This window comes from Microbacterium sp. HA-8 (genome assembly GCF_046111165.1).
Classification (GTDB): Bacteria; Actinomycetota; Actinomycetes; order Actinomycetales; family Microbacteriaceae; genus Microbacterium.
The window spans coordinates 2,679,079-2,734,649 of the sequence record NZ_CP162025.1; the positions used below are offsets into that span (position 1 = coordinate 2,679,079).

At 70.5% G+C, this 55,571-nt stretch carries 58 protein-coding genes and 1 tRNA gene (2 of these 59 only partly in view); 19 read left to right on the forward strand and 40 right to left on the reverse strand.

Features of this window, described 5'->3' with window-relative positions; translation table 11 throughout:
- From atpD to atpB, 7 genes are all read right to left on the reverse strand, one after another.
- Positions 1-1,060, reverse strand: partial view of a F0F1 ATP synthase subunit beta gene (gene atpD / locus AB2L57_RS12775; RefSeq protein WP_409047260.1) — the 5' portion only. It extends 395 nt beyond the left edge of the window; 1,060 of the gene's 1,455 nt are visible here — the first part of the coding sequence; it begins with the start codon at positions 1,058-1,060; its stop codon lies off the left edge, out of view.
- Positions 1,061-1,083: 23 nt separating this feature from the next.
- Entirely contained in the window at positions 1,084-1,983 is a 900-nt protein-coding gene (locus AB2L57_RS12780) for a F0F1 ATP synthase subunit gamma (RefSeq protein WP_409047261.1), read from the reverse strand.
- 21 nt (positions 1,984-2,004) lie between these two features.
- The gene (gene atpA, locus AB2L57_RS12785) at positions 2,005-3,645 is read right to left on the reverse strand and encodes a F0F1 ATP synthase subunit alpha (RefSeq protein WP_409047262.1); all 1,641 of its coding nucleotides are present in this window, start codon (positions 3,643-3,645) and stop codon (positions 2,005-2,007) included.
- Between the two features lie 76 nt (positions 3,646-3,721).
- Entirely contained in the window at positions 3,722-4,513 is a 792-nt protein-coding gene (locus AB2L57_RS12790) for a F0F1 ATP synthase subunit delta (RefSeq protein WP_409047263.1), read from the reverse strand.
- The gene (locus AB2L57_RS12795; RefSeq protein ID WP_292815802.1) at positions 4,513-5,079 is read right to left on the reverse strand and encodes a F0F1 ATP synthase subunit B; all 567 of its coding nucleotides are present in this window, start codon (positions 5,077-5,079) and stop codon (positions 4,513-4,515) included. The genes AB2L57_RS12790 and AB2L57_RS12795 overlap by 1 nt, the downstream gene beginning before the upstream one ends.
- 28 nt (positions 5,080-5,107) lie before the next feature.
- The gene (gene atpE / locus AB2L57_RS12800; RefSeq protein WP_292815799.1) at positions 5,108-5,344 is read right to left on the reverse strand and encodes a F0F1 ATP synthase subunit C; all 237 of its coding nucleotides are present in this window, start codon (positions 5,342-5,344) and stop codon (positions 5,108-5,110) included.
- A gap of 45 nt (positions 5,345-5,389) precedes the next feature.
- Positions 5,390-6,091, reverse strand: coding sequence for a F0F1 ATP synthase subunit A (gene atpB / locus AB2L57_RS12805; protein ID WP_409048628.1), 702 nt, complete (start codon positions 6,089-6,091; stop codon positions 5,390-5,392).
- Between atpB and AB2L57_RS12810 the strand changes: the two genes are divergently transcribed.
- Positions 6,021-6,188 (forward strand): hypothetical protein, encoded by a 168-nt coding sequence (locus AB2L57_RS12810; protein WP_409047264.1) that lies wholly within the window; start codon positions 6,021-6,023, stop codon positions 6,186-6,188. The genes atpB and AB2L57_RS12810 overlap by 71 nt on opposite strands.
- Before the next feature lie 221 nt (positions 6,189-6,409).
- Here AB2L57_RS12810 and AB2L57_RS12815 read toward each other — a convergent pair whose 3' ends face one another.
- From AB2L57_RS12815 to prmC, 4 genes are all read right to left on the reverse strand, one after another.
- Positions 6,410-6,919, reverse strand: a complete 510-nt coding sequence (locus AB2L57_RS12815; protein WP_292814672.1) for a hypothetical protein — start codon at positions 6,917-6,919, stop codon at positions 6,410-6,412.
- Positions 6,916-8,082, reverse strand: coding sequence for an MraY family glycosyltransferase (locus AB2L57_RS12820; protein WP_292814675.1), 1,167 nt, complete (start codon positions 8,080-8,082; stop codon positions 6,916-6,918). The genes AB2L57_RS12815 and AB2L57_RS12820 overlap by 4 nt, the downstream gene beginning before the upstream one ends.
- Positions 8,079-8,753: an L-threonylcarbamoyladenylate synthase gene (locus AB2L57_RS12825; protein ID WP_292814678.1), complete on the reverse strand. Its 675-nt coding sequence runs from the start codon at positions 8,751-8,753 to the stop codon at positions 8,079-8,081. Before AB2L57_RS12825 ends, AB2L57_RS12820 begins: the two co-directional genes overlap by 4 nt.
- A gap of 73 nt (positions 8,754-8,826) precedes the next feature.
- The gene (gene prmC, locus AB2L57_RS12830) at positions 8,827-9,726 is read right to left on the reverse strand and encodes a peptide chain release factor N(5)-glutamine methyltransferase (protein WP_292814681.1); all 900 of its coding nucleotides are present in this window, start codon (positions 9,724-9,726) and stop codon (positions 8,827-8,829) included.
- 192 nt (positions 9,727-9,918) lie between these two features.
- On the opposite strand from prmC, the gene cysK reads away from it, so the two are divergent.
- Together cysK and epsC are read left to right on the forward strand one after the other, a co-directional pair.
- The gene (gene cysK / locus AB2L57_RS12835; protein ID WP_292814684.1) at positions 9,919-10,857 is read left to right on the forward strand and encodes a cysteine synthase A; all 939 of its coding nucleotides are present in this window, start codon (positions 9,919-9,921) and stop codon (positions 10,855-10,857) included.
- A gap of 4 nt (positions 10,858-10,861) precedes the next feature.
- Positions 10,862-11,440 carry a serine O-acetyltransferase EpsC gene (epsC, locus tag AB2L57_RS12840; protein ID WP_292814687.1) on the forward strand — a complete coding sequence of 193 codons (579 nt, stop codon included), beginning with the start codon at positions 10,862-10,864 and terminating at the stop codon, positions 11,438-11,440.
- Between the two features lie 50 nt (positions 11,441-11,490).
- Here epsC and AB2L57_RS12845 read toward each other — a convergent pair whose 3' ends face one another.
- The 12 genes from AB2L57_RS12845 to AB2L57_RS12900 form a co-directional block, all read right to left on the reverse strand.
- Positions 11,491-12,261, reverse strand: a complete 771-nt coding sequence (locus AB2L57_RS12845; protein ID WP_292814689.1) for a hypothetical protein — start codon at positions 12,259-12,261, stop codon at positions 11,491-11,493.
- Between the two features lie 82 nt (positions 12,262-12,343).
- Complete coding sequence (locus tag AB2L57_RS12850) at positions 12,344-14,104, reverse strand: amidohydrolase (protein WP_292814692.1); 1,761 nt, start codon at positions 14,102-14,104, stop codon at positions 12,344-12,346.
- Between the two features lie 110 nt (positions 14,105-14,214).
- Positions 14,215-14,625, reverse strand: a complete 411-nt coding sequence (locus AB2L57_RS12855; RefSeq protein WP_409048629.1) for a hypothetical protein — start codon at positions 14,623-14,625, stop codon at positions 14,215-14,217.
- A 39-nt stretch (positions 14,626-14,664) separates the two neighbouring features.
- On the reverse strand, positions 14,665-15,738 hold the full coding sequence (gene prfA / locus AB2L57_RS12860) for a peptide chain release factor 1 (protein ID WP_409047265.1): 1,074 nt from the start codon (positions 15,736-15,738) through the stop codon (positions 14,665-14,667).
- 14 nt (positions 15,739-15,752) lie between these two features.
- Positions 15,753-17,906, reverse strand: coding sequence for a transcription termination factor Rho (gene rho, locus AB2L57_RS12865; RefSeq protein ID WP_363331328.1), 2,154 nt, complete (start codon positions 17,904-17,906; stop codon positions 15,753-15,755).
- 155 nt (positions 17,907-18,061) lie between these two features.
- Positions 18,062-18,994, reverse strand: coding sequence for a homoserine kinase (thrB, locus tag AB2L57_RS12870; RefSeq protein WP_409047266.1), 933 nt, complete (start codon positions 18,992-18,994; stop codon positions 18,062-18,064).
- Positions 18,991-20,079: a threonine synthase gene (gene thrC, locus AB2L57_RS12875; protein ID WP_292810430.1), complete on the reverse strand. Its 1,089-nt coding sequence runs from the start codon at positions 20,077-20,079 to the stop codon at positions 18,991-18,993. The genes thrB and thrC overlap by 4 nt, the downstream gene beginning before the upstream one ends.
- 1 nt (position 20,080) lies before the next feature.
- A complete protein-coding gene (locus AB2L57_RS12880) occupies positions 20,081-21,433 on the reverse strand; it encodes a homoserine dehydrogenase (protein ID WP_409047267.1) in 1,353 nt (450 codons plus the stop codon).
- The gene (lysA, locus tag AB2L57_RS12885) at positions 21,430-22,842 is read right to left on the reverse strand and encodes a diaminopimelate decarboxylase (RefSeq protein WP_409047268.1); all 1,413 of its coding nucleotides are present in this window, start codon (positions 22,840-22,842) and stop codon (positions 21,430-21,432) included. The genes AB2L57_RS12880 and lysA overlap by 4 nt, the downstream gene beginning before the upstream one ends.
- 136 nt (positions 22,843-22,978) lie before the next feature.
- A complete protein-coding gene (locus AB2L57_RS12890; RefSeq protein ID WP_292810424.1) occupies positions 22,979-23,812 on the reverse strand; it encodes a DUF2993 domain-containing protein in 834 nt (277 codons plus the stop codon).
- A gap of 3 nt (positions 23,813-23,815) precedes the next feature.
- The gene (gene argS / locus AB2L57_RS12895) at positions 23,816-25,483 is read right to left on the reverse strand and encodes an arginine--tRNA ligase (protein ID WP_292810422.1); all 1,668 of its coding nucleotides are present in this window, start codon (positions 25,481-25,483) and stop codon (positions 23,816-23,818) included.
- Positions 25,484-25,556: 73 nt separating this feature from the next.
- On the reverse strand, positions 25,557-26,402 hold the full coding sequence (locus tag AB2L57_RS12900) for a transglutaminase family protein (protein ID WP_292810420.1): 846 nt from the start codon (positions 26,400-26,402) through the stop codon (positions 25,557-25,559).
- Between the two features lie 91 nt (positions 26,403-26,493).
- On the opposite strand from AB2L57_RS12900, the gene AB2L57_RS12905 reads away from it, so the two are divergent.
- Positions 26,494-27,312 (forward strand): SGNH/GDSL hydrolase family protein, encoded by an 819-nt coding sequence (locus tag AB2L57_RS12905; protein WP_292810418.1) that lies wholly within the window; start codon positions 26,494-26,496, stop codon positions 27,310-27,312.
- A gap of 51 nt (positions 27,313-27,363) precedes the next feature.
- Complete coding sequence (locus AB2L57_RS12910) at positions 27,364-27,576, forward strand: three-helix bundle dimerization domain-containing protein (RefSeq protein ID WP_292810416.1); 213 nt, start codon at positions 27,364-27,366, stop codon at positions 27,574-27,576.
- On the opposite strand, the gene AB2L57_RS12915 is transcribed toward AB2L57_RS12910, so the two are convergent.
- The 9 genes from AB2L57_RS12915 to AB2L57_RS12955 form a co-directional block, all read right to left on the reverse strand.
- Positions 27,569-28,474 carry a hypothetical protein gene (locus AB2L57_RS12915; protein ID WP_409047269.1) on the reverse strand — a complete coding sequence of 302 codons (906 nt, stop codon included), beginning with the start codon at positions 28,472-28,474 and terminating at the stop codon, positions 27,569-27,571. The genes AB2L57_RS12910 and AB2L57_RS12915 overlap by 8 nt on opposite strands.
- A 334-nt stretch (positions 28,475-28,808) precedes the next feature.
- The gene (locus AB2L57_RS12920) at positions 28,809-29,159 is read right to left on the reverse strand and encodes a metalloregulator ArsR/SmtB family transcription factor (RefSeq protein ID WP_292810412.1); all 351 of its coding nucleotides are present in this window, start codon (positions 29,157-29,159) and stop codon (positions 28,809-28,811) included.
- 238 nt (positions 29,160-29,397) lie between these two features.
- Positions 29,398-29,473: transfer RNA gene (locus AB2L57_RS12925), tRNA-Arg, on the reverse strand.
- A gap of 52 nt (positions 29,474-29,525) precedes the next feature.
- Positions 29,526-30,560 (reverse strand): hypothetical protein, encoded by a 1,035-nt coding sequence (locus AB2L57_RS12930; RefSeq protein ID WP_292810409.1) that lies wholly within the window; start codon positions 30,558-30,560, stop codon positions 29,526-29,528.
- Positions 30,533-31,690 carry a sensor histidine kinase gene (locus AB2L57_RS12935; RefSeq protein WP_292810407.1) on the reverse strand — a complete coding sequence of 386 codons (1,158 nt, stop codon included), beginning with the start codon at positions 31,688-31,690 and terminating at the stop codon, positions 30,533-30,535. Before AB2L57_RS12935 ends, AB2L57_RS12930 begins: the two co-directional genes overlap by 28 nt.
- On the reverse strand, positions 31,687-32,337 hold the full coding sequence (locus AB2L57_RS12940; RefSeq protein ID WP_292810405.1) for a response regulator transcription factor: 651 nt from the start codon (positions 32,335-32,337) through the stop codon (positions 31,687-31,689). Before AB2L57_RS12940 ends, AB2L57_RS12935 begins: the two co-directional genes overlap by 4 nt.
- Positions 32,338-32,547: 210 nt before the next feature.
- A complete protein-coding gene (locus AB2L57_RS12945) occupies positions 32,548-33,411 on the reverse strand; it encodes a CPBP family intramembrane glutamic endopeptidase (RefSeq protein WP_292810443.1) in 864 nt (287 codons plus the stop codon).
- 11 nt (positions 33,412-33,422) lie between these two features.
- Positions 33,423-34,118 (reverse strand): tRNA (guanosine(46)-N7)-methyltransferase TrmB, encoded by a 696-nt coding sequence (trmB, locus tag AB2L57_RS12950; RefSeq protein ID WP_292810441.1) that lies wholly within the window; start codon positions 34,116-34,118, stop codon positions 33,423-33,425.
- A gap of 101 nt (positions 34,119-34,219) precedes the next feature.
- Positions 34,220-35,059 carry a DUF3097 family protein gene (locus AB2L57_RS12955; protein ID WP_409047270.1) on the reverse strand — a complete coding sequence of 280 codons (840 nt, stop codon included), beginning with the start codon at positions 35,057-35,059 and terminating at the stop codon, positions 34,220-34,222.
- Positions 35,060-35,204: 145 nt separating this feature from the next.
- Between AB2L57_RS12955 and AB2L57_RS12960 the strand changes: the two genes are divergently transcribed.
- The 4 genes from AB2L57_RS12960 to AB2L57_RS12975 all read left to right on the forward strand — a co-directional run bounded on the left by AB2L57_RS12960 (position 35,205) and on the right by AB2L57_RS12975 (position 39,441).
- A complete protein-coding gene (locus tag AB2L57_RS12960; RefSeq protein ID WP_409047271.1) occupies positions 35,205-37,268 on the forward strand; it encodes a TPM domain-containing protein in 2,064 nt (687 codons plus the stop codon).
- A gap of 67 nt (positions 37,269-37,335) precedes the next feature.
- On the forward strand, positions 37,336-38,088 hold the full coding sequence (locus tag AB2L57_RS12965) for a PspA/IM30 family protein (protein WP_292810399.1): 753 nt from the start codon (positions 37,336-37,338) through the stop codon (positions 38,086-38,088).
- A gap of 67 nt (positions 38,089-38,155) precedes the next feature.
- Positions 38,156-38,983: an arginase family protein gene (locus AB2L57_RS12970; RefSeq protein ID WP_409047272.1), complete on the forward strand. Its 828-nt coding sequence runs from the start codon at positions 38,156-38,158 to the stop codon at positions 38,981-38,983.
- On the forward strand, positions 38,980-39,441 hold the full coding sequence (locus tag AB2L57_RS12975; protein WP_409047273.1) for a Fe-S oxidoreductase: 462 nt from the start codon (positions 38,980-38,982) through the stop codon (positions 39,439-39,441). Before AB2L57_RS12970 ends, AB2L57_RS12975 begins: the two co-directional genes overlap by 4 nt.
- On the opposite strand, the gene AB2L57_RS12980 is transcribed toward AB2L57_RS12975, so the two are convergent.
- The 3 genes from AB2L57_RS12980 to AB2L57_RS12990 are packed head-to-tail and all read right to left on the reverse strand — an operon-like array spanning position 39,428 to position 41,143.
- Complete coding sequence (locus AB2L57_RS12980; RefSeq protein ID WP_292810393.1) at positions 39,428-39,892, reverse strand: SIP domain-containing protein; 465 nt, start codon at positions 39,890-39,892, stop codon at positions 39,428-39,430. The genes AB2L57_RS12975 and AB2L57_RS12980 overlap by 14 nt on opposite strands.
- Before the next feature lie 58 nt (positions 39,893-39,950).
- On the reverse strand, positions 39,951-40,673 hold the full coding sequence (locus tag AB2L57_RS12985) for a tyrosine-protein phosphatase (RefSeq protein ID WP_409047274.1): 723 nt from the start codon (positions 40,671-40,673) through the stop codon (positions 39,951-39,953).
- A complete protein-coding gene (locus AB2L57_RS12990) occupies positions 40,670-41,143 on the reverse strand; it encodes a carboxymuconolactone decarboxylase family protein (RefSeq protein WP_292810389.1) in 474 nt (157 codons plus the stop codon). Before AB2L57_RS12990 ends, AB2L57_RS12985 begins: the two co-directional genes overlap by 4 nt.
- A 123-nt stretch (positions 41,144-41,266) precedes the next feature.
- Between AB2L57_RS12990 and AB2L57_RS12995 the strand changes: the two genes are divergently transcribed.
- The 8 genes from AB2L57_RS12995 to AB2L57_RS13030 all read left to right on the forward strand — a co-directional run bounded on the left by AB2L57_RS12995 (position 41,267) and on the right by AB2L57_RS13030 (position 48,756).
- Positions 41,267-42,187 carry an alpha/beta fold hydrolase gene (locus AB2L57_RS12995; protein ID WP_409047275.1) on the forward strand — a complete coding sequence of 307 codons (921 nt, stop codon included), beginning with the start codon at positions 41,267-41,269 and terminating at the stop codon, positions 42,185-42,187.
- 155 nt (positions 42,188-42,342) lie between these two features.
- Positions 42,343-43,854: an ABC transporter substrate-binding protein gene (locus AB2L57_RS13000; protein ID WP_292810385.1), complete on the forward strand. Its 1,512-nt coding sequence runs from the start codon at positions 42,343-42,345 to the stop codon at positions 43,852-43,854.
- A gap of 1 nt (position 43,855) precedes the next feature.
- Positions 43,856-44,806 (forward strand): ABC transporter permease, encoded by a 951-nt coding sequence (locus tag AB2L57_RS13005; RefSeq protein WP_292810382.1) that lies wholly within the window; start codon positions 43,856-43,858, stop codon positions 44,804-44,806.
- On the forward strand, positions 44,803-45,687 hold the full coding sequence (locus tag AB2L57_RS13010) for an ABC transporter permease (protein ID WP_292810380.1): 885 nt from the start codon (positions 44,803-44,805) through the stop codon (positions 45,685-45,687). Before AB2L57_RS13005 ends, AB2L57_RS13010 begins: the two co-directional genes overlap by 4 nt.
- Positions 45,684-46,487 carry an ABC transporter ATP-binding protein gene (locus AB2L57_RS13015; RefSeq protein ID WP_409047276.1) on the forward strand — a complete coding sequence of 268 codons (804 nt, stop codon included), beginning with the start codon at positions 45,684-45,686 and terminating at the stop codon, positions 46,485-46,487. The genes AB2L57_RS13010 and AB2L57_RS13015 overlap by 4 nt, the downstream gene beginning before the upstream one ends.
- A complete protein-coding gene (locus AB2L57_RS13020) occupies positions 46,484-47,293 on the forward strand; it encodes an ABC transporter ATP-binding protein (protein WP_292810376.1) in 810 nt (269 codons plus the stop codon). Before AB2L57_RS13015 ends, AB2L57_RS13020 begins: the two co-directional genes overlap by 4 nt.
- 52 nt (positions 47,294-47,345) lie before the next feature.
- On the forward strand, positions 47,346-48,440 hold the full coding sequence (locus AB2L57_RS13025; RefSeq protein ID WP_292810374.1) for a M4 family metallopeptidase: 1,095 nt from the start codon (positions 47,346-47,348) through the stop codon (positions 48,438-48,440).
- Positions 48,421-48,756 (forward strand): protealysin inhibitor emfourin, encoded by a 336-nt coding sequence (locus AB2L57_RS13030; protein ID WP_292810372.1) that lies wholly within the window; start codon positions 48,421-48,423, stop codon positions 48,754-48,756. The genes AB2L57_RS13025 and AB2L57_RS13030 overlap by 20 nt, the downstream gene beginning before the upstream one ends.
- On the opposite strand, the gene AB2L57_RS13035 is transcribed toward AB2L57_RS13030, so the two are convergent.
- The 4 genes from AB2L57_RS13035 to AB2L57_RS13050 form a co-directional block, all read right to left on the reverse strand.
- Entirely contained in the window at positions 48,757-49,365 is a 609-nt protein-coding gene (locus tag AB2L57_RS13035) for a GNAT family N-acetyltransferase (protein WP_292810370.1), read from the reverse strand.
- Between the two features lie 10 nt (positions 49,366-49,375).
- A complete protein-coding gene (locus tag AB2L57_RS13040; RefSeq protein ID WP_292810368.1) occupies positions 49,376-50,068 on the reverse strand; it encodes a uracil-DNA glycosylase in 693 nt (230 codons plus the stop codon).
- Between the two features lie 13 nt (positions 50,069-50,081).
- On the reverse strand, positions 50,082-50,576 hold the full coding sequence (locus tag AB2L57_RS13045; protein WP_292810366.1) for a phosphoribosyltransferase: 495 nt from the start codon (positions 50,574-50,576) through the stop codon (positions 50,082-50,084).
- Between the two features lie 69 nt (positions 50,577-50,645).
- Positions 50,646-51,431 carry an SDR family oxidoreductase gene (locus tag AB2L57_RS13050; protein WP_292810364.1) on the reverse strand — a complete coding sequence of 262 codons (786 nt, stop codon included), beginning with the start codon at positions 51,429-51,431 and terminating at the stop codon, positions 50,646-50,648.
- A gap of 171 nt (positions 51,432-51,602) precedes the next feature.
- Here AB2L57_RS13050 and AB2L57_RS13055 point away from each other — a divergent pair, with 171 nt between their 5' ends.
- Both AB2L57_RS13055 and AB2L57_RS13060 read left to right on the forward strand, forming a co-directional pair.
- Positions 51,603-52,925 carry a bifunctional o-acetylhomoserine/o-acetylserine sulfhydrylase gene (locus tag AB2L57_RS13055; protein WP_292810362.1) on the forward strand — a complete coding sequence of 441 codons (1,323 nt, stop codon included), beginning with the start codon at positions 51,603-51,605 and terminating at the stop codon, positions 52,923-52,925.
- Positions 52,926-53,268: 343 nt separating this feature from the next.
- Entirely contained in the window at positions 53,269-54,474 is a 1,206-nt protein-coding gene (locus AB2L57_RS13060; RefSeq protein WP_292810359.1) for a homoserine O-acetyltransferase, read from the forward strand.
- A gap of 89 nt (positions 54,475-54,563) precedes the next feature.
- On the opposite strand, the gene AB2L57_RS13065 is transcribed toward AB2L57_RS13060, so the two are convergent.
- Positions 54,564-55,571: the 3' portion of an MFS transporter gene (locus AB2L57_RS13065; protein WP_409047277.1), read on the reverse strand. The gene runs 288 nt beyond the window's last position; only the last 1,008 of its 1,296 coding nucleotides appear in the window; the start codon falls outside the window, past its right edge; its stop codon occupies positions 54,564-54,566.

Consider the following 55,571-nt stretch of genomic DNA (forward strand, 5'->3'; position numbering starts at 1 on the left):
CGGCAGGGTACAGACCCTTCGACGCGATCTCACGCGAGAGCTCCGTCGTCGCGTCGAGATGGGCGAACGTGGTCGCCGGTGCGGGGTCGGTGTAGTCATCGGCCGGCACGTAGATCGCCTGCAGCGAGGTGATCGAGTGACCGCGCGTCGACGTGATGCGTTCCTGGAGCACACCCATCTCGTCGGCGAGGTTCGGCTGATAGCCGACCGCGGACGGCATGCGGCCCAGAAGCGTCGAGACCTCGGAACCGGCCTGCGTGAAGCGGAAGATGTTGTCGATGAACAGGAGCACGTCCTGCTTCTGCACGTCGCGGAAGTACTCCGCCATCGTCAGGGCCGACAGGGCGACGCGCAGGCGCGTTCCCGGCGGCTCGTCCATCTGGCCGAACACGAGGGCGGTCTTGTCGAAGACACCCGCCTCCTCCATCTCGTGGATCAGGTCGTTGCCCTCACGCGTGCGCTCACCGACACCGGCGAACACCGACACACCGCCGTGGTCCTGGGCGACGCGCTGGATCATCTCCTGGATGAGCACGGTCTTGCCCACGCCCGCGCCACCGAAGAGGCCGATCTTTCCACCCTGCACGTAGGGGGTGAGCAGGTCGATGACCTTGATGCCGGTCTCGAACATCTGGGTCTTCGACTCGAGCTGGTCGAAGTTCGGCGCCTTGCGGTGGATGCCCCAGCGCTCGGTCACCTCCACGGTCTGACCCGGCTCGGCGTTGAGCACCTCGCCGATGACGTTGAAGACCTTGCCCTTGGTGACGTCCCCGACGGGGACCGTGATCGGGCCGCCGGTGTCGCGCACCTCCTGGCCGCGAACGACACCGTCGGTGGGCTTGAGGGCGATCGCGCGCACGAGATCGTCGCCGAGGTGCTGCGCGACCTCGAGGGTGATCTCGGTCGACTCGTCGCCGATCACGATCGTCGTCTTGAGCGCGTTGTAGATCTCGGGGATCGCGTCGTGCGGGAACTCGATGTCGACGACGGGACCGGTGACGCGCGCGACGCGCCCTGTGACCGCGGTCTCCGGCGCTTCGGCGGGGGCGGTGAGGCTCATGGTCTTCTTCTCTTTCGTGTGGGCTACTTCGCAGATGAGAGGGCGTCGGCCCCGCCGACGATCTCGGCGATCTGCTGAGTGATCTCGGCCTGGCGCGCGTTGTTGCGCAGGCGCGTGTAGTCGGTGATGAGTTTGTCGGCGTTGTCGCTGGCGGACTTCATCGCCTTCTGCGTGGCCGCGTGCTTGGCGGCGGAGGACTGCAGCAGCGCGTTGAACACGCGGCTCTGCACGTACACCGGCAGGAGGGAGTCGAGCACCGTCTCGGCGTCCGGCTCGAACTCGTAGAGCGGGTAGACGGCGTGGTCGTCGACATCGCCCTCAGACTCGACGATCTCGAGCGGGAGCAGGCGGAGGGTCTCGGGCGTCTGCGTCATCATGCTGACGAAGCGGTTGTAGACGAGGTTGATCTCGTCGACGCCGTCGTTCTCTCCCCCACGTCCGAAGGCCTCCAGCAGCTCGCTGCTGATCTCCTCGGCCGTGCGGAACTGCGGGGTGTCGGTGTCACCGGTCCACTGCGCGATGCTCGCGAGTTTGCGGAACTGGAAGTATCCGACGGCCTTGCGTCCGACGAGGTAGAACGCGATCTCCTTGCCCTGTGAGCGCAGAAGCTCGGCGAGCTCCAGGCCCTCGCGCAGCACCTGCGAGTTGAAGGCGCCCGCCAGACCGCGATCGGAGGTGAAGATGACGACCGCGGACCGGCGGATGACCTCGGGCTCCTGCGTGAGCGGATGCTGCACGTTGGAGTGCGTGGCCACGGCCGACACCGCGCGGGTCACGGCGCGCGCGAAGGGCGTCGACGCCTTCACGCGAGCCATCGCCTTCTGAATGCGGGAGGCCGCGATGAGCTCCATCGCCTTCGTGATCTTCTTGGTCGTCTGAGCAGATGAGATCTTCTGCTTGTAGACCCTCAGTTGTGCGCCCATGGTTTCGCTGTCGCGTCTCTCCTAGCCCCGGCGGCCCTTGACGATCTTCTCCTGGCTGATGTCCTCGGCCTCCGCGGCCTCGACCTTCTCGTTGCCGGGAGCGGTGAGGGACTGGCCCTTGCCACCCTGGAACTCGAGCGCGAACGCATCGACCTGCTTCTCGAGCTCAGCCGCGGTGTCGTCGTCGAGGACGTTCGTCTCGCGCAGCGTGTCGAGGATCGACGTGTTACGACGCAGGTGGTCGAGCAGCTCGCTCTCGAAGCGCAGGACGTCCTCGACCTCGATCGTGTCGAGCTTTCCGTTGGTGCCGGCCCAGATCGAGACGACCTGCTCCTCCACCGGATACGGCGAGTACTGGGGCTGCTTGAGCAGCTCGGTCAGACGCGCACCGCGCGCCAGCTGGCGGCGGGATGCGGCGTCGAGGTCGCTCGCGAACATCGCGAACGCCTCGAGCGAGCGGTACTGGGCGAGCTCGAGCTTGAGCGTTCCCGAGACCTTCTTGATCGACTTGACCTGAGCGTCGCCGCCGACTCGGGAGACCGAGATACCCACGTCGACCGCGGGGCGCTGGTTGGCGTTGAACAGGTCGGACTGCAGGAAGATCTGTCCGTCGGTGATCGAGATCACGTTGGTCGGGATGTACGCCGACACATCGTTCGCCTTCGTCTCGATGATCGGCAGACCGGTCATCGACCCCGCGCCCAGCTCGTCCGAGAGCTTCGCGCAGCGCTCGAGCAGGCGGGAGTGCAGGTAGAAGACGTCTCCGGGGTACGCCTCGCGGCCCGGCGGGCGGCGAAGCAGCAGCGACACGGCGCGGTACGCCTCGGCCTGCTTGGACAGGTCGTCGAAGATGATCAGGACGTGCTTGCCGCCGTACATCCAGTGCTGGCCGATGGCCGAACCAGTATAGGGCGCGAGGTACTTGAAGCCCGCGGGGTCGGACGCGGGGGCCGCGACGATGGTGGTGTACTCCATCGCCCCGGCGTCCTCGAGCGCACCCTTGACGGAGGCGATCGTGGAGCCCTTCTGCCCGATGGCGACGTAGATGCAGCGGACCTGCTTCTCGGGGTCGCCCGAGGCCCAGTTGTCCTTCTGATTGATGATCGTGTCGATCGCGATCGCGGTCTTGCCGGTCTGACGGTCGCCGATGATGAGCTGACGCTGACCGCGGCCGACGGGGATCATGGCGTCGATGGCCTTGATGCCCGTCTGCATCGGCTCGTGCACGCTCTTGCGCTGCATGACGCCGGGGGCCTGCAGCTCGAGCGCACGGCGGCCCTCGGTCGCGATGGCGCCGAGACCGTCGATCGGGTTTCCGAGCGGGTCGACGACGCGGCCGAGGTAGCCGTCGCCGACACCCACCGAGAGCACCTCACCGGTGCGCGTGACCTGCTGTCCGGCCTCGATGCCCGAGAACTCGCCGAGGACGACCACACCGATCTCGTGCTCATCGAGGTTCTGCGCCAGACCCTGAGTGCCGTCGCCGAAGGTGACGAGTTCGTTGGCCATGACGCCCGGCAGGCCCTCGACGTGGGCGATGCCGTCGGCGGCGTCGACGACGGTCCCGACCTCGGATGAGGCGGCCCCCGTCGGCTCGTACGCCGCGACGAAGTCCCGCAGGGCGTCACGGATGACGTCGGGGCTGATCGATAGTTCTGCCATTGTCTTCCTCTGTCTCAGAAGTTGTGTCTATGAGGAGCCGGGGCTCCGGATGTGCGCGCGCTGCGCGTCTGTTCGGTCAGCCGGCCAGACGCTGTCGCAGGTCGGCGAGCCTCGAGGCGATCGAGGCGTCGATCACGTCGTCGGCGATCTGGATACGCAGCCCCCCGACGACGCCGGGGTCGACCACGGTGTTGAGCGAGACATCCCGCCCGTACTTCGTCGACAGCAGCGTGGCGAGCTTGTTCGCCTGCGAGCGGGTCAGGGGCGTGGCGGTCACGACCGTCGCCACGGCGCGGCCGCGCTCGTCCGAGACGATCCGCATCGCGCGGCTGAGCAGTTGGCGGATGCGACGCTCCCCCGGCTGCTGCACGATCGATGCCACGATCAGCTTCGTGCCCGCGGCCGTGCGATCCGTCAAGAGAGTCTCGATCAGGCGCCCCTTGGCCGTCGCGTCACCGAGACGGCTGCCCAGGGCGAGCTCGAGTGAGGGGTTGGCCGCCACCGCGCGGGTGAAGGCGAAGAGCTCGCCCTCGATGTCGGCTGCGGCATCCGCCTTCGCCGCCGCGCGGATCGCGAGCTCCTCGATGCCCTCGACGAGATCGGCCGCCCGCGACCAGCGCTGCTGCACCGCGGTCGTCAGGAGCGAGACCGTCACCGGCGAGAAGTCGCGACCGAACACGTCGGCGACGACCTTGGCCCGGGACGGCGAAGAGGCGGAGGGATCGGCGAGCGCGCCGCTCAGCGGCGAGGAAGCTCCCACGACGCGTGCCGCGGTGAACAGCTCGTCCGCGGTGGCGAGATCGACACCGCTCGTCGCGGACAGCGCCGCGGCGATCTCGCCGAGCGCCTGAGTGGTCGCGCTGCCCATTACTGCGCCTTTCCGGCGGTGCTCTGCTCCGAGGCCTCGAGGTCGGCCAGGAAGCGGTCGACGACCGACTTGGCCTTCGCATCGTCGGAGAGCGTCTCACCGATGACCCCGCCGGCGAGGTCGAGGGCGAGGGTGCCGACCTCCGAGCGGAGCGAGACGAAGGCGCTGCGGCGCTCGGCCTCGATCTGCGCGTGCGCGCTGGTGGTCAGACGCGTGGCCTCGACGCTCGCCTGCTCACGGGCTTCGGCGACGATCTTCTTGCCGTCCTCGCGAGCCGCCTCGCGGATCTCACCCGCCTCTTTGCGCGCCTCGGCGAGCTGGGCGGTGTACTCCTCCAGCGCCGCCTCGGCCTTGCGCTGGGCCTCGTCGGCCTTGGCGATGTTGCCCTCGATCGCCGCGGAGCGCTGGTCGAGCAGCGCCGTCATGCGCGGCAGGACGACACGCCAGAACACCACGAGGATGATGACGAAGCAGACCGCCGACCAGATGATGTCGTAGTAGGCGGGCAGAAGCGGGTTCTGAGACTCGCCTTCTTCTGCTGCGAGAGTGACAAGAGCGCTCAGCATCCTGTCTCCTTACGTCGAGAGGGTCGGATCAGTAGCCGAAGATGAAGCCGGTCGCGATACCGATGAACGCGAGCGCCTCGGTGAAGGCGATACCGATGAACATCAGCACCTGCAGGCGGCCGGCGAGCTCGGGCTGGCGCGCGACGCCCTCGATCGTCTTGCCGACGACGATGCCCACGCCGATGGCGGGGCCGATGGCGGCGAGGCCGTAGCCGACGCTGGCGATCGATCCGGTGAGCTGGGCGAGAACCGTAGTTGCGTCCACGGAGGTGTTTCCTTTCGTTGGGTGGTCAGGCGGGTGCCGGACCGCTCAGTGCTCTTCCGCGACCGCGAGCTGGATGTAGACCGCGGTGAGGATTGCGAAGACGTACGCCTGGAGGAAGGCCACCAGGAGTTCGAACAGGGTGAAGGCGAAGCCGAACGCGAGCGTTCCGACGCCCAGCAGCGACCACAGTCCGCCGAGGCCGAAGATGAAGAACTGCGTGGCGGAGAAGAAGAGCACCAGCATGAGGTGCCCGACGATCATGTTCATCAGCAGACGCAGCGTCAGCGTGACGGGGCGGATGATGAAGGTCGAGAGGAACTCGAGCGGGATGATCAGGATGTAGAGGAACCACGGCAGCCCGGGAGGCATCAGCGAGTTCTTGAAGAAGTTGCCGGGGCTCTTGCGGATGCCGGCATAGATGAACGTGACGTACGCCACGATCGCCAGCAGCAGGGGAACGGCGATGACACTCGTGCCCGCGATGTTGAGCCCGGGGATGATTCCCGTCAGGTTCATGAACAGGATCATGAAGAACATCGTCGTCAGGATCGGGAGGAACCGATCTCCGTCTTTGCGACCGAGGAGGTCGTGGGCGATGTTGACACGGACGAAGTCCAGTCCCATCTCGACGACACTCTGGAAGCGGCCGGGGACGACCTTCATCCGGCGCGTGCCGATGACGAAGACGAGGATCAGGACGATCGTCGCGAGGATCTGGACGAGGTTGATCCGCGAGAACGCGAAGATCGTGCCCTCGAAGAAGACCGGCGGAAAGAAGTCCGAGATCGACGGCGGGTGGAACTCTTCATCCGTGGATGCGGTCGCGATCAGTGTCGCAGCTTGAGTAAACAGCGCTGGCTCCGGCTTCGGGGCACCGGGTTCAGCCGGTGCGACGATGGGTGGTGAGCGTCATCCACGGCGTGCACATCTCTGTGTTGTGGTCAGACGGTGTTGGCTCAGAAGAGGTCGAATAATCGACGACGTCTGTTCGACTGTGTCTTCACGAACGGCAGTTCAGTGCACGGCCCAGGGGAACATCACAACCCTACCAAGGATCACGGGTGCTCACGAATCCGACGCGGTCGTGGCGCCCTCCGGCGGCGAATCGTCATCGCCCGGAAGCCGGACGTCGCTCGCGTACGGCAGGCGCATGCGGAGCAGGACGACGACATCCACCGCGAGCGCCGCCATGATCGCGGCGACGAGGGAGACGAAGAAGACCCCCGGGACCAGCCACGGCGCGCCGCGCACTACGAGCAGCACGACGATGAAGACGATGAGCTTGAGGATCCACCCGCCGAGCACGACGCCGAAGAAGATCGGCACATACAGCTCGTCTCCGAACCAGCGATTGGCCACCAGGATGCTGATGGCCGTGATCGCGAGGAAGATCGCGGCCACGAGCACGCCGACCAGTCCACTGATGAGCCCCTCGGATCCCGAGACCGCGAACCCGATGCCGGCGGCGGCCAGCGCGAGCAGGGCCGTCACGATTCCTCCCCAGCGGAGGGCCGCCGCGAGGATCGGAGTGCTCGAGGGGCGGCGGGCGGGAGTGGGGCGGGGCGGGTTCGTCATGGCAGCTCCTCGACGGGGGTCAGGATCTCCTCGGGGGAGCGTGTCGGCTGGGACCGGCGTGCGCGCCGGGAAGGCAGGAAGGTGATCGTGAGGCAGGCGGCCGCGCCGACGACGCCGAACGCGATGCCCAACCCGTACATCTCGGGGTAGAGGAACATCAGCAGCACGGCGATCGCGATGATCGAGGTCCACGCGTAGAAGATCAACACGGCGTCGCGGTCGGAGTGTCCCATGTCGAGCATCCGGTGGTGCAGGTGCTTGCGGTCGGGCGAGAACGGCGATTTTCCTGCACGGACGCGACGCAGGACGGCCAGTCCGAAATCGAGCAGGGGCAACAGCACGACGACGACGGGCAGCAGGATCGGGATGAAGGCACCCAGCAGCTGGGAACGGCCGATGTTCTCGGGATCGAGGACGCTGGGGTCGAGGGCTCCCGTGATCGCGATGGCCGACGTCGCCATCAGAAGCCCCATCATGAGCGCACCGGCGTCGCCCATGAAGAGCTTCGCGGGGCTCCAGTTCAGCGGCAGGAACCCCACGCACGCACCGACCAGGGCCGCGGCGATGAAGGTCGCGAGCGAGAAGTTGCTCGTCGCGAACTCTCGCAGCAGGAGGTACGAGTACACGAAGAAGATGCCGTTGGCGATCAGGCCGACACCCGCGACGAGCCCGTCGAGTCCATCGATGAAGTTGACGGCGTTCATGACGACCACGATCGCGAACACGGTGAGCACGAAGCTGACCCACGGCGAACCCACGACGATGCCGCCGATGGGCAGCGAGTAGATCTGCAGCTCCCCCGGACCCGCGATGATGCCTGCTGCGAGGAACTGCGCACCGAGCTTGATCATCCAGTCCAGGTCCCAGAGGTCGTCCGCGACACCGACCAGGACGATGAGCAGAGTCGCCCCGAGGATCGCGAGCACCTGCCGCGGATCGACCCAGAACGCGTCGAAGTATCCGTTCGCCTTCGAGACCGCGAACGCCGCCGCGACTCCCAGGAACATCGCGATGCCACCGAGTCGGGGTGTCGGCGTCTTGTGCACGTCGCGCTCGCGGATGCCGGGATACAGCTTGTAGCGCATGCTCAGCTGCCAGACCGCCCACGACAGTGCGAGGGTCACGAACCCGGCGAAGAGGATGGTGAAGACGTACTGCTTCACGAAGCGTCGTCCGCTACGAGTGTGTCGCCGAGGATCTCACGCAGATCGGCCGCGGCGACGGCGCCCTGACGGAGGATTCGCGCTCCGCCGCCGGAGCGTGCGACGAGCCCGGTCGCATCGACGATCGTCGAGGCGACCCCCGTGCGCGAGGGGCCGTCGTCGAGGTAGACGGCAACCGATGAGCCCAGCATGTCGTGCGCGTCGATCATCGACGTCGCCGCGGGATGGCCCGTGAGGTTGGCGCTGGACACGGCGAGCGGTCCCGTCTCCTGCAGCAGCTCCAGGGCCACGCGATGATCCGGCATGCGCACCGCGACGGTGCCGTGGGTCTCACCCAGATCCCATGCGAGCGACGGCTGGGAGGGCAGCACGACGGTCAGGCCACCCGGCCAGAATCGCTCGACCAGTGCCTCGACCTGCTCGGGCACCTCGGCGACCAGTGCCCTCAGCATCCCCGCGCCGGCGACGAGGACCGGCGGCGGAGACTGGCGCCCGCGCCCCTTGGCTGCGAGCAGGCGCGCGACGGCCGCGGCGTTGAAGGCGTCTGCGGCGATGCCGTACACGGTGTCGGTGGGAAGGACGACGAGCTCGCCCCGACCGATCGACGAGCGCGCGTGGCGCATGCCCGAGAGCAGCTGCGCCTCGTCGCGGCAGTCGAAGAGGGAGGACATAGCGGGTCAAGTCTACGGCGAAGCCCCCGCGCGCTTCGTCGACGCGACGGTGACCGCAGCCAGGGCGCGGCCGTTACGGACGCAGAGCCGTCGTGGTGCGGTCGCGCATCGTCAGATCGGGATGCGTCGCCGTCGCACGCCACCCGTCGGCGGCGAGCAGTTCGCGGATCGGAGCGCCCTGCCACTCGCCGTGCTCGATGACGAGCACTCCTCCGGGGCGCGCAAGACGCAGCGCCGCCCGGCTGATCACGCGCACCACGTCGAGGCCGTCCTCGCCGCCGTAGAGCGCTGCCGGCGGATCGTAGAAGCGCACCTCGGGATCGCGCGGGATCGCGGCGTCGGGCACGTAGGGAGGATTGGAGACGACGACATCGACGCCGCCATCCAGCTCCGGCAGGGCGGTGGCGAGGTCGCCGAAGACGATGCGCGCATTGTCGGCGCCGACACGGGCGGCGTTCTCGCGAGCCCAGATGTACGCCTCGACGGACTTCTCGACCGCGTGCACCTCGGCGTGCGGCACCTCTGTGGCCAGGGCGAGGGCGATCGCCCCGCTTCCGGTGCCGAGATCGACGGCGACGGGGCGGGGGGATGCCGAGGCCCGCAGCGCGTCGATCGCCAGCTGAGCGACGGATTCGGTCTCGGGCCTGGGCACGAAGACGCCGGGACCGACGGAGAGCGTCAGATGCCGAAAGGGCGCCGTGCCGGTGAGGTGCTGAAGCGGCTCGCGCGCGCATCGACGGTCGATGAGGCGATCCAGCAGCGCGGCCTGGGCGGGACGCACGGCATCGCCACGCACCGCCGCGGCCTGAACTCCCCCGCGGGAGAGCCCCAGCACATGCGCGGCGAGCATCTCGGCGTCGACGTCGGGATCGGGCACGTGGGCTGCGCTCAGGCGGTCCGCGGCACGGCGCACGGCGGTGCGCAGCGAGGGCGCGGAGACGTCGCTGATCACGGAGGTGTCGGGGGCAGCCATGGGCCCGTCCAGCCTACGTCGCCCGGGCCACGGGTCTCGAAAGGGCGGAAGAGCCGATATCGGATCGTCACAAAGCGCTCGGGGCGAGGCCTCGGGGCGTCACATTCGGGCCCCGATGGGACGAGCTCGCCTAGGCTTTGAACGGCGTGCCGATGACGCGCGCCCCCGACGTCCCTTCGTGAAAGGCAGCCCATGGCCGGCATCCACCCCGACATCACCTCCGCCTTCGGCAACACCCCTCTCGTGCGCCTGAACCGCGTGGCCGAGGGGGTCGAGGCGAACATCCTGGCGAAGCTGGAGTTCTACAACCCCGCATCCAGTGTCAAGGACCGCCTCGGCATCGCGATCGTGGACGCCGCGGAGGCATCGGGCGAGCTCACCCCGGGCGGCACAATCGTCGAGGCGACGAGCGGCAACACCGGCATCGCGCTCGCGATGGTGGGGGCTGCCCGCGGGTACAAGGTGATCCTCACGATGCCGGCGTCGATGTCGAAGGAGCGCCGGACGCTCCTCAAGGCGTTCGGGGCCGAGCTCGTGCTCACCGACCCGACCAAGGGCATGAAGCACGCCGTCGAAGAGGCGGAGCGCATCGCCGCCGAGACACCCGGTGCGGTCCTCGCGAAGCAGTTCGCGAATGAGGCCAACCCCGCCATCCACCGCAAGACCACGGCGGAGGAGATCCTGCGCGATACCGACGGCACGGTCGACTACTTCGTCGCCGGCATCGGCACCGGCGGCACGATCACGGGCGTCGGCCAGGTACTCAAGGAGCGGGTCCCCGGCGTGAAGGTGATCGCGGTGGAGCCCAAGGACTCCCCCATCCTCACCGAGGGACACCCCGGGCCGCACAAGATCCAGGGCATCGGCCCGAACTTCATCCCGGCGATCCTCGACCGCGACGTCATCGACGAGGTGATCGACGTGGAGTTCGACGACGCGATCGCGCTGGCGCGCGAGACGGCGGCGAAGGACGGCATCCTCGTCGGGATGTCCTCGGGCGCCGCGATCTGGGCGGCCCTCGAGATCGCCCGGCGCCCGGAGGCCGCGGGCAAGAACATCGTCGTCATCATCCCCTCGTTCGGCGAGCGGTACCTCTCGACGGCCCTGTACGCGCACCTCAGCGAGGACTGAGCCGATGGGTCTGCGCGCCGCGTGGTCGCACGTCCGTGAGGACGTCGCGGCCGCGCGGCTGCGCGATCCCGCCGCGCGCGGCGGCGCCGAGATCGCGCTGCTTTATCCGGGACTGCACGCGATCTGGGCGCACCGCGTGTGGCACGCCCTGTGGCGACGGCGCGTGCGCTTCGTCGCGCGCGCGGGGTCGCAGATCACCAGGGCGCTCACCGGGATCGAGATCCACCCCGGCGCGCAGATCGGCCGGCGCTTCTTCATCGATCACGGCATGGGCGTCGTCATCGGCGAGACGGCCGAGGTCGGCGACGACGTCATGCTGTACCACGGCGTCACCCTGGGCGGTCGTACGCGCGACTCGGGCAAGCGCCACCCCACACTCGGCGACGGCGTCGCCGTCGGCGCGGGCGCGAAGATCCTCGGACCGGTCGTGATCGGCGCCGGTTCCGTCGTCGGCGCGAATGCCGTGGTCACCCGCGACGCCCCGGCCGCGTCGGTACTCGTCGGCATTCCGGCCAAGGCGCGGGCGCGACGGGCCGGCGAAGACACGCGCGCGCTCCTGACCACGCCCGAGTACCAGATCTGACACGGATCGCGAGACGCGGAGCGTGAGCTGCGCTGTGGTGGCGCGACGCCTCAGCGCAGGACGATGCCGAGGCGGCGGCCCGCGAGTGCGTGATCGCGCAGGTGCAGCAGCATGGCGATCGCCATGACCGCGAGCCCGGCGATCTCGAGCGTCTCCTCGAATCCGGCGAGGATCCACACCAGCGGGTCGAACTCGTCGCGCAGGAACGACTCCACCTCGGCCCCCGCACTGGCGCTGATCACCTCGACGCCGAGTGCACCGCCGACGTACAGGGCTCCGGCGACGATGACCAGGCGGCGCGTGAGCACCGGCAGGCGCACGACGAAGCGCACCAGGAAGGGCGCGGCGACGAGCAGGGCGATGCCCACGGGGATGACCCATGCGTACCAGAGCGGACCGCCCGTGATGCCGAGCAGGTTGCGCGTGGTGTACATGAGGCTCTCGTGCAGCGCGGCGCCCTCGTCGAGCGAGAGATAGGCGAAGACGATCGCCAGGATCATCCAGATCCGCCGTTCCCGCCCTCGGGCGGTCGCCAGCGAGGTCGTGGCCAGCAGCAGCGCGATGGCCATGAGCAGCATCATGTTGTACCAGGTCGGGATGCTGGTCTCGGCATCCATGTCGAAGGCGCCCACCAGTCGCCCCTCGTAGGTGAGCACGCCGAGCTGCGCGAGCAGGTGGACCGCGAGGTGCGCAAAAGGCAGTGCGGCGGTGATGATGGCGATGACCATCGCCACGGTGCGCACCCGCACCGTGATGCCCAGCGGCGGCACGTCCGTCTCCGGCACGGTGATGAACGTTCTGCGATGCACGGTGCCGGTCATGGCGTCCCCTATCCCCAGTGGTGACGCCGCTCCCCCGAGCGGAGGTTGTTCACCTCCCCGTCACCTGGAGTACACCATAGCGTCATCCGATGGTCGCGGGCGACTCCGCGGGGGCGGCCGGAGTGTGGTGGCAGCATGCGGGGACGCCGAGTCCGCGCAGAGCGAAGAATCCCGCGTCATCGACCTGACCGGATGCCGCAGCGAACGCGTCGAGGTCGATGCGCGCCCCGCCGAGCCACGTGCCCGATATCCCGATCGCCCCGATCGTCTCGGGCGCGACGGCGAACGGATCGGCGTCGAGGGCGACGAGGTCGGCGAGCTTGCCGACCTCGAGTGAACCGACGTCGCCCTCGGTCCCCAGCGCGTAGGCGGCGTTGATCGTCTGAGCGGCAAGCGCCTCGTCGAGCGTGGTCGCCTGCCCCGGACCACGCACCGTGCCGCTCGAGGTACGCCGGGTCACGGCCGTCTGGATGTTCAGAAGAGGCGTGGGCGGGCTCACGCTGCCGTCGTTGTGGAAGGACGGGTGCACCCCGGCGTCGAAGGCGTCGCGGAACCGCTGCCACGTGGCTCCGATGGCCGGATCGAACATCTGCCCGTCGAGGAGGTCGCCCCAGTAGTAGAACTGAAAGGGCCCCATCGAGGCGACGACGCCGAGGTCGGCCATGCGGCGGAACTGATCGCGACGGGCGCCGCCGATGTGTTCGACACGCCACCGGTGGTCGGTGTCCGTCAACCCGTGCTTGTCGAGTGCCCGGCTGAAGGCGTCGAGGACGATGTCGAGCCCGATGTCGCCGTTGACGTGGAAGGCCATCTGCCACCCTTCTGCCGCGTGCGCATCCAGCAGCGCGTCGAGCTGGGTGCGCGTGTAGTTCATCGGCTTCTGCCCCGTCACCCCCGCGGGGATGCCTGCCGCGCGCGTGGCGGGTGTATCGAGATAGGGCTCGCTCATCGCGATGTTGCCCACCCACGGAGACCCGTCGGCCCAGAGCTTGATGCCCTGCTTGTGCAGCATCGTCGAGGGGATGTGCGAGGTGAAGGGTTCGCCGCAGTCGGCCTCGGTGGACATGTGGTAGAGCGTGATGCGCAGGGGTGAGCTCGGCAGCGACGCGAGCGTCTCGTAGGCCTGCTTGAGCGGAGTCTTGTACGTCAGCTCGGATGTCGAGGTGATCCCCGCGGACGACATCATCATGTAGTACTCCACGGCACCCTGCATCGGCCTGCCGCCGGCGGCGATCGCATCCAGGACGGGCGCCGCCAAGGCCATCGCCGCAGGAACCTCCGTGGCCCGGCCGTCGAGGCTGCCGTCCGGCTTTCGGCCGAAGAATCCGCCCACCGGATCCGCCGGCGGGCTCTCGATCCAGCCGAGCTCGCGTATGACGGCCGACGTCACATACGAGGTGTGCCCGGAGTTGCCGAAGACGAGCACGAGGCGGTCGCCGAAGATCTCGTCGAGGACGTCCGCGGTCGGCTCGTCGTGCTGCTGCAGGAGACCGTCGAAGCCGAAGAACGACAACGGGGCCGCCGCGTCCGTCTCGGCGATGGCCCTGCGGAAGACCGCGACCACGTCCTCCCACGTCGGGCAGAACCACGGTGCGATCCAGTACGCGGGATGCATCGTCGCCATGCCGCTGAGGACCGGATGCGAGTGCGAATCGATGAAGCCGGGCAGCAGGCACGCAGCGCCCGTGTCCTCCACCGGCGCGCCGGGCAGGGCGGCTCTGCACTCGGCCACGGTTCCGACGGCGACGATGCGCCCGTCGGCGACCGCGAGGGCATCCGCCCGCGGGGTCTCGGGGTTCATCGTGATGATGGTCTCGGCGGTGAGGATGCGCGCGCTGGGCATTCTGCTCCTGGGGGGACTGAGCGGGTGACACGGCGACTCGACCACATCGGCGACGGTTGCGCCCGGCGACCCGCCGGGAACGTGCATTCCCGCCGGGGAATGTCACCTGCTCACGCGTCGGCGCGTCTGGCGTCCTTGCGCTCGTCCACACGACGCTTGAGGAAGATCAGAGGCAGCAGGACGGTCGCGAGCGCCGTGACGAGCCAGACGATGACCGGCGCGAGCACCCAGGAGAGCGCGTCCGTGATGCGCAGGCCGCCGATGGGCAGCAGCACGACGACGAGCAGGGCGACGAGCGTGGAGACGATGCCGATGCCCCCGAGCAGTGCCGGGGCGTAGCGGCGCGCCATCGTCGCGATCCACGGCGCGAGCACGCTCTGCAGGATGGCGAAGATCACCACGGCGATGACGAAGCCCCACCAGTCTGCCCAGACGATCTGGAAGCCCGGCAGCAGGAGGTCGGCGGCGACGAGCCCGAGCGCAGCCGAGAGCACGAACACGAGCGTGCGGAAGAGGAACATGATCACGCTCGTGACCCTACCGCGGCGGCCGCAATCGGGTCAGGAGCCGAGCGCGGCGAGGCGCTCCTCTTCGTCTGCGGCGATGCACGAATCGATCACGGGGCCCAGCGCCCCATCCATCACCTGGTCGAGGTTGTAGGCCTTGTAGCCGGTGCGATGATCGACGATCCGGTTCTCGGGGAAGTTGTAGGTGCGGATGCGTTCGGAGCGGTCCATGCCGCGGATCTGCGAGCGACGCGCGTCAGAGGCTGCGGCATCCCGCTCTTCCTGCTGTCTGGCCAGCAGTCGCGCGCGCAGCACGCGCATGCCGGCCTCGCGGTTCTGCAGCTGCGACTTCTCGTTCTGCATCGACACGACGATGCCGGTCGGCAGGTGGGTGATGCGCACGGCCGAGTCCGTCGTGTTGACCGACTGCCCTCCGGGCCCGGAGGAGCGGAAGACGTCGATCTTGAGATCGTTCGAGCTGATCTCGACCTCGTCGGGCTCGTCCACCTCGGGAAAGACGAGCACGCCGGTCGTGGAGGTGTGGATGCGGCCCTGCGACTCGGTCGCGGGAACCCGCTGCACGCGGTGCACGCCGCCCTCGTACTTCAGGTGCGCCCAGACGCCCTGCGCGGGGTCGGTCGAGGAGCCCTTGATCGCGACCTGGACATCCTTGTACCCGCCGAGGTCGGATTCGGTACGCTCGAGCAGCTCCGTCTTCCAGCCTTTCGACGCGGCGAACTGCAGGTACATGCGCAGCAGGTCGGCGGCGAACAGAGCGCTCTCGGCACCGCCCTCGCCGCCCTTGATCTCCATGATCACATCGCGTGCGTCGTCGGGGTCGCGCGGGATCAGCAGGCGCCGCAGTCGCTCCTGCGTCGCGGCAAGCCGCTCTTCCAGCGCCGGGATCTCTTCGGCGAACGCCTCGTCCTCTCGGGCGAGCTCGCGCGCCGCGTCGAGGTCTTCGGATGCGCCCGTCCACGCGTCGTTGGCCGCCACGATGCGGGAGAGTTCGGCATAGCGTCGGTTGACGCGCTTCGCGCGCGCCGCGTCGGCGTGCACCGCCGGGTCGGAGAGTTCCTCCTGCACCCGGCGGTGCTCGTCGATCAGCGCTTTGACGGAATCGAACACGGGGTTCGCCGCCGTCAGCGGATGTTGTTGTCGTGCCCGTGGCTGTGGCCGTGCGCGCCCTGCGCGGGCGCCGGGATCGACTTCTGCATCTGCACGAGGAACTCCACGTTGGAGGAGGTCTCCTTGAGCTTGCCGAGCACGACCTCCAGCGCCTGCTGCGGGTCGAGGCCGGCGAGTGCCCGGCGCAGCTTCCAGGTGATCTTCACCTCGTCGTTCGAGAGGAGCATCTCCTCGCGACGTGTCGAGGACGCGTTCACGTCGACGGCCGGGAAAATCCGCTTGTCGGCGAGCTGGCGCGACAGGCGCAGCTCGCTGTTGCCGGTGCCCTTGAACTCCTCGAAGATGACCTCGTCCATCTTGGAACCGGTCTCCACGAGCGCGGTCGCGAGGATCGTGAGCGATCCGCCGTTCTCGATGTTGCGCGCGGCACCGAAGAAGCGCTTGGGCGGGTAGAGCGCCGAGGCGTCGACGCCGCCGCTGAGCACGCGGCCCGAGGTCGGGGCGGAGATGTTGTACGCGCGGCCGAGCCGCGTGATCGAATCCAGGAGCACAACGACGTCGCGGCCGAGTTCGACCAGGCGCTTGGCGCGCTCGATCGCGAGTTCGGCGACGGTGGTGTGGTCTTCGGCGGGACGGTCGAAGGTGGAGGCGATGACCTCGCCGCGCACCGTGCGCTGCATGTCGGTGACCTCTTCGGGGCGCTCATCGACCAGCACCACCATGAGGTGCACCTCGGGGTTGTTCTGCGCGATCGCGCTCGCGATCTGCTGCAGGACGATCGTCTTGCCCGCCTTCGGGGGCGCGACGATGAGTCCGCGCTGGCCCTTGCCGATCGGCGCGACGAGATCGATGATGCGCTGGGTCAGCTTCTCGGGCGCGGTCTCGAGGCGCAGTCGCTCCTGGGGGTAGAGCGGAGTGAGCTTGCCGAACTCGACGCGGTTCGCCGCGTCGTCGGCGGACAGCCCGTTGATCGCGTCGACCTTGACCAGCGCGTTGTACTTCTGGCGCCCCGACTGCTCGCCCTCGCGGGGCTGCTTGATCGCGCCCACGACGGCGTCGCCCTTGCGCAGGTTGTACTTCTTGACCTGACCGAGCGAGACGTAGACGTCGCTCGGACCCGGCAGGTAGCCGGTCGTGCGCACGAAGGCATAGTTGTCGAGGACGTCGAGGATTCCGGCGATGGGGATGAGCACATCGTCGTCGCTGATCTCGGTCTCGAACTCGTCGACGGGCGCTCCGGTGCGCTTGCCGCGCGCGCGTCCGCGGCCACGCCCGCCCTGCTGACCGTCGTCGTCCGACGCGGCCTGGTTCTGGGGTGCGTTCTGCGCCGCCCCCGCGGGCTGCGCGGCCGGCGCGTTCTGCCCGCCCTGGTTCTGGGCGTTCTGCCCGCCCTGGTTCTGGCCGTTCTGGCCGCCCTGGGCGGCAGCGCCGTTCTGCCCGCCGCGGTTGCGGTTGCGGTTGCGGTTGCGGCTGCGACGCCCGGTGGGCTGATCGCCACCGTCGTTCTCGCCGTCGGACTGCTCGCGCGAGCCCTCGGGGTTCTGCGCGGTCGTGTCGGTGGATGCCGGAGCCGCATCGCTCGCGGTGGACTGCTCCGTTGCGCCCTGGGCGGCGTCGGTGGCCGGATCGGCCTGGTCACCGGTCGCGTCGACCGGAGCGACGGCGTCAGCCACCGATCCCTCGGTCGCGTCACCCTCGGTGGCCTGCGCCGCGAGTGCGGCCGTGATGCGGGCGTCGAGATCGGCGTCGACCGCGGACTGCGACGTCTTGAGTGTCGCGCCGAGCTCGCTCGCGACGGCGATGATGCGCTTGGCATCGACACCGGCCTCGGCGGCGATCTCACGCACGCGACGGCGGCGAGGGGACTTGCGTGCGGCACGCGTGGGTGCGGCCTGCTCGACCGCCTCGGTCGGCGTGGCCTCGTCGGCCGGCGCCGCGTCGGCAGCGGACTGCTCGGTCGGCGCCGCCTCGGCGGCGGGCTGCTCGGCCGACTCGACCGACGCCTCGGCAGCGGCGGGCTGCTCGGCCGGTTCGACCGGCGCCGTCTCGGTCACGGGCGCCGATGTGTCGGCGCCGTCGTTGGGGTGCGCCTCAGCGGGCGCGCTGTCACCGGTGTTCTCGCCCTCGGGCGAAGTGGTACCGGCCTGGATCTCGGAGATGGACTCCACGAGGTCTCCCTTGCACGTGTGGATATAGAGAACTGCACGAGATGCCGGACGCACCGGCATCGAGCCGCATCGATCGCGCGAGGCGAGAGGAGATGGGCTGGCAGTGGTTTCGCAGATTGCGACCGGAGGCCAGATTCACAGGATCGCGAGACGATCTATGTGGAACCCTCCGGCTGTTCTTTCACTGTAGCACCCTTGAAGTCGACGGCCAGCATCAGGGCTTCCCACGGAGTGTCCGAGGTCGCCGCCACCAAATCGGCCGCTTCGAGGCGCCTGCCCGGGCCGTCCGCGAGCACCAGGATGCTGGGGCCCGCACCCGAGACGACGGCCGCGAATCCGGCATCCCGCAGGGCTCGCACGAGACGCAGGGTCTCGGGCATGGCCTCGGCGCGATAGTCCTGATGCAGCTTGTCTTCGGTCGCGGCGAGCATCAGCTCCGGGCTCTGGGTGAGAGCCGCGATCAGCAGGGCCGACCGCGAGACGTTGAAGACGGCATCCTCCCTCGGCACGTGCAGCGGCTGCAGGCTGCGCGCGAGCTTGGTCGACATCGTGAAGCCCGGCACGAAGACGAGGGGCGAGACGCCGCGATGCACGAGCAGCTTCTTGTGCTGCGGTCCTTCGGGCGCGAGCCACGCGATGGTGAGACCGCCGAACAGCGCCGGCGCGACGTTGTCGGGATGCCCCTCGAGCTCGGTCGCCATGCGCAGCAGGTCGTCGTCGGTGATCTCGACGCGACCGGCGAGCAGTCCCTTCGCGGCGACCAGACCCGAGACCACCGCGGCACCGGATGAGCCCATGCCCCGGCCGTGCGGGATGGCGTTTCGCGCCACGAGGCGCAGGCCAGGCAGCGGAACGCCGACCGCGTCGAACGCGTACGCGATCGTCGTGATGACGAGATTGGTCGCGTCGGTGGGCACATCGCCCGCACCTTCGCCGTGCACGATGACCTCGACGCCGCGCTCCGGCAGCGCCGTGACCTCGATCTCGTCGTAGACGCTCAGGGCGAGCCCGAGCGTGTCGAATCCCGGTCCGAGGTTGGCGCTCGTGGCTGGCACGCGCACCGCGACGGTGCGCGGGGCTTCGTTCACGCCGGCGCCTGCGCAGGCGCGAGCCCGAGCACGGAGGCGACCTCGGTCGTCGTCGCATCGACGACGGTGGGCTCGACCTGGCTGCCGTCGGCGTTGCGCAGCGCCCACTGGGGGTCCTTCAGCCCGTGCCCGGTCACCGTCAGCACGACACGCGCGCCGGGACGGACGACACCGGCCTCGACGCGGTCGAGCAGACCCGCGACGCTGATCGCCGAGGCCGGCTCGACGAAGATGCCGACCTCACCGGCGAGCAGCTTCTGTGCCGCGAGGATGCGCTCGTCGTCGATGGCACCGAAGTAGCCGTCGGTGGCCTCGCGCGCCTCGAGGGCGAGGTGCCACGAGGCCGGGTTTCCGATGCGGATGGCGCTGGCCACCGTCTCGGGGTGGCGCACGACCTCTCCGGTCACGAGCGGGGCGCTGCCGGCGGCCTGGAAGCCGAACATGCGCGGCACGCGCGTCGAGACGCCACGGTCGGCCTCCTCGCGGTAACCGCGGGTGTAGGCGGTGTAGTTTCCGGCGTTGCCGACGGGGATGAAGTGGAAGTCCGGCGCGTCGCCCAGCTGCTCGACGATCTCGTACGCCGCGGTCTTCTGTCCCTCGATGCGGTCGGGGTTGACCGAGTTGACCAGGTGCACGGGATAGTGGTCGGCGAGTTCGCGCGCGATCTCGAGGCAGTCGTCGAAGTTGCCGCGGATCTGGATGAGCTGGCCGTTGTGCGCGACGGCCTGGCTGAGCTTGCCCATCGCGATCTTGCCCTCGGGCACGAGCACGGCGGCGGTGATGCCGGCGTGCGCGGCGTACGCGGCCGCAGAGGCCGACGTGTTGCCGGTCGAGGCGCAGATGACGGCCTTCGCGCCGTGCTCGACCGCGCGCGAGAGCGCCACGGTCATGCCGCGGTCCTTGAAGGATCCGGTCGGGTTCATGCCCTCGTACTTGACCCAGACGTCCGCCCCCGTGCGGCGCGACAGTGCCGGGGCGGGCAGCAGCGGGGTGCCACCCTCGCCCAGGGTGACGACCGTCGAGGCGTCGGTGACGCCCAGCCGATCGGCGTATTCGCGGAGGACTCCGCGCCAGACGTGTGCCATCTCAGTCTCCTTCTACCCGCAGCACCGACACGACCCGTTCGACCACGCCGCTGGCGGCGAGCTTGTCGACGGTGTCGGAGAGGTCCTGTTCGAGGGCCTTGTGCGTTCCGATGACAAGTCGCGCCATCGGGATCTCGGATGCCGGGGCCTCGCCGCCGGCGGTGGTCTCGGGCGCGTCGATCACAGTCTGCTCGACCGTCGCGATCGACACGCGTCCTTCGCTCAGTGTGTTGGCCACCGTAGCGAGAACTCCCGTGCGGTCATCGACCTCGAGCGTGATCTGGTAGCGCGTCGTGACGTGCCCGATCGGCACGATCGGCAGGTTCGCGCGAGTGGACTCCCCCACCCCGACGCCGCCGGCGATGTGGTGCCGGGCCGCCGAGACCACGTCGCCGAGCACGGCCGAGGCGGTCTGCACCCCGCCGGCGCCGGCGCCGTAGAACATCAGGCTGCCCGCGGCCTCGGCCTCGACGAAGACGGCGTTGTTGGCGCCGTGCACGCTCGCGAGGGGGTGGCTGCGGGGAACCAGCGCCGGGTAGACCCGCACCGAGATCGCCTCGCGGGGACCGTCGGCGGCGGCATCCTCGATGCGCTCGCACACGGCGAGCAGCTTCACGACGTATCCGGCGTGCGTGGCGGCATCGATCATCGCCGCGTCGACACCCGTGATGCCCTCGCGGTGCACGGCCTCGAGCGGTACCGCCGTGTGGAAGGCGAGGCTCGCGAGGATCGCGGCTTTCTGCGCGGCGTCGTAGCCCTCGATGTCTGCGGTGGGGTCGGCCTCGGCGTACCCGAGGGCCTGCGCCTGCGCGAGCACGTCGGCGAAGTCGGCACCCTCGGTGTCCATGCGGTCGAGGATGTAGTTGGTCGTGCCGTTGACGATGCCCATGATGCGCCGCACCCGGTCTCCCGCGAGCGAATCGCGCAGCGGCCGGATGATGGGGATCGCGCCGGCGGCGGCCGCCTCGTAGTAGACGGAGGCCCCCACCTGGTCGGCGGCCTCGAAGATCTCGGGACCGTGGGTGGCGAGCAGCGCCTTGTTGGCCGTGACGACATCGGCGCCCGAGTTCAGCGCGTGCAGGATGTACTCGCGCGCCGGCTCGATGCCACCCATCAGCTCGATCACGATGTCGGAGCCGACGATCAGCGACTCGGCGTCGGTGGTGAACAGCTCGCGCGGCAGGTCGACGTCGCGGGGTGCGTCGAGCGAGCGCACCGCGATGCCCGCGAGCTCGAGGCGCGCGCCGGCCCGGTCCGCCAGTTCGTCGCCGTGGCGCAGGAGCAGGCCGGCGACCTGCGAGCCCACGGCTCCGGCGCCCAGCAGTGCCACGCGCAGTGTGCGGTAGTCCGTCATCGGTCTCCCTCTGTGTGGTCGAGCCCCGCGTCGCGCGCCAGAAGGTCGGCGATGCTCTCACCGCGCACGATCACCCGCGCGGCGCCGTCGCGGACGGCGACGACCGGCGGTCGGGGCACATGGTTGTAGTTGCTCGAGAGCGGCTGGCAGTATGCCCCCGTCGCCGGCACGGCGAGCAGATCGCCCGGGGCCAGGTCCGAGGGCAGGTACTCCGCATCGACGACGACATCGCCCGATTCGCAGTGCCGTCCGACGACGCGCACGAGCTGCGGATCGCCCGCACCGCGGCGAGCGGCGAGCCGCGCGGAGAACTGCGCGTCGTACAGGGCGGGCCGCGCGTTGTCGCTCATGCCCCCGTCGACGCTGACGTAACGGCGGACGGCGGGTGCGGCATCCGTCTCGACCGTCACGTCCTTGAGCGTGCCGATCTCGTACAGGGTGACGCCGGCGGTGCCGACGATGCTGCGCCCCGGCTCGAAGGCGACGACGGGGATCGGGATGCCGCGGGCCGCGCATTCGTCGGCGACGACCTCGACGATGCCCTCGGCGAGCTCCTCGAGCGGGGTCGCCTGGTCGGCGGAGGTGTAGGCGATGCCGAATCCGCCGCCGAGGTTCAGCAGCGGCACCTCGCCGCCGGCGAGCAGACGCTCGTGCACCGCGAGGAGCCGCGCCGCGGACTCGTGGAATCCCGCCGTACCGAAGATCTGGGAGCCGATGTGGCAGTGCAGCCCCGCGAAAGCGAGCGTGGGCACCGAGCGGATGCGCGCGACGATGCGCTCGGCATCTTCGAGGGCGAAGCCGAACTTCTGGTCCTCGTGCGCCGTCGCGAGGAAGTGATGGGTTTCGGCGTGCACGCCGCTGTTGACGCGCACGAGCACGCTCTGGGTGCGGTCCGCGCGGGCCGTGATGGCGGCGAGCCGCTCCAGCTCGATGTCGGAGTCGAGCACGATCGCGCCCACACCGGCCGCGACGGCGTCCTCGAGCTCGGCGACCGACTTGTTGTTGCCGTGGAATCCGATGAGGCCGGGACGGACCCCCGCCGCAAGGGCGACGGCCAGCTCGCCGCCGGTGCACACGTCCACGCGCATCCCCTCGGCGGTGACCCACCGTGCGATCTCGGTGGAGAGGAACGCCTTGCCGGCGTAGTAGACACGGGCCTGCGTGCCGTGCCGGGAGGCGGCGTCCTCGAACGCACGCACGGCCGATGCGGCGCGGCGGCGCACCTCCTGCTCGTCGATGATGAGGACGGGCGTGCCGTACGTGCGGGCGAGCTCCGGCGCGGCGATACCCGCGATCCGGAGTGCGCCGTCGGCGTCGCGCACGGTCGAGGCGGGCCAGACGCCCGCGGCGAGGGCGTTCGGGTCGGCGGGAGGCTCGAGCCAGGCGGGGGCGAGCGGCGAGGCGGGCACGGCAGACCAATCGGTGTGTTCGGGAGGTCGTCGCCGCGGGAGAGCGGCCGATCGCGGTCGATTCACGCGACCGGCGACGATTGCCATCCACTCTAGAGCACAGCCCACGCGGCTCCCGTGCGCGGACGGCGACGGCTCACGCGCAGGAGCCGGGATCGCGCAGCTGCGGATCGTTCATGATGCCCGGCGCGATGTCGACGAGCGCCACGACACGCCCCTCCGACACCTGCACATCGGTCAGCGTCAGCGCCTGCGGCAGACTCTCGGCGACGCAGACGTCCCACGAGCGCAGCACCGCGTCGGCGATCCCGCCGAAGCGGGCACGCAGCTCGTCGGCTCCGACGTCGGCGTCCCCGAGCCGCAGCGAGGAGGGCGTGAGGACAAGGTCACCGGTTGCGGCGGCGATGTCGAACCCGACGCCGATCGGGAACGCCGCACCGAACAGGCTCAGCTCGATCGTCGCGGTCACCTCCGAGCCCTCGATCGCGATGGTGTCGGCCGGAAAGCCCTCGACGCCCGCCAACAGCGTCCGAAGCTGGTCTTCGTCGACGACGACGGTGGCGGATGCCGAGCCGAGATCTTGCTCACCCCGGATCGGCACCGCCCGGGCCACGACCTCGACGTCGCCCGCGAAGGCGTCGAAGCTCACGTCCTCCGCGGCGATGCGCACCTCGTCGAGCTCGCCCACGATGAGCCCCGGGAGCACGGCGCCTCCGACCTCGACGTCGACCTGCTGGTCGGCGGCGAGGTCGAGCTGCTGCACGACCTGGGTGCGGATAGCGCGCTCGACGATGTCGCGCGCGAGCCACTCCCCCGCGAACCACGCGCCCACGAGCAGGCCGGCGACGACCAGCAGCGCCACGATCCAGGGCCAGACCCGACGTCGACGCTCGGGCCGCGCCGTGTCGGCGAGCACCCAGCGCTGACCCGGCTCGGGCAGCGGAAGCGTCTCGTGCTCGGACCCCGGCATCCCCTACATCCGCTCCGGAGCGCTGACACCGAGCAGATCGAGGCCGTTGCGCAGCACCTGTCCTGTCGCGTCGTTGAGCCAGAGGCGCGTGCGGTGCACGGCCTCGACGGGGGCATCGCCGAGCGGGATCACGCGGCAGTTGTCGTACCACCGGTGGTAGAGCCCGGCGAGCTCTTCGAGGTAGCGGGCCACGCGGTGCGGCTCTCTCACCTCGGCCGCGAACGCGACCAGACGCGGGAACTCCTGCAGGGCGCCCAGCAGCGCCGACTCGGTCTCGTGCTCGAGCAGCCCCGGGGCGAACTCGCTGCGATCGACTCCCGACGACTGCGCGTTGCGCGCCACGTTGTGTGTGCGGGCGTGCGCGTACTGGACGTAGAAGACGGGGTTGTCGTTCGTGCGTTTGCGCAGCAGCTCGGGATCGAGGGTCAGCGGTGAATCGGCGGGGTATCGGGCGAGCGAGTAGCGCAGAGCGTCGGTGCCGAGCCACTCGCGCAGGTCGTCCATCTCGATGATGTTGCCGGCGCGCTTGGACAGCCGGGCGCCGTTGACCGACACGAGCTGACCGATCAGCACCTCGATGTCCTTCTCCGGGTCATCTCCCGCCGCGCCCGCGAGCGCCTTCAGGCGATGCACGTAGCCGTGGTGGTCGGCGCCGAGCAGGTAGATCTTGTGCGCGAAGCCGCGGTCGCCTTTGTTGAGGTAGTACGCCGCGTCCGCCGCGAAGTAGGTGTACTCGCCGTTGCTGCGCCGGATCACGCGGTCTTTGTCGTCGCCGAAGTCGGTCGTGCGCACCCAGACCGCGCCCTCGTCGTCGAACACGTGACCCTGAGCCCGCAGGCGCTCGACCGCCTCGTCGACGAGGCTCGGGCCGCCGTCGTCCGGCATCGCGTGCAGCACACGCTCCGAGAACCAGACGTCGAAGTGGACGTTGAACGCGGCGAGCGAGGCTTGCAGCTCACCCAACTGGAGCTCGTATGCGCGCTCGAGGGCGGCCGCGAGCTGTTCGCTCGGGTCGAGCTCGAGCAGTCCGGGCAGGGCTGCGAGCACGCGGCGGGCGAGCTCGTCGATGTAGGCACCCGCGTAGCCGCCCTCCGGGGTCGGCTCGCCCTTCGCGGCCGCGAGCACCGATCCGCCGAAGCGCTCCATCTGCGCACCGGCGTCGTTGATGTAGAACTCGCGCACGAGCGTGGCTCCCGAGGCCTGCAGCAGACGGGCGAGCGAATCGCCGAGGGCCGCCCAGCGGGTGTGGCCGATGTGCAGGGGGCCCGTAGGGTTCGCCGAGACGAACTCGAGGTTGATGGTGTTGCCGCGCTGGGAGTCGTTGGTGCCGAAAGCGGCGCCGGCGTCGACGATCGTCTTCGCGAGCGCGCCCGCGGCGGCGGCGTCGAGCCGGATGTTGATGAAGCCCGGACCGGCGACCTCCACGCTCGCGATGCCGTCGACGGAGCCGAGCCCCTCGGCGATCTCGCTCGCGAACTCGCGGGGATTCGTACCCACGACCTTGGCGAGCTTCATCGCGGCGTTCGACGCCCAGTCGCCGTGGTCGCGGTTCTTCGGCCGCTCCAACGGCAGGTCTGCGGGGGTGAGTCCCGCGCTCGATCCCGGGCGTCGCGCCTCGGCGAGCGGGGTGATCACGGCGAGCAGGGCGACGGAGAGATCCTCGGGATTCATAACCGCCCCAGTCTAGTTCGCGGCCCCGCGGGCGCGGGAACTGCGGCCACGGTCGCTGAGCTCGTCGAAGCGATCAGGCCAGCTGCACCAGCGCGGTGAAGTCGTCGGGCTCGGATGCTGCGACCAGAGCCTCATCCGCGGTGCCGCGCTCGTGGCCCTCGGCGTCCGGCATCACCCACGCATCGACACGCATGCGCTCGAGCGCGACGTGCCCGCCGTGGAAGCTGAGGAAGGCGCAGTCGGCGGCGTCGCGGCCGGTCCCGATGCGCACGAGGGAGCGCCGGTCGGCGAGTCGGGTGGCGTCGATCACGTACCACGCCCCGTCGAGGTACGCCTCGGCCACGGCGTGGAAATCCATCGGCTCCAGGCCCGGCGCGTAGCAGGCCGCATAACGCGCGGGGACATCCATCGCACGCAGCAGGGCGATGACGACGTGCGCGTAGTCGCGGCACACCCCTTGACCGGTCATGAGCGTCGTCACCGCACTGTCGGTGCCGAGGCTCAGACCCGGGGTGTAGGTGATGCTCTGCTCGGCGAATCGCGTGACGGCCGTCAGCAGCTCGGCCCCCGACATCCCCTGGAACTGCCGACGGGCCTGCGTGAAGACTTCGTCGGACTGGCAGTACCGGCTCGGGCGCAGGTAGGTGATCGCCTCGAGGTCGCTCGTGTGGGCGGTGCCCGTGTGCCCGTCGATGATCGCGTCGTACCGCACCTGCAGGGGTCCGGCCTCGCCGAGCAGACGGTGCAGGCGGGTGCCGGACTGATCCACGATCTCGGTCGGGGTGTAGACGCGGTCGCCCTGCGTGAAGGTCAGCTGCTCGCTCGTAACGGGTACCTGCTGAGCCACGCTGAGGGAGAAGATGAGGTCGATCGAGGCCCCGAGTTCGAGGTCGAGTTCGGCGGTCACGATGCGCTGCACCGGGATATCCTCGCACGCCGCGGCGGCTGGTCGGGCCTTCCCCGAGGGCGCCGATGCGGGGGGCGCCCTCGGCATGACCTACCCTCGTTGCATGACCCCCACCCCGCGCTCGTCGAGCAGGCGACGCGTGCTCGCGTGGACCGTCGGCGCGGGCGCAGGCGCGGCCCTCCTCCTCACCGCCGTGCTGGGTGCGTGGCAGCCCTGGCGCGCGCCCCTCGCCGTCCCCGATGCGGGGTCCGCGGCGGGCGGCACCACGGCGGACGCACCGGCGCCCGACCCCCTCGTCCTGCCCGCCGACGCGAGCGTGCTCGTCTTCGGCGACTCGTGGACCCACGGCTCGGCGGCGACCGATCCCACCCGCGGCTACGCGTATGTGCTGGGCGAGCTCACCGGCTGGCAGAGCGTGGTGGACGGCGTGCGCGGCAGCGGGTATCTCAAGCCGGGCATCGACGGCCCGTCCTTCGGCGAGCGCATCGCCGCCCTCGATCCGACTCTGGACCCCGACCTCGTGATCGTGCAGGGCTCCATCAACGACCGACTGCTCGTCCCGGACGGGTATCGCGCGGCGGTGGACGCCGCCTGGGATGCCCTCGAGCGCATCTACCCGACAGCATCCATCGTCGTCCTGGGACCCGCGCCGCACGTGCTGCCCGTGGACTCGGGCACCGCGTCGATCGACGACGCCCTCGCGGGTGCCGCGGCCGCGCGCGGCTGGTGGTACATCTCGCCGCTCGATGAGGGATGGATCACCGAGATCAACTATCTCGACGTCATCGACACCGGCGCAGGTCGGAATCACCCCTCGACCGAGGGACACGCCTACCTCGCGGAGCGGCTCGCGCAGGCCCTGGGCGAGCGCACCGCGGTGACGGATGCCGCGGCCGACCCCGCGATCGACCTCGAGGGCTGAGCCCCGCCGGGGCCTGTAGACAGGCACCCGCGCCGGGGACATCCTTGACCCATGAGTCACCTTGATCCCGAGAGCGAGTACGAAGCCCTCATGCATGTCGTCGATCGGCTGCAGGCGCGGTACCCGCACCTGACGTCCGACGATCTGCGGGCGATGACCGTCGAGGCCTTCGAATCCTTCGATTCGGCCCACGTGCGCGACTTCGTGCCGGTACTGGTCGAGCGCCGTGTCGCCGAGCGCATCTCGGCGACACCCGTCACCTGATCTCGGACGGCGGACCCACGGCACGCTCGGGGCGGCTCGCTCGCGCCGCGGCGAGGGTGCCGAGCACCGCGATCGCGAGGAGCGCCGCGACGGCGGCCGACAGCATCCATGCGCCCGTCCAGCCGGCGAGCGGGTACGTCAGCAGAAAGCACGCGTGCGACAGCGAGAACTGGGCGGTGTAGACGAGGGTTCGATTCTGCTCCGTCGACGCTGCCAGGAGCAGCCGCGCCGACGGCGTGCTGATGAGCGATGTGCCGGCCCCGAGCAACGCCCAGACGAGCAGAAGGCACGCCCAGGCACCGTCGCCTCTCGGTGCGACGGCGGTGAAGGCGGCCGCGCCGGCGAGGGCCGCGACGACCGTCGCGCCACCGGCCAGCATCGGTCGGGTGACCCCCCATTTCTCGATGATCACCGGCACGACCAGCGCGACGCCGAGCGACCCCGCGCCGAAGGCGGCATACGTCAGCGCGAGCGCGCTGTCGTCGAGCAGAAGAAGCTCCTTCACGTAGACAACGGTGTTGACGAGGACGAGAGCCGTGCCCGAGGCCACCACGAGGTTCATCAGCAGGAGAAAGCGCAGGCTGCGCGACCGGGCGAACACCCGCACGCCCGCAAGAGTGCGCCCCCAGAATGTGGAGGAGGGCGAAACCGCCGCACGAGGCGGCACAGTCGTGAGCGCGACGATCACCGCCGAGACGGCGAAGCCGACCGCCGTCCCGACGAACAGATCGGAGAACGCGACGAACGAGAGCAACGCCGCCGCGAGGATCGGGCTGGCGATCGCCTCGAGGTCGTATGCGAGCCGCGAGAGCGAGAGCGCGCGTGTGTACTGAGATTCGTCGGCGAGGATCGCCGGGATCTGGCCTGGAACGTGGGAGTGAAGGTCGCGGATGCACACTGCAGCACGAAGACGAGGACGTAGACCTGCCACACATCGTCGACGAAGGGCAGGCCGAGTGCCGCGAGCCCCCGCACGGTGTCGGCACCGATCAGCACAGCACGCGGCGACAGCCGCTCGGCGGCCGCCGCGGCGAGGGGCGCCACGCCCACGTAGGCGATCATCTTGATCGTGAGCGCCGTCCCGAGCACGCTCCCCGCCTCGCTGCCCGCGAGATCGAACGCGAGCAGACCGAGCGCGACGGTGAGCAGGCCTGTGCCCGTGAGGGCGATCGCCTGCGCCGTGAACAGGCGCCGATACGAGCGATTGCCGAGGACGGCGACCAGACCGCCGTTCATCGTTCGGCGTGATGCGCCGGAACCTCGTCGATCGCGTGCTCGGCCTGCAGCATCCCCTCGCGGACGACCCGCAACGCATGCTCGTCGACGAGTGAGTAGAACGCCCGGTTCGCATCCTGGCGGACCGCCACCATGCGCGCCCAGCGCAGCTTCGCCAGGTGCTGGGACACGGCCGGCGCCGGACGGTCGACGATGTCGGCGATGTGGTTGACCGACAGTTCGCCATCCTGCAGCGCGAGCAGGATACGCACGCGAGTGGCATCCGAGAGCAGGCGGAAGACTTCGACCGCGACATCGACGTTCGGGCTGTCGGGCGGGATGCTGTGCTCCTGCGTATCTGCGTGCATGCGCAGACATTAGCATGGACGTGGTTCCGACCGGGGCGCCCGACCGCACCCGGAAGCACTCGCCTGTCGCAATGTGCGCATGCGCGGCGGTGAGACCCGCATGTCGCGACAGCGGAACCTCGCCCCGACGCGTGCGGCGCACGGGAGCCTCCCGATCGACGCCCGCGACGGACAGGAGCGCGGGGCGGAAGACGAAGGGGCCGCGAGGGCTGAACGCCCCGCGACCCCTCCGCATTATTGGTGCCCCCGACTGGAATCGAACCAGCGACCTTTGGTACCGGAAACCAACGCTCTATCCCCTGAGCTACGGAGGCGCACCGGTCGAGATTACCACCCGCGGAGCCGAGGCCCGAGCCGCGGCCCGGGTCAGAGAGCGGGGGCCACGCGCGGGATGTCGACCCGCACACCCCCCTCGGGCCCGCTCCCGCGGATCGTGGCGGCCTCGTCGCGATCGACCGGCAGCACCCGCACGATGATCTCCCCCGACTGCTGCGCGTCGAGCGCCTCGAGCACGGCGTCCTCGATCCGCGCCGCAAGCGCGGGGTCCTCGAGGGCGGCCGCGCTGTCATCCAGCAGCGTCACATCGACGCCGCGCTCGCGCGCACGGCGCGCCGCCTCCAGCACCGGCTCGGTGGCGAGGCCGTCCGCCCGCAGCCAATCCCGCAGCGTCGCCTCCAGCAGCCGCAGCCGATCGCGCTGCGCGTCGTCGATCGGCGCATCCGAGGCCAGCAGGTGCAGCGCGGGTTCGGCGAACGAGCGCAGCCGCTCGAGCCGCGCACGCTGCTCCTCGATGGCCGCGCGAGCCCCCTCCTGCGACCGGGCGCGCTCGCGCCCCGCGAGGTGGATGCGCTCGATCGTGCCCGCGGTGTTGCGCAGGTACAGCGCGAAGAACGTGCCCACGAGCAGCATCGCGGCGTGACGGATGACGAAGACGATGCCGAACCACACCGTCTCTCCGGAGGAGAGCGCCCACGCGACCGCCACGAACGTCATCAGGGCCATGCCGGTCCACGCGGCCCCAATCCGGCCGCGAAGAGCGAGGAAGAGCAGCACGGTGCCCGATGCACCCCAGAACCACGCCGACCATCCCGGCGCCCCGTCGGGCACGATGTTCCAGGCGGCGCACACGACCACCACGGTGAGGACGACGACCACCGCGGTCAGGCGCGCGGGGTAGGGATCCGGCGCCGGGATGAGCAGAAGTCCCGCCGCGACCGTCACCACAGCGACCGCGGCGAGCGCCACCGCCGGCGAGCGCACCTCGCCGAGCGTGGCGATCGCGTTGACGGCGTTGGTGAGGGTGAACAGGGCGAAGATCGCCCGCGCGCGCCAATCGGTCAGGCGCAGCATCCCGGACACGTCGACCGCGGTGATCAGCGATCGTCTGCTGCCTGCCAGCACAAGCGCACCTCCGTCCCGCGGCCGGGGGCGCTGTCGATGACCGCGCGGCCGCCCACCGCCCGCATGCGCTCGATGATGCTCACGCGCACGCCGAGGCGGTCGGGGGCGACCCGGCGCAGGGTGAATCCGCGTCCGTCGTCGCGCACGGAGATGGTCACCGAACCGCTCTCGATGCGCAGGCTCACCGACCGACGCGCGTCGCCGGCATGCTGGATGCTGTTGCGCATCGCCTCCGCGGAGGCCTCGATCAGCGCGGCGGCCGGGTCCACCGGCACGCAGGAGCCGGGGGTCACCACGACATCCCAGGTGAAGGCTGCATCCGCACCCGCCGTCGCGCCGGCGGAGCGCACCCGTGCGGCGACCTCCTCGCCCGCAAGGTCGGTGCCGTCGTCGGTGGGCTCGAGGGCGAGAAGGGTGGATCGGGCGACCTCGCGAAGATCGTCCCGAGAGGGGCCCGTTGCCCGCGATGCGGCCAGTAGCAACGAGAGCACGTGATCGTGGATCAGCGCATTGACGCGGGTGCGCTGCGCTCCCGCGCTGCTCTGCCGCGCCTCGCGGGCGGCCTCTTCACGCGCCGCGCGACCCGCGAGATCCAGGCTCGCTCCCGCTGAGGTGGACACCTGGATGATCGAGATCACGATGACGCTGAAGGTGAGGGCGAACAGCGCATCCTCCGCCGCACGGGACCACCCCATCTCCGGCGCGGCCAGGTAGCTCACGACCGCCGTCATGAGGGCCATGATCCCGAGGTAGAGCCACGCCGGCAGCGGCCGCCAGGCGATCGCGGCCGCGCTCGCCGCGATCGTGACCACGTCGTACGTCCAGGGCGCGGACGCGAGCTGCTCGGAGCCGCTCTGGAGCAGCGGGATCCAGATGGCGAGCGTCGTCGCGTATGCCAGGCAGTAGGCGGTCGCCACGATCCAGAGCAGCCGAGGCGGAGCGAACGAGCCGAGTGCGCCCAGCGCGACGGGCAGGAGAGCGCAGGCGAGATAGCCGAAGAGCGCCCACGGCGACCAGAGATCGAGCACCTGTCGCGCGGCTTCGTCGACGTCGATCAGCGTGTAGACGAGGGCCGCGACACCCAGCGACGTGTAGAGGATGCGCTGGATGCGCTCCGCGGCGGCTCTCACCCGATGTCCTCGATCAGGCGGTCTTCGGCCGCCCGGCGATACAGGTCGACCTTTGTCGGGGCCGGGCGTCCGGCCTTGGCGTACTTGCTGCGGATGCGGCTGATGTAGTTGGCCACCGTCGCCGGAGACAGCCCCGTGCGGAAGGCGACGGACTGCGCCTTCTCCCCCGCGGCGTACAACGCGAGCACCTCCCGTTCCCGGGGACTGAGTCCGGCATCCACCAGCTCAGGATCACCGTCGATCGCCGCGGCCCAGTCGACGGATGCGACAGATCTGCCCGCGATGGCGTCGGTCACCGCGGCACGGATCTCGTCTTCGGGTCGCGACTTGCGCACGATGCCGAGCACGTCGGCCCGGGCCGCCTGGCGCACGAGATCCGCGCTCTCACCCGAGGTGAGAACGAGCACGGGCACACCCGCATCGCGCAGCACGTGAACGTTGTCGGCGACGCTGGATCCGTCGCCCAGGCGCAGATCCAGGATCACGAGGGCGAACTCGCCGCCGAGCGAGAGCAGCTCTGCGACGGTCGGCGCGGTCTCGACCTCGTAGCCGTTGGCCCCGAGCACCTCCATCACCCCGACCGCGACCAGCCTGTGGTCCTCGACCAGCCCTATGCGAACGCGGTCTCCCGCCCCTGCCTGCGTCATGCCTCTCCCCCCGGAGCAACCGTCATGTGTGGTTAGAAGTACATCTATCGTGTTTTCGCCCCGAGCGGCTTGACTGAAGGAGCACACCGTGGTGGAGACACCGGTTTCCCGCGGTGTTTGTCTGAGTGGGGGCGGCGTACTGGGGGGCACGCCGCCCCCGCTACTCGGATCCGCGCAGCTCTTCGCGCCGCATCGGCTTCGCCGCCCGCATCAGATCAGGAACAGCGGCAGCAGGCCGGGATTGTGCGCGTGCACCAGGACCGCGAACACCACCGCGTCGAAGAGCAGGTGCACCGTGACGACGTAGGCCAGCGAATGGGTGCGCATGAAGATGAACCCCTGCAGCAGCGCGAACGGGATGGTCAGCACCGGACCCCAGGCCTGGTAGCCGAGCTCCCAGAGGAACGACACGAACACGATCGCCTGGAGGGCGTTCGCCTGCCAGAACGGAAAATGCCGTCGCAGCAGGGCCAGCACGGTGCAGATGAAGAAGAGCTCGTCCCAGATGCCGACCGCGCCGACGCCCACGAAGAGCCGCGCGATCAGCTCGGGCGTGTCGACGACGGGCCAATTCGTGTACACACCCGACGTGATGAAGTAGAACGGCAGGATCAGCCAGCCGAGCACGAGGACCAGCACGAGCCACGTCCATTGGAAGGTTGTCCATCGGCCGCCGCCCCGCCACGGGAACGAGATCGCCCGGTCGCGGAAGATGAAACGCGAGATCACGTAGGGCACGGCGACCGCCCCGCCGAGGGCGAGGGTGAAACGCAGCATCGCCAGGTTGTCGAGCTCCGCGTGCAGCGGGATGACGCTGACGATGACCTGCCCCAGGGCGATCAACGACAGGTCGCGCAGCAGGCTCGGCGGCCGCGCGCCGGTGACGACCGCCCCTGCGGCGGTGTCGGGCGCCGCCCCGCGCGGGAGGATCGCGGCGATCACGAGACCGACGATGAGCATCGCGTAGCCGACCCACCGCAGCTGCACGCCGAACAGCGCGACGGCGGCGGCGCACACCAGGAAGGCGGGGATCAGGCCGAGCGTCCACGCGGGCCGCGTCGCGACATCCGCCATCACACGGGCGGTCACGCCGTCGCACCCGTCGCGTCCGCGCCCGGCGCCGTCACCGCGCGCCGGTAGGCGAGATCCCGGATCTCGCGTCCCGCGCGCAGGCCCTTGCGCTCGAACGCGGTCATGACGCGGCCCTCGAAGCGCGGAGCCCAGTCGCCCTCGAAGGCCCGCGTGAATCCGGGTGCCGCGTCGAGGACGGTGCGCATCTGCCGTGCGTAATCCGCCCAGTCGGTGGCGAGCCGCAGCATCCCGCCGCCGACGAGGGCGCGCGAGACGACCCCGGCGAACTCGTCCGTGACCAGACGCCGCTTGTTGTGCTTGGACTTGTGCCAGGGATCGGGGAAGAACACCCACACCTCGGCCAGCGACCCCGCCGGAAGGTAGCCGCCCAGCACCTCGGGCGCGTTCGCCTCCATCAGGCGGAGGTTGCGTGCGCCCTCGCGATCGGCGTCGAGCATGGTGCGCGCAAGTCCCGCGCGGAACACCTCGACGGCGAGGAAGTCCTCGTCCGGCCGTGTCAGGGCCGCGTGCACGATCGCGTGACCCTGGCCCGAGCCGATCTCGGCGATCAGCGGCGCGCTGCGCCCGTAGACGTGCGCAGGGTCGAGGCGCGCATGGGTGGCCACCGAGGTCGCGGCCTCGCCGCGGGGCACGTCGATCAGGTAGCGCGGCGAGAGCTCTGCCCAGGCGCGCTCCTGCCCGTCTGACATGCGGCCGCTGCGGCGGACGAACGAGACCGGCCGATCGCGGAAGACTCGGGTCTGGGGCTCGGCATCGCTCACCCCCTCAGGGTACGGGGCGGCGAGCGCGATCACGCCGTCACGAAGTCGATGAGCTCCTCGACGCGCCCGAGCAGTGCCGGCTCGAGGTCGCGGTAGCTGCTCACCGCGCCGAGCACGCGACGCCAGGCGCGCGCCGTGTCGGTCTGGTCGCGCGCGGGCCAGCCGAGTGCGCGGCAGACGCCCATCTTCCAATCCGTGCCACGGGGCACCTCCGGCCAGGCCGCGATGCCGAGCGAGGCGGGCCGCACGCACTGCCAGACATCGACGAAGGGGTGTCCGACGATGAGGGTGTGCGCACCGTGCGGTCCGCGCGCGACGGCGCGGGCGATGCGCTCCTCCTTCGAACCCGGCACGAGATGGTCGACGAGCACGCCGTAGCGGCGCTCCCGGGAGGGCGGCTCGGCATCGAGCAGCTGATCGAGCAGGTCGACGCCCTCGAGGTACTCGACGACGACGCCTTCGACCCGCAGATCGTCGCCCCAGACCTTCTCGACGAGCTCCGCGTCATGGCGCCCCTCGACGAGGATGCGGCTGGGGCGCGCCACGCGGGCGCGGGCGTCGGCCACGGCGAACGATCCCGACGCGGTGCGACCGGCGACGGGGGTGGATGCCGGGGCCCGGGCGGGTGCCTCGAGCTGCACGAGCGCGCCCTCGACCATGAAGCCCGGACCGAGCGGGAACAGGCGGCGGCGGCCGTGCCGGTCCTCGAGCTCGACCTGCCCCGCACGCACCGACGTGATCGCACCGCACCACCCGTCGGCGGCGACTTCGACGACGAGGTCGCGCTCTGCGGGCACTCGGGGCACGGTCTTCGTCCTCGCCTCGCGCCACCCCGGGGCCAGCACGTCGGCGCCGTATCTGTCGTCCATCACGCTCCCTCCGCGGCGCTCAGCCTAGGCGTCGGCGGCGCCGTCTCGAGAGCGGCGCACCGGGATCGGGCGCCACCCTGTGAGAGCCCGATGAGCCTTGCGCGGGCGCCTATCGGGCATGCCGGGCGATGCATAGACTGGCGCGGTGGGTGTTTCCGGGGCCGTCGAACAGGGTGGCGCGGTGCGGAGCCTGAGCGCACGCGTCGCGCGTCGCGCGTCGGCCGTGCTCCTGACCGCCGCGGTGCTGTGGTCCGGCGCCGGCGCCGCCTCGGCCACCGATCCGATCGACCTCGGCACCGGGTACGTGACCGACGAGTCCGGGGTCATGAGCGCGAGCGATCGGACGGCGGCCGACGATCGCCTGCAGCGGCTCTACGAGAACACGGGCGTCGATCTGTACGCCGCGATCGTCCCCGCTTTCACCGACCCCGCCGACAGCCAGCAGTGGGCCGATGAGGTCGCCGCACGCAACGGCCTGGGCCCCACGCAGTACCTCGTCGCGATCGCCACCGACTCTCGGCAGTACTACATCTCTGCGGATTCGTCGGGTCCCCTCTCCGAGGAGGACCTGCTCGCGATCGAGCAGGAGATGCGCCCGGCGCTCGGCGAGGACGACTGGGGCGGCGTGATCGTCGCCGCCGCGGACGGATTCGACGAACGACTGGGCGAGGGCACGAGCGGCGGCGGCGCGGGAGGCTGGTTCACCGGCATCCTGTGGGTGATCGTCATCGCCCTCGCGATCGGATTCGCCATCTGGCTGTTCGTGCGTTCGCGGCGCAAGAAGGCCGTCGCGGGGCCGAGCCCCGGCATCCCGGGTGCTCCCTCCAGCGCGCCGCAGGCGAGCATCGAAGAGCTGACCCGTCAGGCCGCGTCCGCCCTCGTCCAGACCGACGACGCCGTCAAGACGAGTGAGGAGGAGCTGGGCTTCGCGCGCGCGCAGTTCGGCGACGAGGCGACCGCGGACTTCGTGACCGCGGTTCAGGAGGCCAAGTCGGCCCTCGCCGAAGCCTTCTCGCTCAAGCAGCAGCTCGACGACGAGGTGCCCGATCAGGCGGAGCAGACCCGAGCCTGGACCGAACGCATCCTCGCGCTCTGCTCCGCAGCGAACGAGATGCTCGACGCCAAGGCCGAGGCGTTCGACGAGCTCCGTCGCCTCGAGCAGAACGCGCCCGAGGCACTCGCGCGCGTGCAGGTCGATCGCGCACGCGTCGCCGACGCGCTCGGCGACGCCGACATGACGCTCGCCCGCCTCGCCCAGACCTACTCCCCCGACGCACTCGCGACCGTCGCCGACAACCCCGCGCAGGCGCGCACCCGCCTCGAGTTCGCCGACCAGCGGCTGGCCGAAGCGCAGAGTGATCTCGGCGCCGGCCGCGGCGGCGAGGCGGCCGTGGGCATCCGCGCCGCCGAAGACGCCGTCGCCCAGGCGGACCGACTCGAGCACGCGATCGACTCGCTCGCCGCCGACATGGTCGAGGGCGAGCGGCAGGCGGCCGCTCTGATCGCCGACATCGAGAGCGACATCGCCGCGGCGGGCGCTCTCCCCGACGAGAACGGGCACATCGCCGGAACGATCGCGGCCGCGCGCGCACGTCTCGACGACGCGCGCGGCATGCTCGGCGAGCCCCCTCGTCATCCGCTCGCGGCTCTGCAGAGCCTGCAGACGGCGAACGACCAGATCGACGCCGTCATCGCGGGTGTGCGCGACGCCCAGGCCCAGGCCCAGCGCGCGAGGCAGATACTCGACCAGGCCCTCCTGCAGGCGCAGGCCCAGGTCACGGCGGCGGAGGACTACATCACGTCGCGACGCGGCGCGGTCGGCGCCGAGGCTCGCACACGGCTCGCCGAGGCCGGCGCGACCCTCGTCCGCGCACAGCAGCTGCCCCCGAGCGAGGCCGCGCAGGCGCTCGGGCAGGCCCAGCGCGCCCAGCAGCTCGCCGCCGGCGCCATCCAGCTCGCCCAGGCCGATGTGGGCGCGTTCGAGACGACGTCGCAGGGCTCGTCCGGCGGTGGCGGCATGATGGGCGCCGTCCTCGGCGGCATCGTCCTCAATTCCCTCCTCGGCGGCGGGGGCGGTCGCTCCGGCGGCGGCTTCGGAGGATTGCTCGGCGGCGGCGCGCGCGGAGGGGGCGGCCGCGGGGGCGGATTCCGTCCGGGCAGCTTCGGCGGCGGCGGCACCCGGGGTCGCCGCGGAGGCGGCCGCTTCTGACCTGAGCGCCGACCGGCCGGACGTGCACGGCGCATCAACCCACGACATCCACAGAAAGGCACACATGATGGCAAAACAATCCATCTTCGGACGCATCTCGACCCTCGTGCGGGCGAACATCAACGCGATGATCGACCAGGCCGAGGATCCGCAGAAGATGCTCGACCAGCTCGTGCGGGACTACACCAACAACATCGCCGACGCCGAAGCCGCGATCGCCGAGACCATCGGCAACCTGCGCCTGCTCGAGCGCGACCACCAGGAAGACATCCAGGCCGCCGGCGAGTGGGGCAACAAGGCCATCGCCGCCAGCCGCAAGGCCGACGAGCTGCGGCAGGCGGGCAACACCGCCGACGCCGACAAGTTCGACAACCTCGCCAAGATCGCTCTGCAGCGCCAGATCGGCGAGGAGAACGACGCCAAGGCCGCCGCTCCCCAGATCGCCGCCCAGACCGAGGTCGTCGAAAAGCTCAAAGACGGCCTCAACGGCATGAAGCAGAAGCTCGAGCAGCTCAAGGCCAAGCGCAGCGAGCTGCTGGCGCGTGCCAAGGTCGCCGAGGCGCAGAACAAGGTGCACGATGCCGTGAAGTCGGTCAACGTGCTGGACCCCACGAGCGAGCTCGGTCGCTTCGAAGACAAGATCCGCCGTCAGGAAGCCCTCGCGGCGGGCAAGGCGGAGCTGGCCGCGTCGAGCATCGACGCACAGTTCGAGAGCCTCGAGGACGTCGGCGAGCTCACCGAGGTCGAGGCGCGCCTGGCCGCGCTGAAGTCGGGCGGCGCCCCCGCCCCCGCCGCGATCACGGGCGGAACGACCTCCTGACGAGGTTCTCCCCGATGCCCCGGCGCGGCCCTGTGCCGCCCGGGGCATCGCCGATCGAAGGAGTCCGATGACCAGATTCGTCGTCGTGCCGCAGTGGCAGGGGTCGGCGGCGTCGCGCGCCATGCGGCTCATCGACGGCGCACACGCGGTCGCCGGCGATCTGCCGCGCGCCGCGACGACCATCGTCGACGTTCCCCTCGAGGCCGGCGAGGAGCTCGGCACCGGGGTGCGCCGGTGGGGCTCGCTGCGACGCTCGATCCGGGCCCAGCTCGAGGCCGGGCGCGCCCCGGCCGGCGAGCGCACCGTCAGCATCGGCGGCGACGCGGGCGTCGCGGCGACGGCCGCGCGTGCGGCGGTGACCGATACCGCGCACACCGGCTCGGAACGGATCGTCGTGGTGTGGTTCGCTGCGCACCCGGGCCTGCACGACACGTCGTCTGCTCCCGGAGGTGCCTACGAGAGCATGGCGGCCCGCGCGGTGATCGACGACGTCGTGCCGCAGGATCTCCCCGGCGCCGATCTGCCTGCGTCGCAGCTCATCCTCGCCGGCGCGCGCGCGATCGATCCGCACGAACTCGACGTCGCGTCGCGGCTCGGTGTCGCCGTCCAGCAGGACGTCGATCCCGACGCACTCGGCGCGGCGGTGGTCGCACTGGCGCCCTCGGCCGTCTTCGTGCACGTCGCCCTGGACGTGCTCGATCCCGCCGTGATCACCGGCATCCCCGCCCCCGAGCCCTTCGGGGTGGATGTCGCGACACTGACTCGAGCGATCGCCGCTGTCGGCGCGGCGGCGCCGCTGGTCGGCGGCGCACTCACGGGGTTCGCGCCGGCCTCTCCTGAGGCGGCCGTGGACGATCTGGGCGCGATCCTGCGCATCGTGGGTGCGCTCGCATGAGCCCGCTGACCCCGCCGCCGGGGTGGCGCGAGGCCGCCGACCGTGCCGTGCGCCGGGGCACTCGCATCGACCGACTGATCCCCACGGTGCTGCTGGATTCTCCGATCAGCCGAGCGGGGTATGTGTACGGCACGACGATCGGCTGGATCTGGGGATCGCTGTGGAGCACGGGGCGGGTGGAGCGCCGCGGAGGCCTCTGGGTGTTCCGTGGGCTGCCCGCGTGGGCGTTTCCCCGCGGCGGCGTCTGCGTCGGCGGCTGCTTCCTCACGGGTACCGCGCCCGTCACGCCGAGCCTCCTGCGCCACGAGGCCGTACACGCCCGGCAATGGCGCCGGTACGGTTTCCTGATGCCCCTGCTCTATACGGTGGCGGGGCGCAACCCCCTGAAGAACCGCTTCGAGATCGAGGCGGGGCTGGAGGACGGGCGCTATCTGCGCCGCGGCGTCAGCGGGCGGTGAGCAGCCCGAAGCGCTCGGGAGTGTGGATCGTCTCGCGCGCGACGTTGCGGCGCTCGACGAGGTGGTCGACGATGTCGGCCGTGCCGAGGAACCCGCCCAGCAGGAAGACGCGGGTCTGATCGCCCTCGTCGCACATCATCTCGTCGGCCCAGGCGGTCACGGCGCGCGCGAGTGCGGCACCCGCGGGGCACAGGCGGCCGGTACCGGGTTCTCCGGACCGGGCCGAACGATCGAGCCAGGCCACCGTCATGCGGGCGGGCGCCGAGATGCGCCCGATGAACGACGCATCCGGAACCTCGACGAACACGCGACCCGTCGAGCACAGCGGCAGTGTGGCCAGCAGTGCCTCGAGATCGGCCAGCGAGTTCTCGTCGGCGGTGATCAGGTGCGAGACGCGCGAGTGCCGCGGTGCGCGGCAGGCGGCGTCGTTGTGTGCGATCTCGTTCGACATGGCACCCTCAGTATACCCAAGGCAAGGCACACCTAACCTCACTCGCCGACATCTGCCGTCACGACGACGGCGCCACCAGCACCCGCCGAAGCTCCGCGATCTCGTCGTCGGCCAGTCCGTGCGCGCGCAGGAACTCCACGGGCGCGCCGTAGCGCTCCGTCAGCTCAGACATGAGCGCGGACATGACCGGGGCCGGCGACCGCGTGGCGAGCTCCTCGATCCGCGTGGCGTCGGGATGGACCGAACGGATCCGGCGCACCACCTCGCGGTTGCGCGCCTCGGGGAGCATCCGTTCCGTGCGGGCGTAGTCGGCGACCACCGCATCGAGATCGACGCCGGCGGCCAGCAGGGTCAGCGCGACGGTCACCCCCGTGCGATCCTTGCCCACCGTGCAGTGCACGAGCACCGGCTGCACGCCGATCACGCCGCGCACCACATCGACCACGCGGTCGGCCGAGTCGTCGATCATCGAGCGATACAGCTCGTCGAGTCCCACATCACGCTGGAAGAACGACCCGACCGAACCGTGGAACAGCGGGACGCGGATCGTTTCGGGGCCCTCTCCGACGATGCTCGGCGCCCGCACGACCTCCTCGTCGTCGCGCAGGTCGATGATCCGTCGCAGCGCGAGCCCGCGCAGCGCTTCGAGCCCCCGCTCATCGACCGTCGCGAGGTTGCCCGAGCGGAACAGCATCCCCTGCCGGGTCACCCCGCTGCCCGCGGGCAACCCCCCGGTGTCGCGGAAGTTCAGCGCGCCCGAGATCAGCGTGAGGTCACTCACGAATCCTGTTCCTCCCGCGGCGGGACCGGATAGCGACCTGCGATCGCGACACGGTTGAAGGCGTTGATCGACACGCTCAGCCAGCTGATCGCTGTGTACTCCTTCTCGGTCAGCACAGCGCCGACACGGTCGTAGACGTCGTCGGAGACTCCCCCGTCGTGGATGAAGGTGAAGGCCTCGGCAAGCTCCAGCGCGGCGCGCTCCCGCTCGGAGAAGACACCGGACTCGCGCCAGACGGGCAGCTGCGAGATGTCGTCGACGCCGACACCTGCGGTGAGACCGCGGTCGACGTGGATGCGCACGCAGAACGCGCAGCCGTTGAGCTGGGAGACGTGCAGCAGGACGAGCTCGCGCAGCCGGGCATCGATGCCGTTGCTCCGTGCGATCGCGCCGACGGCCTTGGAGAAGGCGTCGAGGGCGCGGTAGGCCTCGGGCTCGGAGCGGGAGAGGTGCACGCGCGACTCGCTCATACGCCCACCCTAACGACGCGCGGCGCACGCGGGCCCGGACGATTGGCGCAGACCGGGCGACGCGGTTCACAATGCCGGTGGGGGCCCACGCAGGCGACCGCACACCGAGCGAAGGATGCCGAGATGACCTATGCCCCGGACGAGTTCTCGTTCCTGGCCGAACAGGCCCGCGACGCGGGCGTCGAGGGTTCCCTTCCCCGCGTCCGCCGTCTCACGACGGAGGCGGCGGGGCGCGGCGCGATCAGCGCCCTCGCGTGGGGCGACGCTCCCCCGGCCATCACGCTGCTGCACGGCGCGGGCCTGAACGCCCACACCTGGGACGTGACGGTTCTCGCATCCGGGATGCCGGCACTCGCGATCGACCTGCCCGGGCACGGGGACTCGGCCTGGCGCGCCGACGCCGACTACCGTGCGCGCGTCATCGCCCCCGATGTCGCGGCGGCCATCGAGACATGGACCGAGGGGCCGCAGCTGCTCGTCGGCCACTCCCTCGGCGGCCTGACCGCCGCAGCGGTCGCGGCCCTGCGCCCCGACCTCGTGTCGCGTCTCGTGATCATCGACATCACCCCGGGCATCGATCCCGCCGCCGGACCCTCGCAGATCCGGCGGTTCTTCGCCGGGCCGACCGATTTCGCCTCCCGCGACGACCTCGTCGAGCGCGCGCTCGCCTTCGGTCTCGGCGGGTCGCGTCGCGCCGCCGAACGCGGGGTGTTCCTCAACTCCCGCGTCCGCCCCGACGGGCGGGTCGAATGGAAGCATCACTTCGCCCATCTCGCAGCAGCTGCCCTCGCGGTGCCGTCCGGGGCGGCAGTGCAGGCACCGGCGCCCGCACTGTCCGAGGGTGGCTGGGACGACCTGGCCGCCACCACCGCGCCCGTGACCCTCCTCCGCGGCGAACGCGGGTACGTCACACCCGAGGACGCCCGCGAGTTCGCGCGGCGTGTGCCGACGGCATCCATCGAGACGCTGCCCGCCGGCCACAATGTGCAGGAGGAGATGCCCGGCGCGCTGGGGGCGAGGATCCGCACCCTCGCGACGGCGTAGGGAAGACGCGCGATCGATATCGCGTTGAGTGGCAGGGGTGACGCGACCCGCCGCCCGCCGCCGCATAGGCTGGATGATCGCAGCCGTTCGCACACGCACGGACGCGGATCTTCACACAGCAGTCGGATGCCGCGGCCTCTCCGAAAGGAACCCCCATGCTCCGCCGTCCCGCACTCCTGGGCGTCGCCGGCCTCGCCGCGCTCGCCCTGGCCCTCGTTTCGTGCACGGCCGGCGAGACCGACCCCACCCCCACGGCCACGGGGGCGCCCGACACGGACGCGTCGGTGATCGTGCGTCTCGTGCTCGAGCCGAGCAACCTCGACATCCGCACCACCTCCGGCGCGGCGCTCGATCAGATCCTCATCGACAACGTCTATCAGGGTCTCGTCTCGCGAACGCCCGACCAGCAGATCGTGCCGACGCTTGCGAGCGACTACACCGTGTCGGATGACGGCCTGACCTACACCTTCACGGTGCGAGAGGGCGTGACCTTCCACGACGGCCAGCCGCTCACCCCGCAGGATGTCGTCACCTCGATCCAGGCGGTGCGGGACGACCCCGAATTCGTCGACTCCTCGCGCCTGGCGAAGGTGAGCGCCATCACCGCGAACGGCCAGGATGTCGTCCTCACCCTGTCCGAGCCCGACTCCCGGCTGCTGTGGACCCTCTCCGGGCGCGCGGGTCTCGTCTTCAAGGAGGGCGACACGACTGAGCGTGCGACGGACGCGAACGGCACGGGACCGTTCCTCCTGACCAGCTGGCGCCAGGGCGACAGCATCACCTTCGTGCGCAACGACGCATACTGGGGCGACCCCGCGGCCTCCGCCGAGGTCGTGTTCGACTACATCCCCGACCCCACGGCGGCCCTGAACGCGGCCCTTGCGGGCGAGGTCGACGTACTCACCGGTTTCGATGCGACCCTCGCCGACCAGGTGGAGGCGAACGGCGACTTCGCCCTCGTGACGGGACAGTCGACCGACAAGGGCACGCTGGCGATGAACAGCCGCCAGGCGCCGCTCGATGACATCCGCGTGCGCGAGGCGATCCGCCGCGCCATCGACCACGACGCGATCATCGAGGCGCTCGGGGCCGGGCAGACCATGTACGGCCCGATCCCCGAGCTCGACCCCGGATACGAGGATCTCTCCGACCTCGTGCCCTACGACCCCGAGGGTGCGCGCGAGCTGCTCGCCGAAGCCGGCGCCGAGGACCTCGAGCTGACCCTCACGATCCCCTCGTTCTACACCACCACGATCCCGCAGATCCTGATCTCGCAGCTCGGCGACGTGGGCATCGAGCTGGAGGTCGACTCGGTCGAGTTCGCCGCATGGCTGCAGGATGTCTACACCAATCAGGACTACGACCTCAGTTTCGTGCTCCACACGGAGTCGCGCGACTTCGAGAACTGGGCCGATCCGGACTACTACTTCACCTACGACAACGCCGAGGTGCAGGAGCTGTACGCGCAGTCCCTCGTCGCCGTCGACGAGGAGGAGGCGGCCGAGCTGCTGGCCGAGGCCGCGCGCATCGTCTCGGAGGACATGGCCGCGGACTGGCTCTACAACGGCGCGTCCGTGCTCGCGGTGGGCTCGGACGTCGTCGGCATGCCGTCGGTGAACGTCAACGAGCGCCTGAACGTCGCGGGGCTCGGCAAGCTCAGCGACTGACGTGATCCGTTACGCCGCGACCCGCACGGCCCTCCTGATCGTGGGGCTTCTGGTCGCGAGCGTGCTGATCTTCGTGACACTGCGCGTGCTGCCCGGCGATGTCGCCCAGATGATCGCGGGCACGCAGGGCACCCCCGAACAGGTCGCCGCCATCCGCGTGCGGCTGGGTCTGGATCGCCCTCTCGTGGTGCAGTACCTCGACTGGATCGGCGGAGTTCTGCGGGGCGACCTCGGCACCTCGTTCCTCACCGGGTCATCGGTGGCCGATGAGCTGTGGCAGAAGGCGCAGGTGACGGTGCCGCTGGGACTGCTGGCGCTGCTGATCGCGATGCTGATCGCGCTGCCGCTCGGTGTGCTCGCGGCCATGCGGCGCGGCCGGGCCGGCGCGACCGGACTGAGCGTCGGGGCCCAGACACTCGCTGCCGTGCCGGTCGTCTGGGCCGGGATGCTGGGTGTCGTCGTCTTCGCGGTGTGGCTGGGCTGGCTCCCGGCCCAGGGATTTCCGCGGGCGGGATGGGATGATCCCGCCGCCGCCGTGCGCGCGCTGGTGCTCCCCGCGCTCACGATCGGCGTCATCGAGGGGGCGATGCTCATGCGATTCGTGCGCAGCGCGACGCTGCAGGCCGTCGGCCAGGATTACGTGCGCACCGCCGCGGCGAAGGGCCTCACCCGAGATCAAGCGCTCGTCCGGCACGGGCTGCCGAACGTCGCACTCTCGGTGATCACCGTCCTCGCGCTTCAGGTGGCCGGCATCATCGTGGGCTCGGTCGTCATCGAGCAGCTCTTCGCGCTGCCGGGGATCGGACGCATGCTGGTGACGGATGTCGGGGCCCGCGACCTCGAGAAGGTCCAGGGAGAGCTGCTGGTGCTGACCGGCTTCGTCCTGGTGCTCGGGTTCGTCGTCGATCTCGTGCACCGTGCACTGGACCCGCGACTGCGGGAGGCGGCATGAGAGCGCGGTGGCTGTCGCGCCTGTGGAATCTGTCGACGGGTCGGTTCGGGCTGCTCGTGGTGGCCGCCATCGGTCTCACCGCCCTCGTCTCGCTGATCTGGACTCCCTTCGACCCGCAGCGGGTGGACATCGCCGCGCGCTGGTCCGCGCCGGGGTGGCCGCACCTGCTCGGAACCGACAACACCGGCCGCGACATCCTCAGCATGCTCATGGCGGGCGCCCGCACCACCGTCGCGGTCGCCGCGGGTGCGGGCGCCGTCGCCACGCTCGTGGGCCTCGCCCTCGCCGCGGCCGGCGCGCTGGCCGCGCGCTGGGTGCGCGAATCGGTCGCCGTGCTCGTGGACATCCTGATCGCCTTTCCCGTGCTGCTGATCGCGATGATGATCTCGTCGGTGTGGGGCGGGTCGCTCTGGGTCGTCGTGTGGGCGGTGGGTATCGGGTTCGGGGTCAACATCGCCCGCGTCACGCGCCCGGAGCTGCGCCGCGTCCTGCACAGCGACTTCGTGCTCGCGGGACGCGCGGCCGGCCTCACGCCGTCGCAGAATCTCCTCCGTCATCTGCTGCCGAACGTCGCGCCGGTCTTCATCGTGCAGCTGTCGTGGTCGATGGCCGTCGCCGTGCTGGCCGAGGCGGGGCTGTCCTACCTCGGGTTCGGTGCGTCCGTCACCGAACCGTCGTGGGGGCGACTGCTGGCAGACCTGCAGAGCTACATCCAGGTCTACCCGCTCTCGGTGCTCACGCCCGGCCTCGTGATCACGGTGACCGTGCTCGGCCTGAACCTGTTGGGCGACGCCGTTCGCGAGGCGACCGACCCGACCCTCCGGGACGCCCGCGGAGCCGCGCGAGAGGCGCGCGCACACACCCCGGCGGTGGTCTCGTGAGCCTGGAGGTGCGCGACCTGAGTGTCGACGTCGCCGGGCGACGGGTCGTCGACGGCGTCTCCTTCGACGTACCCGACGGCGCACGCGTGGGTCTGATCGGCGAGTCGGGGTCGGGGAAGTCCCTGACCGCGCTGGCGATCCTGGGCCTGCTGCCGGAAGGCGCCACCGCATCGGGCAGCGTGCGCTGGGATGGACGCGAGCTGATCGGGCTGTCCGAGCGCGAACTCGCGGCGATACGCGGCGACCAGATCGGAATCGTGTTCCAGGAGCCCCGCACCGCGCTGAATCCCATTCGCCCGGTGGGTCGTCAGATCGCGGAGTCGATCCGCATCCACGAACGGGTCTCACGCCGTACCGCGAACGATCGGGCCCTCGCGCAGGCCCGGCGGGTGAGCCTTCCCGGCCCCGAGTACATCGTCTCGCGCTATCCCCACCAGCTCTCCGGCGGCCAGCGCCAACGCGTCGCCATCGCCATGGCGCTCGCCTGCCGGCCTCGGCTGCTCATCGCCGATGAGCCGACGACGGCGCTCGATGTCACCATCCAGGCCGACGTGCTCGACCTGCTCACGCAACTCGTGCGCGACGACCGGATGTCGCTGGTCTTCATCACCCACGATCTCGCCGTCCTCGCCCGGATCGCGACGCACGGCGTCGTGCTCGAGCACGGACGGGTCGCCGAGGACGCCCCCGTCGCCGACCTGCTCTCGCGACCGGTCTCCCCCGTGACGCAGGGACTTCTGCGTGACGCGACGGCGACGCTCTGGCGGTCGGCCGATCGCCGGGACGGCGGTGCACCGTGAGTTCCGGCATCCTGCTCCAGGCGCGGGGCCTGACGCGCGTGCACACGCTGCCCCGAGACTCGCTCATCGGGCGGCGACGCACGGCGACCGCCCTGGTCGACGCGGATGTCGATGTGCGCGAGGGCGAGGCGGTCGGCGTGATCGGCGAGTCCGGGTCGGGCAAGTCCACGCTGGTGCGGCTGGCGCTCGCCCTGGACCTGCCGACGTCGGGAACCGTGTCCTTCGACGGGCGCCCCGTCGACGCCCGGGCCTCCGCTCGGTCGCTGCATTGGCTGCGCCGGCAGACGGGGATCGTGTTCCAGGACCCGTACGCCTCGCTGGACCCCCGGATGAGCGTGGGACGCATCGTCGGCGAGCCGCTGTGGGCCCTGGACATCGAGGGCGACCGCCGAGCGCGCGTGCGCGAGGTGCTCGATCAGGTCGGGCTCGAGCCGTCGATGGCGGAACGCTTTCCGCACGAGTTCTCCGGGGGCCAGCGTCAGCGCATCGCAATCGCGCGTGCGATCGTGCACCGCCCACGCCTGCTGGTGGGCGACGAACCGCTCTCCGCCCTCGATGTGACGGTCCGCGCCCAGATCCTCGAGCTGCTGCGCGAGCTGCGGCGGCGGACGGGGATGGCGCTGCTGATGGTGTCGCACGACATCGGCGTCGTGCAGAATCTCTGCGACACCGTCGTCGTGATGAAGGACGGCCGCATCGTCGAGGAGGGGCCCACCGAACGCGTGCTGCTGGAGCCGCAGGTGGCGTACACCAGACGCCTGCTGGATTCGATCCCCACCATCGATCCCGCCTCGCCGCTCGACTGAGGGCGGCCGCGCCGCCACGGTCGATGTCGGGTACCCGCCGTACCCTCGACCCATGACCACGCCGCCGCTCGCTCCTGTGTCCGCCCCCCGCCGCGGCATCGTGCCGCCCTACCTGCTCGCCCGCATCGCAGACCAGGCGCCGGAGCGATTCGCGGTCGCCCGCCACGCCGCGCGCCAGACGCTGGCGCACGATCCCGTGCTGCGCACGCGACGGACGGCGATGGAGCTCACGGTCGATGGTGAGGGGGCGCTCGTCGCGCAGGTGCGCGACGCGCCCGACCGGGTCATCAGCGACGCCCAGCGCCTCGAGGTGCTGCCGGGGGTGACCGTGCGCACCGAAGACACCGGCCCCGTCGACGACATCGCCGTCAACCAGGCGTTCGAGGGCCTCGGCGCCACCTTCGACATGCTTCTCGACGCGTTCGAGCGGGTCTCCATCGACGGGCGCGGCGCGACCCTGCGCGCAACCGTGCACTACGGACGCGACTACGACAACGCGTTCTGGGACGGCGGGCGCATGGTCTTCGGCGACGGGGACGGGGAGGTGTTCACGGGTTTCACCGGATCCGTCTCGGTGATCGGACACGAGCTCGCCCACGGTGTCATCCAGCACACCGCCGACCTCGTGTACCGCGACCAGCCGGGCGCACTGAACGAATCGATCGCCGACGTGCTGGGCGCCCTGACCGAACAGCATCTGCGGGGTCAGAGCGCCGCCGACGCGAGCTGGCTCATCGGCGCGGGCATCTTCACACCAGAGGTCGAGGGCGTGGCGCTGCGCTCCATGCGCGCACCCGGCACGGCGTACGACGACGACATCCTGGGCCGCGATCCGCAGCCCGCCCACATGCGGGACTTCGTCGTCACCGACGACGACAACGGCGGCGTGCACATCAATTCCGGCATCCCCAACCGCGCCTTCGTCGTGACGGCGTTGACACTCGACGAGCCGGCCTGGCAGCGGGCCGGGCGGGTCTGGTACCACGCGCTCACGGGAGGCCTGGCGGCCACCGCCGATTTCGAGACCTTCGCCCGCGCCACCCTGTCCGCCGCCGTCGCGGAGTACGGTGAGAATTCGGAGGTGGCCGAGGCGGTCCGGGCGGGCTGGATCGACGTCGGCCTGTGGGATGGACGAGATCTCGTCTGATCAGGAGGCCGCCGAGGCGGCATCCGTCTCGGTTCGCGTGGCGCGCAGCGGCGGGATGGCGGGAGTCCCGCGCGTGTGGCGCGCCGATGCCACCGGGCCCGACGCCCGGTTCTGGACGGCGCTGATCGATCGCTGCGCGTGGGACGAGCAGCCCGCCGACGTCGCGACCCGCGGCGCGGACCGCTTCGTGTGGGCGATTCGCGCCCGCTGCGGGGAGACCGAGCGGACGACGAGCCTGCCGGACGGGGACGTGCGGGGGCCGTGGCGCGACCTCGTCGACGAGGTGCGCGCCCGCGGCACCGCAGGCCGCGAGTGATCAGCGGCGGAACAGGCCGCGCTTCTTGACCGGCTTCAACGACTTCTGCAGGTAGACCGTGCCGAGCCATCGGCCGAACTTGAACCCCACCCTGCCCATCCGGCCCACCTCGACGAACCCGAGCCGCTCGTGCAGCGCGATGGACGCGTCCGCTCCTCTGTCGCTGATGACGGCGACCATCTCGCGGATGCCCTGCTGCTCGCACGCGGCGATCAGCGCCTCGAGCAGCGCGCGGCCGAGGCCCTTGCCCGTCGCCGCGTGCCCGAGGTAGATGGAGTTCTCGACGGTGTAGCGGAATGCGGACTTGCCCGCCCACGGCGCGACGAGGGCGTATCCGAGGATCTGACCGCTGGGGCTCTCGGCGACGAGGAAGGGGAGCCCGAGCGACGTCAGATGATCGAACTTCTCGCGCCACTTCTTGAGCGACCAGCGCTTCTCGTCGAACGTGACGACCGAGTTGGTGACGTAGTAGTTGTAGATCTCGCGGATGTCGGGAATGTCGCGCACCTCGGCGGGGCGGATCTCGAAGGTGAACGGCCGTTCCGGCTCGGGCGGACGGCGCAGGTGACGGGGAAGCCGGCGGGGCTTGTCGTATTCCTCCTCGAGCATGGCCTACAGCCTACGCGGGCACCCGCCAGTCGACCGGTGCGGATCCCTGGTTCTCGAGCAGCTCGTTCACGCGCGAGAACGGACGTGAGCCGAAGAATCCACGCGAGGCGGACAGCGGCGACGGATGCGGCGACTCGACGATCGGCACCGCGCCCAGCATCGGCCGCAGGCCGGCCGCGTCCCGCCCCCACAGGACCGCCACGAGCGGACGCTCGCGCCCGGCGAGCGCCCGGATCGCGTGCTCGGTGACCGCTTCCCACCCCCAGCCTCGGTGCGAGGCAGGGGCCCCCGGGGCGACGGTCAGCACGCGGTTCAGCAGCAGCACCCCTTGATCGGACCACGCCGAGAGGTCGCCGTGCGGTGCGGGCGGGATGCCGAGGTCGTCCTCCAGCTCCCGGTAGATGTTCCCCAGGCTCCGGGGCAGCGGTCGGACATGGCGATCGACGGCGAACGAGAGACCGATCGGGTGACCGGGTGTCGGATAAGGGTCCTGTCCGACGATGAGCACACGCACGTCGTCGAACGGGCGGGCGAAGGCACGGAGCACTCGATCGCCGGAGGGCAGATAACCCCGCCCGCTCGCGGTCTCGACGCGCAGGCGCTCGCCCAGCGCCGCGATCTGCGGGCCGACCGGCGCGAGTTCCCGCGCCCAGCCGGAGTCGATCAGTCCCGCGCCAGCGAGATCCGCGAGCGTGCGCGCCATCGGCTCGCGCGCCTCAGGCCGCATCCTCTTCAAGCACAGAACCCTGCCACGACCAGGGGAAGTCGATCCACAGGGGGGTGTCCTTCCACGCGTAGTCGGGAACGGCGATGGTGCCGGGTTTGGTGTAGATCGTCGCCGAGCGCACGATCGCCCCCTGATCGGCCAGCAGCTTCACGGCGAGGGCGAGCGTGCGTCCGCTGTCGGCGACGTCGTCCACGAGCAGCACCCGCTTGCCACCCAGATACGTCATGTCCAGTTCCGGCGGCAACAGCTCGGGCGCGTCGAGAACCGTGCCGATGCCGGTGTAGAACTCGACGTTCAGCGCGCCGCAGTTCTTGATGCCGAGCCCGTAGGCGATCGCCCCCGCCGGCAGCAGCCCGCCGCGCGCGATCGCGACCACGACCTCGGGCACGAATGCGTCGGCGACGATCTCCCGCGCCAGATCTCGACACGCCTCGCCGAACCCGTCCCACGTGAGCGTCTCGCGCTCGCCCCTCGCCTCAGCCATCGCCGTGCTCCTTCCGGCCGGCCGCGCCGGCGCCCTCACCTGCCGCAGCGCCGTGCCCCGGCATCCCGTTCATTCGCTCGCGCCGCGCACCCGCAGCGGACCGCGGGCCAGCACATGCTGGGCGGACTGGGCGACGGGGCGCATCGTGACGAGGTCGAGGTTGACGTGCCCGGGCGCGCCGAGCGCGTACGCGATCACATCGGCGACGTCTTCGGCGACGAGCGGGGCCTCGACGCCCTCGTAGACCCGATCGGCGGCGGCGCTGTCTCCGGCCAGACGATTGAGGGTGAACTCGGGCGTCTGCACCATGCCGGGCGCGATCTCGACGACGCGGATCGGCTCGCCGCTCAGTTCGAGACGCAGCGCGCGCACGAGCATGGACTCGCCCGCCTTCGCGGCGTTGTAGCCCGCACCGCCCGGGTAGGCCACCTGCGCCGCCGTCGAGGTCACGAAAAGCGTGTCGGCATGGCCGTCTGCGGCGGCCGCGGCGCGCAACTGCGGCATGAGAGCGGCGACAAGGCGCTGGGCGGAGAGCACATTCACCTCGAACATCCACGTCCAGTCCTCGGCGAGACCGTCCTCGACGCGATCGGTGCCGCGGGCGCCGCCCGCCACGTGCACGAGCGCGTGCACCGGTCCGGAATCGGCGAGCCACGCGGCGAGCGCGTCGATGTCGGCCTGCGCGGTCAGATCGGCGGCGAACACCCCGGCACCCGTCTCGGCCTCGAGAGCTGCGAGGCGGTCCGCCCGGCGGGCCACGCCCACAACATCCCACCCGGCGCCGCGCAGTGCGCGTACCGTCGCCTCACCGATTCCCGAGCTCGCTCCCGTCACGACCGCACGTCTGTTCGCCATGCCTCCACGCTAACGCTCGCCCGAGCCCCGACACGACGCGGGGCGGGGCCGCGTCGACCTGCAGGTTACGTAACATGACCGATCCGTTGTTGACAGCATCCGGCGACCGTACTCTCGCCTGAGGCCCGGCAACCGCCACGTGGCCGAGAACCACCGACCAGGAGGACGACAATGTCCGCACCCGAGAACTGGCGTTTCGAGACCAAGCAGGTCCACTCCGGCGCCCAGCCCGACCCGACCACCAAGGCGCGCGCGACGCCGATCTACCAGACGACGTCGTACGTGTTCGACAACACCGACCATGCCGCGAACCTCTTCGCGCTGGCGGAGTTCGGCAACATCTACACGCGCATCATGAACCCGACCCAGGATGTCGTCGAGCAGCGCATCGCCGCGCTCGAGGGCGGCACCGGGGCGCTGCTGGTGGCGAGCGGCCAGGCCGCCGAGACCTTCGCCGTGCTCAACATCGCGCAGGCCGGCGACCACATCGTCTCGTCGAGCTCGATCTACGGCGGCACCTACAACCTCTTCAAGTACACCCTCGCCAAGCTCGGCATCGAGACGACGTTCGTCGAGAACCAGGACGACGCGGCCGAGTGGCAGGCGGCGGTCCGGCCGAACACCAAGCTGTTCTTCGCCGAGACGATCGGCAACCCCAAGATCAACATCCTCGACATCGCCAAGGTCGCGGGAGTCGCCCACGAGAACGGCCTGCCGCTGATCGTCGACAACACGATCGCGACCCCCTACCTGATCAAGCCCTTCGAGCACGGCGCCGACATCGTCATCCATTCGGCGACGAAGTTCCTGGGCGGACACGGCACGGTCATCGGCGGCGTCATCGTCGACGGCGGCCGGTTCGGGTGGTCGCAGAACGTCGAGAAGTTCCCCGGTCTCACCGAGCCCGACCCCTCGTACCACGGTGCGAGCTACACGACCGCGGTGGGCGACGCCCTCGCCTACGTGATCAAGGCGCGCGTGCAGCTGCTGCGCGACCTCGGCGCGTCGATCTCGCCGCAGAGCGCGTGGCTGCTCATCCAGGGCATCGAGACCCTCTCGCTGCGCATCGAACGGCACGTGCAGAACGCGCAGGAGATCGCGGAGTGGCTCGAGAACCAGGACGATGTCGCCTCGGTGAACTACTCGGGCCTTCCCACCTCGCCGTGGTACGCCGCAGCCAACACCTACGCGCCCAAGGGCGTCGGTGCGGTTCTCTCGTTCGAGCTCAAGGGCGGTGTGGAGGCGGGTCGTGAGTTCGTCAATTCGCTCACGCTGTTCAGCCACCTCGCCAACATCGGCGACGTGCGCTCGCTCGTGATCCACCCGGCATCGACGACGCACTCGCAGCTGACGCCCGAGCAGCAGCTGACGACGGGCGTGACGCCCGGGCTCGTGCGCCTGTCGGTCGGCATCGAGAACGTCGATGACCTCAAGGCCGATCTCGAGCAGGCCCTCGCGGCCGCGCGACGCGTCGCCGAGGCCGCGCGCGCCTGAGAATCCGTGTGCCGCACGCCCGGACACCCGGGCGTGCGGCACAACATTCCGGAGATCCGCGGCGGCGCCTGCACCACTGCCGCGGGATCACGAGTGTCGCCCACCCCGCGCGCACAATGCCTCCGGAATGTTGGCCCACTCGGGCCCCGCACCCGGCGCCGCACGGCGCCCGGGCACGACATCCCGCCCTGGCCCGTCGCCCGCACGATGCCCCGCGTTGGGGCGTCAGAACGACGTTGGGGCGCGCTGCTCCGCGCCCCAACGTCGTTCTGACGCCCCAACGCTGCGGGAGCGGGCGCGTAACGTGGGCGCCGCCCGCTGACCGACGCGGCAGAATGGCCTGATGGACTGGCAGACCTCCGAAGACACGGCGCCCGCGTCGCCCGTGACGGAGGCCGACGCACGCCTGCTGCGCGCCCGCCCGCCCGCCACCGGCGCCTGGCGCGACGGCGACCCGGCGGGCGACCGGCGCTTCGCGGCCTTCGGGTCGTTCCGCGCCGAGGGCGGCGAGGAACTGCCGGGCTTCCGACTCGCGTTCGAGACCTGGGGCGAGCTCTCCCCCACCCGCGACAATGCCGTCCTCGTGCTCCATGCGCTCACCGGCGACAGCCACGTGCGCGGCGAAGCGGCCCCCGGCCACCCCACGGACGGCTGGTGGTCCGACATCGTCGGCCCGGGCGCCCCGATCGACACCGATCGCTGGTTCGTGGTCGCGCCGAACATGCTGGGTGGATGCCAGGGCTCGACCGGTCCCGCAAGCATCGCTCCCGACGGCTACGAATGGGCCTCGCGGTTTCCGTACCTCACGATCCGCGACCAGGTCGCCGCACAGGTGCGCCTCGCGGACGCCCTCGGGATCGACGTGTGGGCGGCCGTCGTCGGCGGATCCATGGGCGGCATGCACGCGCTGGAGTGGGGCGCCGGCCATGCCGAGCGGGTCACGCGCTTGGCGGTGCTCGCCGCTCCCCCCATCAACACCGCCGACCAGATCGCGCTGAACTCCGTGCAGCTCGAGGCGATCGCCATCGACCCGCGATTCCAGCGCGGCGAGTACTACGACTCCGCCGACGGCGACGGTCCCCATCGCGGACTCGCGCTCGCCCGCCGCATGGCGCTGTTGAACTACCGCAGCCCCACCGAGTTGAACCAGCGTTTCCAGCGCTCCTGGCAGTCGGGAGTGAGCCCGCTCGGCCACGGCGGCCGGTTCGCCGTCGAGTCCTACCTGGACTTCCACGGCAACCGGTTCACGCGCCGTTTCGACGCCAACAGTTACATCACGCTCGTCGAGGCGATGAACTCGCACGACGTGGGGCGCGACCGCGGCGGCGTCGAAGAGGCGCTGCGCGCGGTCACCGCCCGCACACTCGTGCTCGGGATCGACAGCGACCGGCTCTTTCCGGTCGAGGGTCAGCACCGCATCGCACGCAGCATCCCCGACACCCTCGACGGCGACCGCGCGACCGTGATCACGAGCGACTTCGGCCACGACGGCTTTCTCATCGAGACGGATGCCGTCAGCCGGCACCTGCGTCGACTCTTGGACGCCTGAGCCCGGCGCCGTCCCGCCCCGGCGTAGCCCGCCGCGCCCCCGGCGCCCGCCCCGCCCCGCCCGCCCCGCCCCGAGGTGGCGAGCCACGGTCAGAGCGTGCGCATCGGTCCGGTTGCGGAGAGCTCGCGTCGCTCGACGACCTCCGGGGAATCCGACACGGACGACGACGCCAGCGCGAGCGCGTCCGCGCGTCGCTCGAGCCCGAAGCTCAGGACGGCGACGCCGAACCCAGCCACCGCGAGCGCGACGCCCACCCAGGCGGGCATCACGAAGCCCCATCCGGCGGCGATGACCAGTCCGCCGAGGAAGGCCCCCATGCTGTTGCCGATGTTCAGGGCCGAATGGTTGAGGGCCGCGGCAATGGACTGGTTGTCGCCCGCGACATCCATCAGGCGGGTCTGGATCACGGGGCTCGTCAGCGACGACGCCGCTCCGACCAGGAAGACGAAGAGCACGAGCGGCACGATCCAGGCCGCAGTCAGGGCGAGCAGAGATTGCACGACCGCGAGCGCGATGAGTCCGCCGAGCAGCGTGCGCCGCAGGTCGCGGTCGGCGAAGTACCCGCCGAGCAGGTTGCCGAGCGTCATGCCCAGTCCCATCACGACGAGCACGAGCGGCACCGTCCACTCGGGGCTTCCCGAGACCTCGGTCACCAGCGGCGCGATGTAGCTGTAGACCGCGAAGAAGCCGCCGAATCCGATCGCACCGATCGCGAGGGCGAGCCACACCTGACCGATGCGGAAGACCCGCAGCTCGCCGCGGAAGGTGCGGCTGGGGTCACCCGCGTGGCGCGGGGTGAAGACGGCGAGCATGACCGCCGCGAGCGCGAAGATCGCGGCGACGACGGCGAACGCCGCCCTCCAGCCGGCAACCTGCCCGAGGAAGGTGCCGAGGGGCACGCCCACGACGTTCGCGACGGTGAGGCCGGTCAGGACGAAGGCCACGCCCTTCGCCCGTTTTCCGGGCCCGAGCACGTCCGCGGCGATGAGGGCACCCATGCCGAAGAACGCCCCGTGCGGCAGACCTGCCAGCAGGCGCGAGAGGGCGACGAGCTCGAAGGTGGGCGCCACGACGGTCAGCGTGGTGAACAGCGACAG

Excerpts from the sequence above, each read along its gene's own strand:
- AB2L57_RS12780 (WP_409047261.1), bottom strand. The coding sequence starts at position 1,983 with ATGGGCGCACAACTGAGGGTCTACAAGCAGAAGATCTCATCTGCTCAG.
- atpA (WP_409047262.1), bottom strand. The coding sequence starts at position 3,645 with ATGGCAGAACTATCGATCAGCCCCGACGTCATCCGTGACGCCCTGCGG.
- AB2L57_RS12790 (WP_409047263.1), bottom strand. The coding sequence starts at position 4,513 with ATGGGCAGCGCGACCACTCAGGCGCTCGGCGAGATCGCCGCGGCGCTG.
- AB2L57_RS12795 (WP_292815802.1), bottom strand. The coding sequence starts at position 5,079 with ATGCTGAGCGCTCTTGTCACTCTCGCAGCAGAAGAAGGCGAGTCTCAG.
- AB2L57_RS12810 (WP_409047264.1), top strand. The coding sequence starts at position 6,021 with ATGACGAAGACGAGGATCAGGACGATCGTCGCGAGGATCTGGACGAGG.
- AB2L57_RS12815 (WP_292814672.1), bottom strand. The coding sequence starts at position 6,919 with ATGACGAACCCGCCCCGCCCCACTCCCGCCCGCCGCCCCTCGAGCACT.
- AB2L57_RS12825 (WP_292814678.1), bottom strand. The coding sequence starts at position 8,753 with ATGTCCTCCCTCTTCGACTGCCGCGACGAGGCGCAGCTGCTCTCGGGC.
- prmC (WP_292814681.1), bottom strand. The coding sequence starts at position 9,726 with ATGGCTGCCCCCGACACCTCCGTGATCAGCGACGTCTCCGCGCCCTCG.
- cysK (WP_292814684.1), top strand. The coding sequence starts at position 9,919 with ATGGCCGGCATCCACCCCGACATCACCTCCGCCTTCGGCAACACCCCT.
- epsC (WP_292814687.1), top strand. The coding sequence starts at position 10,862 with ATGGGTCTGCGCGCCGCGTGGTCGCACGTCCGTGAGGACGTCGCGGCC.
- AB2L57_RS12845 (WP_292814689.1), bottom strand. The coding sequence starts at position 12,261 with ATGACCGGCACCGTGCATCGCAGAACGTTCATCACCGTGCCGGAGACG.
- AB2L57_RS12850 (WP_292814692.1), bottom strand. The coding sequence starts at position 14,104 with ATGCCCAGCGCGCGCATCCTCACCGCCGAGACCATCATCACGATGAAC.
- AB2L57_RS12855 (WP_409048629.1), bottom strand. The coding sequence starts at position 14,625 with ATGTTCCTCTTCCGCACGCTCGTGTTCGTGCTCTCGGCTGCGCTCGGG.
- thrC (WP_292810430.1), bottom strand. The coding sequence starts at position 20,079 with ATGGCACACGTCTGGCGCGGAGTCCTCCGCGAATACGCCGATCGGCTG.
- AB2L57_RS12880 (WP_409047267.1), bottom strand. The coding sequence starts at position 21,433 with ATGACGGACTACCGCACACTGCGCGTGGCACTGCTGGGCGCCGGAGCC.
- AB2L57_RS12890 (WP_292810424.1), bottom strand. The coding sequence starts at position 23,812 with ATGCCGGGGTCCGAGCACGAGACGCTTCCGCTGCCCGAGCCGGGTCAG.
- argS (WP_292810422.1), bottom strand. The coding sequence starts at position 25,483 with ATGAATCCCGAGGATCTCTCCGTCGCCCTGCTCGCCGTGATCACCCCG.
- AB2L57_RS12905 (WP_292810418.1), top strand. The coding sequence starts at position 26,494 with ATGACCCCCACCCCGCGCTCGTCGAGCAGGCGACGCGTGCTCGCGTGG.
- AB2L57_RS12910 (WP_292810416.1), top strand. The coding sequence starts at position 27,364 with ATGAGTCACCTTGATCCCGAGAGCGAGTACGAAGCCCTCATGCATGTC.
- AB2L57_RS12920 (WP_292810412.1), bottom strand. The coding sequence starts at position 29,159 with ATGCACGCAGATACGCAGGAGCACAGCATCCCGCCCGACAGCCCGAAC.
- AB2L57_RS12940 (WP_292810405.1), bottom strand. The coding sequence starts at position 32,337 with ATGACGCAGGCAGGGGCGGGAGACCGCGTTCGCATAGGGCTGGTCGAG.
- AB2L57_RS12945 (WP_292810443.1), bottom strand. The coding sequence starts at position 33,411 with ATGGCGGATGTCGCGACGCGGCCCGCGTGGACGCTCGGCCTGATCCCC.
- trmB (WP_292810441.1), bottom strand. The coding sequence starts at position 34,118 with ATGTCAGACGGGCAGGAGCGCGCCTGGGCAGAGCTCTCGCCGCGCTAC.
- AB2L57_RS12955 (WP_409047270.1), bottom strand. The coding sequence starts at position 35,059 with ATGGACGACAGATACGGCGCCGACGTGCTGGCCCCGGGGTGGCGCGAG.
- AB2L57_RS12965 (WP_292810399.1), top strand. The coding sequence starts at position 37,336 with ATGGCAAAACAATCCATCTTCGGACGCATCTCGACCCTCGTGCGGGCG.
- AB2L57_RS12970 (WP_409047272.1), top strand. The coding sequence starts at position 38,156 with ATGACCAGATTCGTCGTCGTGCCGCAGTGGCAGGGGTCGGCGGCGTCG.
- AB2L57_RS12975 (WP_409047273.1), top strand. The coding sequence starts at position 38,980 with ATGAGCCCGCTGACCCCGCCGCCGGGGTGGCGCGAGGCCGCCGACCGT.
- AB2L57_RS12980 (WP_292810393.1), bottom strand. The coding sequence starts at position 39,892 with ATGTCGAACGAGATCGCACACAACGACGCCGCCTGCCGCGCACCGCGG.
- AB2L57_RS12990 (WP_292810389.1), bottom strand. The coding sequence starts at position 41,143 with ATGAGCGAGTCGCGCGTGCACCTCTCCCGCTCCGAGCCCGAGGCCTAC.
- AB2L57_RS12995 (WP_409047275.1), top strand. The coding sequence starts at position 41,267 with ATGACCTATGCCCCGGACGAGTTCTCGTTCCTGGCCGAACAGGCCCGC.
- AB2L57_RS13000 (WP_292810385.1), top strand. The coding sequence starts at position 42,343 with ATGCTCCGCCGTCCCGCACTCCTGGGCGTCGCCGGCCTCGCCGCGCTC.
- AB2L57_RS13010 (WP_292810380.1), top strand. The coding sequence starts at position 44,803 with ATGAGAGCGCGGTGGCTGTCGCGCCTGTGGAATCTGTCGACGGGTCGG.
- AB2L57_RS13025 (WP_292810374.1), top strand. The coding sequence starts at position 47,346 with ATGACCACGCCGCCGCTCGCTCCTGTGTCCGCCCCCCGCCGCGGCATC.
- AB2L57_RS13030 (WP_292810372.1), top strand. The coding sequence starts at position 48,421 with ATGGACGAGATCTCGTCTGATCAGGAGGCCGCCGAGGCGGCATCCGTC.
- AB2L57_RS13035 (WP_292810370.1), bottom strand. The coding sequence starts at position 49,365 with ATGCTCGAGGAGGAATACGACAAGCCCCGCCGGCTTCCCCGTCACCTG.
- AB2L57_RS13040 (WP_292810368.1), bottom strand. The coding sequence starts at position 50,068 with ATGGCGCGCACGCTCGCGGATCTCGCTGGCGCGGGACTGATCGACTCC.
- AB2L57_RS13045 (WP_292810366.1), bottom strand. The coding sequence starts at position 50,576 with ATGGCTGAGGCGAGGGGCGAGCGCGAGACGCTCACGTGGGACGGGTTC.
- AB2L57_RS13050 (WP_292810364.1), bottom strand. The coding sequence starts at position 51,431 with ATGGCGAACAGACGTGCGGTCGTGACGGGAGCGAGCTCGGGAATCGGT.
- AB2L57_RS13055 (WP_292810362.1), top strand. The coding sequence starts at position 51,603 with ATGTCCGCACCCGAGAACTGGCGTTTCGAGACCAAGCAGGTCCACTCC.
- AB2L57_RS13060 (WP_292810359.1), top strand. The coding sequence starts at position 53,269 with ATGGACTGGCAGACCTCCGAAGACACGGCGCCCGCGTCGCCCGTGACG.